Annotated in this window: 62 protein-coding genes and 1 other RNA gene (2 of these 63 running past the window's edge); 23 read left to right on the plus strand and 40 right to left on the minus strand. The window is 70.0% G+C overall.

Annotated features, from left to right (window positions below; translation table 11 throughout):
• On the minus strand, positions 1 to 306 hold the 5' end (the start) of the coding sequence (locus tag ASD66_RS14460; protein ID WP_056687748.1) for a glutamate--cysteine ligase. It extends 834 nt beyond the left edge of the window; the window shows 306 of its 1140 coding nt (coding positions 1-306); the start codon lies at positions 304 to 306; its stop codon lies beyond the left edge, outside the window.
• 46 nt (positions 307 to 352) lie between these two features.
• On the opposite strand from ASD66_RS14460, the gene ASD66_RS14465 reads away from it, so the two are divergent.
• Positions 353 to 1183 carry a class II glutamine amidotransferase gene (locus ASD66_RS14465; RefSeq protein WP_056891317.1) on the plus strand — a complete coding sequence of 277 codons (831 nt, stop codon included), beginning with the start codon at positions 353 to 355 and terminating at the stop codon, positions 1181 to 1183.
• Positions 1184 to 1225: 42 nt separating this feature from the next.
• Here the strand turns inward: ASD66_RS14465 and ASD66_RS14470 are convergent, their stop codons facing one another.
• From ASD66_RS14470 to ASD66_RS14480, 4 genes are all read right to left on the minus strand, one after another.
• On the minus strand, positions 1226 to 1837 hold the full coding sequence (locus tag ASD66_RS14470; protein ID WP_056687562.1) for a flavodoxin family protein: 612 nt from the start codon (positions 1835 to 1837) through the stop codon (positions 1226 to 1228).
• Between the two features lie 5 nt (positions 1838 to 1842).
• Positions 1843 to 2139, minus strand: a complete 297-nt coding sequence (locus tag ASD66_RS14475; RefSeq protein WP_056891318.1) for a DUF4235 domain-containing protein — start codon at positions 2137 to 2139, stop codon at positions 1843 to 1845.
• A 2-nt stretch (positions 2140 to 2141) separates the two neighbouring features.
• A complete protein-coding gene (locus ASD66_RS24990; RefSeq protein ID WP_200950045.1) occupies positions 2142 to 2285 on the minus strand; it encodes a GPGG-motif small membrane protein in 144 nt (47 codons plus the stop codon).
• Between the two features lie 98 nt (positions 2286 to 2383).
• The gene (locus ASD66_RS14480; protein WP_056891319.1) at positions 2384 to 2884 is read right to left on the minus strand and encodes a hypothetical protein; all 501 of its coding nucleotides are present in this window, start codon (positions 2882 to 2884) and stop codon (positions 2384 to 2386) included.
• A gap of 82 nt (positions 2885 to 2966) precedes the next feature.
• On the opposite strand from ASD66_RS14480, the gene ASD66_RS14485 reads away from it, so the two are divergent.
• The 6 genes from ASD66_RS14485 (at position 2967) to ASD66_RS14510 (ending at position 6735) form a co-directional block, all read left to right on the plus strand.
• Entirely contained in the window at positions 2967 to 3548 is a 582-nt protein-coding gene (locus ASD66_RS14485; RefSeq protein WP_056891320.1) for a cysteine hydrolase family protein, read from the plus strand.
• Between the two features lie 48 nt (positions 3549 to 3596).
• Complete coding sequence (locus tag ASD66_RS14490; RefSeq protein ID WP_056891321.1) at positions 3597 to 4238, plus strand: RsmD family RNA methyltransferase; 642 nt, start codon at positions 3597 to 3599, stop codon at positions 4236 to 4238.
• A 52-nt stretch (positions 4239 to 4290) separates the two neighbouring features.
• On the plus strand, positions 4291 to 5301 hold the full coding sequence (locus ASD66_RS14495) for an iron-containing redox enzyme family protein (RefSeq protein WP_056891322.1): 1011 nt from the start codon (positions 4291 to 4293) through the stop codon (positions 5299 to 5301).
• Positions 5298 to 5522: a CDGSH iron-sulfur domain-containing protein gene (locus ASD66_RS14500; RefSeq protein ID WP_056687575.1), complete on the plus strand. Its 225-nt coding sequence runs from the start codon at positions 5298 to 5300 to the stop codon at positions 5520 to 5522. The genes ASD66_RS14495 and ASD66_RS14500 overlap by 4 nt, the downstream gene beginning before the upstream one ends.
• A 48-nt stretch (positions 5523 to 5570) precedes the next feature.
• Positions 5571 to 5963, plus strand: a complete 393-nt coding sequence (locus tag ASD66_RS14505; RefSeq protein ID WP_056891323.1) for a hypothetical protein — start codon at positions 5571 to 5573, stop codon at positions 5961 to 5963.
• A 91-nt stretch (positions 5964 to 6054) separates the two neighbouring features.
• Entirely contained in the window at positions 6055 to 6735 is a 681-nt protein-coding gene (locus ASD66_RS14510) for a DUF6766 family protein (protein WP_235530099.1), read from the plus strand.
• 9 nt (positions 6736 to 6744) lie between these two features.
• Here the strand turns inward: ASD66_RS14510 and ASD66_RS14515 are convergent, their stop codons facing one another.
• The 5 genes from ASD66_RS14515 to ctlX all read right to left on the minus strand — a co-directional run bounded on the left by ASD66_RS14515 (position 6745) and on the right by ctlX (position 9920).
• Positions 6745 to 7737 (minus strand): TIGR03557 family F420-dependent LLM class oxidoreductase, encoded by a 993-nt coding sequence (locus ASD66_RS14515; protein ID WP_056891324.1) that lies wholly within the window; start codon positions 7735 to 7737, stop codon positions 6745 to 6747.
• A gap of 10 nt (positions 7738 to 7747) precedes the next feature.
• Positions 7748 to 7960 carry a DUF3618 domain-containing protein gene (locus tag ASD66_RS14520; RefSeq protein WP_056687581.1) on the minus strand — a complete coding sequence of 71 codons (213 nt, stop codon included), beginning with the start codon at positions 7958 to 7960 and terminating at the stop codon, positions 7748 to 7750.
• The gene (locus ASD66_RS14525) at positions 7950 to 8357 is read right to left on the minus strand and encodes a phage holin family protein (protein WP_056891325.1); all 408 of its coding nucleotides are present in this window, start codon (positions 8355 to 8357) and stop codon (positions 7950 to 7952) included. Before ASD66_RS14525 ends, ASD66_RS14520 begins: the two co-directional genes overlap by 11 nt.
• Positions 8358 to 8439: 82 nt before the next feature.
• On the minus strand, positions 8440 to 8826 hold the full coding sequence (locus ASD66_RS14530) for a DUF5709 domain-containing protein (RefSeq protein WP_056687585.1): 387 nt from the start codon (positions 8824 to 8826) through the stop codon (positions 8440 to 8442).
• 62 nt (positions 8827 to 8888) lie between these two features.
• Positions 8889 to 9920 (minus strand): citrulline utilization hydrolase CtlX, encoded by a 1032-nt coding sequence (ctlX, locus tag ASD66_RS14535; RefSeq protein ID WP_056891326.1) that lies wholly within the window; start codon positions 9918 to 9920, stop codon positions 8889 to 8891.
• A gap of 127 nt (positions 9921 to 10047) precedes the next feature.
• Here ctlX and ASD66_RS14540 point away from each other — a divergent pair, with 127 nt between their 5' ends.
• Both ASD66_RS14540 and ASD66_RS14545 read left to right on the plus strand, forming a co-directional pair.
• Positions 10048 to 11121, plus strand: coding sequence for a class I SAM-dependent methyltransferase (locus tag ASD66_RS14540; RefSeq protein WP_056891327.1), 1074 nt, complete (start codon positions 10048 to 10050; stop codon positions 11119 to 11121).
• 41 nt (positions 11122 to 11162) lie between these two features.
• Positions 11163 to 11753 carry a hypothetical protein gene (locus ASD66_RS14545; RefSeq protein WP_056687590.1) on the plus strand — a complete coding sequence of 197 codons (591 nt, stop codon included), beginning with the start codon at positions 11163 to 11165 and terminating at the stop codon, positions 11751 to 11753.
• A gap of 80 nt (positions 11754 to 11833) precedes the next feature.
• On the opposite strand, the gene ASD66_RS14550 is transcribed toward ASD66_RS14545, so the two are convergent.
• Positions 11834 to 12865 (minus strand): hypothetical protein, encoded by a 1032-nt coding sequence (locus ASD66_RS14550; RefSeq protein ID WP_056891328.1) that lies wholly within the window; start codon positions 12863 to 12865, stop codon positions 11834 to 11836.
• 100 nt (positions 12866 to 12965) lie between these two features.
• On the opposite strand from ASD66_RS14550, the gene ASD66_RS14555 reads away from it, so the two are divergent.
• On the plus strand, positions 12966 to 13478 hold the full coding sequence (locus ASD66_RS14555) for an O-acetyl-ADP-ribose deacetylase (protein ID WP_056891483.1): 513 nt from the start codon (positions 12966 to 12968) through the stop codon (positions 13476 to 13478).
• Here the strand turns inward: ASD66_RS14555 and ASD66_RS14560 are convergent.
• Positions 13468 to 13920: a hypothetical protein gene (locus tag ASD66_RS14560; protein WP_056891329.1), complete on the minus strand. Its 453-nt coding sequence runs from the start codon at positions 13918 to 13920 to the stop codon at positions 13468 to 13470. The genes ASD66_RS14555 and ASD66_RS14560 overlap by 11 nt on opposite strands.
• Positions 13921 to 14027: 107 nt before the next feature.
• On the opposite strand from ASD66_RS14560, the gene ASD66_RS14565 reads away from it, so the two are divergent.
• The 4 genes from ASD66_RS14565 to ASD66_RS14580 all read left to right on the plus strand — a co-directional run bounded on the left by ASD66_RS14565 (position 14028) and on the right by ASD66_RS14580 (position 17649).
• Positions 14028 to 15050, plus strand: coding sequence for a 5'-3' exonuclease (locus ASD66_RS14565; protein WP_082599505.1), 1023 nt, complete (start codon positions 14028 to 14030; stop codon positions 15048 to 15050).
• Between the two features lie 245 nt (positions 15051 to 15295).
• Entirely contained in the window at positions 15296 to 15907 is a 612-nt protein-coding gene (locus ASD66_RS14570; protein WP_056891330.1) for a DUF6318 family protein, read from the plus strand.
• 293 nt (positions 15908 to 16200) lie between these two features.
• Positions 16201 to 16773, plus strand: a complete 573-nt coding sequence (locus tag ASD66_RS14575) for a hypothetical protein (protein ID WP_056891331.1) — start codon at positions 16201 to 16203, stop codon at positions 16771 to 16773.
• A 222-nt stretch (positions 16774 to 16995) separates the two neighbouring features.
• Positions 16996 to 17649, plus strand: coding sequence for a hypothetical protein (locus ASD66_RS14580; RefSeq protein WP_056891332.1), 654 nt, complete (start codon positions 16996 to 16998; stop codon positions 17647 to 17649).
• Positions 17650 to 17688: 39 nt separating this feature from the next.
• On the opposite strand, the gene ASD66_RS24775 is transcribed toward ASD66_RS14580, so the two are convergent.
• From ASD66_RS24775 to ASD66_RS14620, 8 genes are all read right to left on the minus strand, one after another.
• A complete protein-coding gene (locus tag ASD66_RS24775) occupies positions 17689 to 18009 on the minus strand; it encodes a DUF202 domain-containing protein (RefSeq protein WP_056891333.1) in 321 nt (106 codons plus the stop codon).
• Positions 18006 to 18374, minus strand: coding sequence for a YidH family protein (locus ASD66_RS14590; protein ID WP_056891334.1), 369 nt, complete (start codon positions 18372 to 18374; stop codon positions 18006 to 18008). Before ASD66_RS14590 ends, ASD66_RS24775 begins: the two co-directional genes overlap by 4 nt.
• On the minus strand, positions 18374 to 19594 hold the full coding sequence (locus tag ASD66_RS14595; protein WP_056891335.1) for a homogentisate 1,2-dioxygenase: 1221 nt from the start codon (positions 19592 to 19594) through the stop codon (positions 18374 to 18376). The genes ASD66_RS14590 and ASD66_RS14595 overlap by 1 nt, the downstream gene beginning before the upstream one ends.
• A gap of 119 nt (positions 19595 to 19713) precedes the next feature.
• Complete coding sequence (locus ASD66_RS14600) at positions 19714 to 20481, minus strand: ABC transporter permease subunit (protein ID WP_056891336.1); 768 nt, start codon at positions 20479 to 20481, stop codon at positions 19714 to 19716.
• The gene (locus ASD66_RS14605) at positions 20478 to 21404 is read right to left on the minus strand and encodes an ABC transporter ATP-binding protein (protein WP_056891337.1); all 927 of its coding nucleotides are present in this window, start codon (positions 21402 to 21404) and stop codon (positions 20478 to 20480) included. The genes ASD66_RS14600 and ASD66_RS14605 overlap by 4 nt, the downstream gene beginning before the upstream one ends.
• A gap of 13 nt (positions 21405 to 21417) precedes the next feature.
• Positions 21418 to 22308, minus strand: coding sequence for a hypothetical protein (locus ASD66_RS14610; protein WP_056891338.1), 891 nt, complete (start codon positions 22306 to 22308; stop codon positions 21418 to 21420).
• Positions 22301 to 23209: an ABC transporter ATP-binding protein gene (locus tag ASD66_RS14615; RefSeq protein ID WP_082564114.1), complete on the minus strand. Its 909-nt coding sequence runs from the start codon at positions 23207 to 23209 to the stop codon at positions 22301 to 22303. Before ASD66_RS14615 ends, ASD66_RS14610 begins: the two co-directional genes overlap by 8 nt.
• Positions 23210 to 23317: 108 nt before the next feature.
• Positions 23318 to 24772 carry an MFS transporter gene (locus ASD66_RS14620; protein ID WP_056687616.1) on the minus strand — a complete coding sequence of 485 codons (1455 nt, stop codon included), beginning with the start codon at positions 24770 to 24772 and terminating at the stop codon, positions 23318 to 23320.
• Positions 24773 to 24896: 124 nt separating this feature from the next.
• Here ASD66_RS14620 and ASD66_RS14625 point away from each other — a divergent pair, with 124 nt between their 5' ends.
• The 3 genes from ASD66_RS14625 (at position 24897) to ASD66_RS14635 (ending at position 26728) form a co-directional block, all read left to right on the plus strand.
• The gene (locus ASD66_RS14625; RefSeq protein ID WP_056891339.1) at positions 24897 to 25349 is read left to right on the plus strand and encodes a MarR family winged helix-turn-helix transcriptional regulator; all 453 of its coding nucleotides are present in this window, start codon (positions 24897 to 24899) and stop codon (positions 25347 to 25349) included.
• 25 nt (positions 25350 to 25374) lie between these two features.
• On the plus strand, positions 25375 to 26190 hold the full coding sequence (locus ASD66_RS14630) for a pentapeptide repeat-containing protein (protein ID WP_235530100.1): 816 nt from the start codon (positions 25375 to 25377) through the stop codon (positions 26188 to 26190).
• A gap of 76 nt (positions 26191 to 26266) precedes the next feature.
• Positions 26267 to 26728, plus strand: a complete 462-nt coding sequence (locus tag ASD66_RS14635) for a DoxX family protein (RefSeq protein ID WP_056891341.1) — start codon at positions 26267 to 26269, stop codon at positions 26726 to 26728.
• A 26-nt stretch (positions 26729 to 26754) separates the two neighbouring features.
• Here the strand turns inward: ASD66_RS14635 and ASD66_RS14640 are convergent, their stop codons facing one another.
• The 14 genes from ASD66_RS14640 to ASD66_RS14705 all read right to left on the minus strand — a co-directional run bounded on the left by ASD66_RS14640 (position 26755) and on the right by ASD66_RS14705 (position 43587).
• A complete protein-coding gene (locus ASD66_RS14640) occupies positions 26755 to 27489 on the minus strand; it encodes a hypothetical protein (RefSeq protein ID WP_056891342.1) in 735 nt (244 codons plus the stop codon).
• Positions 27486 to 28136 carry a SatD family protein gene (locus ASD66_RS14645; RefSeq protein ID WP_235530101.1) on the minus strand — a complete coding sequence of 217 codons (651 nt, stop codon included), beginning with the start codon at positions 28134 to 28136 and terminating at the stop codon, positions 27486 to 27488. The genes ASD66_RS14640 and ASD66_RS14645 overlap by 4 nt, the downstream gene beginning before the upstream one ends.
• Before the next feature lie 71 nt (positions 28137 to 28207).
• Positions 28208 to 28990 (minus strand): isocitrate lyase/PEP mutase family protein, encoded by a 783-nt coding sequence (locus ASD66_RS14650; protein WP_056891343.1) that lies wholly within the window; start codon positions 28988 to 28990, stop codon positions 28208 to 28210.
• 42 nt (positions 28991 to 29032) lie between these two features.
• Positions 29033 to 30235: a FixH family protein gene (locus ASD66_RS14655; protein WP_082599506.1), complete on the minus strand. Its 1203-nt coding sequence runs from the start codon at positions 30233 to 30235 to the stop codon at positions 29033 to 29035.
• Positions 30232 to 30909, minus strand: a complete 678-nt coding sequence (locus ASD66_RS14660; protein ID WP_056891345.1) for a YcnI family protein — start codon at positions 30907 to 30909, stop codon at positions 30232 to 30234. Before ASD66_RS14660 ends, ASD66_RS14655 begins: the two co-directional genes overlap by 4 nt.
• A 7-nt stretch (positions 30910 to 30916) precedes the next feature.
• Entirely contained in the window at positions 30917 to 32356 is a 1440-nt protein-coding gene (locus ASD66_RS14665) for a PepSY-associated TM helix domain-containing protein (protein WP_056891346.1), read from the minus strand.
• Positions 32357 to 32478: 122 nt separating this feature from the next.
• Positions 32479 to 33177, minus strand: coding sequence for a hypothetical protein (locus ASD66_RS14670; protein WP_056891347.1), 699 nt, complete (start codon positions 33175 to 33177; stop codon positions 32479 to 32481).
• Between the two features lie 48 nt (positions 33178 to 33225).
• On the minus strand, positions 33226 to 34716 hold the full coding sequence (locus ASD66_RS14675) for a hypothetical protein (protein ID WP_156388688.1): 1491 nt from the start codon (positions 34714 to 34716) through the stop codon (positions 33226 to 33228).
• Between the two features lie 45 nt (positions 34717 to 34761).
• Complete coding sequence (locus tag ASD66_RS14680; RefSeq protein WP_056687640.1) at positions 34762 to 37752, minus strand: bifunctional [glutamine synthetase] adenylyltransferase/[glutamine synthetase]-adenylyl-L-tyrosine phosphorylase; 2991 nt, start codon at positions 37750 to 37752, stop codon at positions 34762 to 34764.
• Positions 37749 to 38519 carry a type 1 glutamine amidotransferase gene (locus tag ASD66_RS14685; RefSeq protein ID WP_162254280.1) on the minus strand — a complete coding sequence of 257 codons (771 nt, stop codon included), beginning with the start codon at positions 38517 to 38519 and terminating at the stop codon, positions 37749 to 37751. Before ASD66_RS14685 ends, ASD66_RS14680 begins: the two co-directional genes overlap by 4 nt.
• Positions 38516 to 39190 (minus strand): hypothetical protein, encoded by a 675-nt coding sequence (locus ASD66_RS14690; RefSeq protein WP_156388689.1) that lies wholly within the window; start codon positions 39188 to 39190, stop codon positions 38516 to 38518. The genes ASD66_RS14685 and ASD66_RS14690 overlap by 4 nt, the downstream gene beginning before the upstream one ends.
• A gap of 40 nt (positions 39191 to 39230) precedes the next feature.
• Positions 39231 to 40571, minus strand: a complete 1341-nt coding sequence (locus ASD66_RS14695) for a glutamine synthetase family protein (RefSeq protein ID WP_056687643.1) — start codon at positions 40569 to 40571, stop codon at positions 39231 to 39233.
• 124 nt (positions 40572 to 40695) lie between these two features.
• Positions 40696 to 41478, minus strand: a complete 783-nt coding sequence (locus tag ASD66_RS14700; RefSeq protein ID WP_056891351.1) for a MerR family transcriptional regulator — start codon at positions 41476 to 41478, stop codon at positions 40696 to 40698.
• A gap of 36 nt (positions 41479 to 41514) precedes the next feature.
• A complete protein-coding gene (locus tag ASD66_RS14705; protein WP_056891352.1) occupies positions 41515 to 43587 on the minus strand; it encodes an NAD(+) synthase in 2073 nt (690 codons plus the stop codon).
• A 109-nt stretch (positions 43588 to 43696) separates the two neighbouring features.
• On the opposite strand from ASD66_RS14705, the gene ASD66_RS14710 reads away from it, so the two are divergent.
• Positions 43697 to 45139, plus strand: a complete 1443-nt coding sequence (locus ASD66_RS14710; protein ID WP_056891353.1) for an FAD-dependent oxidoreductase — start codon at positions 43697 to 43699, stop codon at positions 45137 to 45139.
• An 11-nt stretch (positions 45140 to 45150) separates the two neighbouring features.
• Here the strand turns inward: ASD66_RS14710 and ASD66_RS14715 are convergent, their stop codons facing one another.
• On the minus strand, positions 45151 to 45801 hold the full coding sequence (locus tag ASD66_RS14715) for a helix-turn-helix domain-containing protein (RefSeq protein WP_082599507.1): 651 nt from the start codon (positions 45799 to 45801) through the stop codon (positions 45151 to 45153).
• A 393-nt stretch (positions 45802 to 46194) separates the two neighbouring features.
• Between ASD66_RS14715 and ASD66_RS14720 the strand changes: the two genes are divergently transcribed.
• A complete protein-coding gene (locus tag ASD66_RS14720; protein WP_235530102.1) occupies positions 46195 to 50514 on the plus strand; it encodes a S8 family serine peptidase in 4320 nt (1439 codons plus the stop codon).
• Between the two features lie 176 nt (positions 50515 to 50690).
• Here ASD66_RS14720 and ASD66_RS14725 read toward each other — a convergent pair whose 3' ends face one another.
• The gene (locus ASD66_RS14725) at positions 50691 to 51041 is read right to left on the minus strand and encodes a DUF4345 family protein (RefSeq protein WP_082599545.1); all 351 of its coding nucleotides are present in this window, start codon (positions 51039 to 51041) and stop codon (positions 50691 to 50693) included.
• Positions 51042 to 51210: 169 nt separating this feature from the next.
• Between ASD66_RS14725 and panB the strand changes: the two genes are divergently transcribed.
• Positions 51211 to 52077, plus strand: coding sequence for a 3-methyl-2-oxobutanoate hydroxymethyltransferase (gene panB / locus ASD66_RS14730; RefSeq protein ID WP_056891356.1), 867 nt, complete (start codon positions 51211 to 51213; stop codon positions 52075 to 52077).
• 232 nt (positions 52078 to 52309) lie between these two features.
• A complete protein-coding gene (locus ASD66_RS14735) occupies positions 52310 to 52882 on the plus strand; it encodes a hypothetical protein (RefSeq protein WP_056687658.1) in 573 nt (190 codons plus the stop codon).
• Positions 52883 to 52886: 4 nt separating this feature from the next.
• On the opposite strand, the gene ASD66_RS14740 is transcribed toward ASD66_RS14735, so the two are convergent.
• Together ASD66_RS14740 and ASD66_RS14745 are read right to left on the minus strand one after the other, a co-directional pair.
• Entirely contained in the window at positions 52887 to 53150 is a 264-nt protein-coding gene (locus ASD66_RS14740; RefSeq protein ID WP_156388691.1) for a hypothetical protein, read from the minus strand.
• Positions 53151 to 53255: 105 nt separating this feature from the next.
• Positions 53256 to 53444 carry a hypothetical protein gene (locus ASD66_RS14745; RefSeq protein WP_056891358.1) on the minus strand — a complete coding sequence of 63 codons (189 nt, stop codon included), beginning with the start codon at positions 53442 to 53444 and terminating at the stop codon, positions 53256 to 53258.
• A gap of 24 nt (positions 53445 to 53468) precedes the next feature.
• Here ASD66_RS14745 and map point away from each other — a divergent pair, with 24 nt between their 5' ends.
• Positions 53469 to 54317 carry a type I methionyl aminopeptidase gene (gene map, locus ASD66_RS14750; protein WP_082599508.1) on the plus strand — a complete coding sequence of 283 codons (849 nt, stop codon included), beginning with the start codon at positions 53469 to 53471 and terminating at the stop codon, positions 54315 to 54317.
• Between the two features lie 3 nt (positions 54318 to 54320).
• Here the strand turns inward: map and ASD66_RS14755 are convergent, their stop codons facing one another.
• On the minus strand, positions 54321 to 54791 hold the full coding sequence (locus ASD66_RS14755) for a tetratricopeptide repeat protein (protein ID WP_235530103.1): 471 nt from the start codon (positions 54789 to 54791) through the stop codon (positions 54321 to 54323).
• Between the two features lie 51 nt (positions 54792 to 54842).
• Between ASD66_RS14755 and rnpB the strand changes: the two genes are divergently transcribed.
• An RNA gene (rnpB, locus tag ASD66_RS15165) (RNase P RNA component class A) lies at positions 54843 to 55248 on the plus strand.
• Between the two features lie 26 nt (positions 55249 to 55274).
• Here rnpB and ASD66_RS14760 read toward each other — a convergent pair.
• Positions 55275 to 55357 carry the 3' portion of an RNB domain-containing ribonuclease gene (locus ASD66_RS14760; protein ID WP_056891360.1) on the minus strand. 1366 nt of this gene lie beyond the right edge of the window, so 83 of the gene's 1449 nt are visible here — the last part of the coding sequence; the start codon falls outside the window, past its right edge — the gene reads right to left on this strand; it ends in the stop codon at positions 55275 to 55277.

The following is a 55357-nucleotide window of genomic DNA, read 5'->3' on the forward strand; positions in this document are numbered from 1 at the left end:
CGTCCCGGACTCGGCCGCGGCCGCACGTGCCTTCTCACGCCACGTGCCCAGCTGGATCTCGAGCAGGCCGAGGTCCTCCTCGGGAGGCGTGTCCGTCTCGACCTGCTGCTCCTGGAGCTCCGGTCCGACGGAACCACCGACGTCGTCCGCGTCGGCCTCACCGTCGCCGTGCCGGGCCGCCACGCGCAGCACGTGGCTGGCAGTCGACCGTGGTGCGCCGGTCTCGGCGTCCACGAGCAGGAGCTCCTCCTCGACCCCGACTGTCCTGAACAGATCCGGGGTACCTGTCCTGGAGCGTTCGTTCATCGCGCTTCGCACCTGCCCTTCGTCGGCCGGAAGGTCTCCCACCGCCATGTGTCGCCTCTTCGGATACGTCACCCAGTCCCCGTGCTCGGTCGCCGACCTGCTCGGCGAGGAGGGCCTCGCCGCGTTCACGTCGTTGACCTCGGTCCACTCCGACGGTTGGGGCATGGCGTGGCACGCAAAGGACGGCACCACCCGCACGTCCAACTCGCCGCGCTCGGCCGACATCGACGAGACCTACGGAATGCTCGTGCGCGAGCCGCTCTCCGGTGCGGGTCTGGTGCACCTGCGCTGGGCGACCGGAGGCCTCGAGGTCCGGCCCGAGAACACACATCCGTTCTTCGCCCACGACGCCGCGTTCGCGCACAACGGCCACATCCACCCGATCGCCGAGCTCGAGGCCCTGTTGACCCCCAAGACGCGGTCGATGCTGCGTGGCGACACCGACAGTGAGCGCTACTTCCGCTTCGTCCACCAGAGCGTCGAGGAGCACGACGACGAGGCGGTGGGCGTGACCACTGCCCTCAGCACGCTGATCAAGAAGTTCCCCCGGTGCAGCCTGAACGCGCTGATGCTGACACCGACCCACATGTTCGCCATCCACATCAACTCGCGCGCCGACTCGCCACTGCGGGCACTGCGCGAGCTCTTCGACGACGAGGGCGAGATCCCGCCGCGGCACACGACGGAGTACTTCGCGATGGACTACCGCGAGCACGACGGCCGGCTCGAGATCGTCTCCAGCGGCCTGGGCCAGCCCGGCTGGACACCGGTGCCGGCGGACACCGCCGTCATGGTCGACCTCGCCACCCTGGAGGTCACCCGCCTGGATCCGATCGCCATTCTCGATGTGGATGGCATCGACGTCGACGGCTCCTGAGCCCCCGTCGTACGACGGCCTGCCGTTCATGGTGCTACCCGGTCAACTCGTGGCCGGGTACGGCGACTTCGCCAGCAGCCCGGCAAGGTGAGACGCATTGAGTGCCAGCGTCCTGGTGGTCTCGACGGTCTTCTCCGGGGTGGGCTGCTTGTCCTTGTAGTCGACGCCCTGCATCGCTTCCCCCACCCAGTAGGTCACCGCATTGGCGGGCAGGCTGAACCCGACATCGCTGAGCGCCTGGCAGAGCTCGGCGGTCACGTGGTGGGCGCCGTCCTCGTTGCCGACCACGCCGATGCCGGCGACCTTGTCATAGGTCAGCATGCGGCCGTCGTCGTCCGTCTCCGAGAGCTCGGCATCGAGGCGTTCGAGCACCATCTTGCACACCGACGACGGCTGGCCCAGCCAGATCGGGGTGACTAGCACGAGGATGTCGGCGGCCAGCACCTTCTCGCGCAGCACCGGCCATTCGTCTCCGTCACCCTCGTCGGTGCTCACCCCGAAACGCACGTCGTGGTCCACGACGCGCTGCATCTCGCCGGTCACCCCGTGGTCCAGCAGCGCAGCGAGGACCTGTGATCCGAGGAGCTCGGAACTGGACTCGGCCGGCGAGGACTTGAGCGTGCAGTTGAGGATGAGGCAGCTGAGGGAAGTCACGGAGGTCAGCTCCCCGGCCAGTCCCCGGTGACCCTCTCGAAGGCCCGCGCTCCCCCGCGCTCGGTCAGGGCACGCACCACTGCGTAGATCGCGCCCTGGACCACGGCGGCAGCGAGGATCTCCTTGAGCGCGTACTCGCTCTCGAGGGGCTTCGGGGGATCTGCACGATCGCCATGGGCGGCGCGCTTCCACACCCACCGGAAGACCGAGCTCGCCAGGAGGCCGGCCACGACGGACGTGACCAGCCCCACTGGGCGGTAGAGCACCTTCGCGGAGGTGCTGCCGCTGCGTTCGTTGGCCATCTCTACGTGAAGAGGCTGACGCCGCCGGGTCCGACGAGCAGTCCGACGATGATCAGGACTGCCCCCCAGAGGATCTGTCCTCGCACCAGCGAGACGATTCCGCTGACCACCAGAATGACGGCCAAGATCCACAAGACGAGTGCCATGTGACCCTCCCAAGTCTGCGACCGGCCGGATGCCGGGTCGCGTGGCCGTCCCGGTACCCCGAACCGACGGTTTCACCCGTCCGGTTGCCGAACGAGCCCTAGTCGCCACCAGGTTCAGGCTCCAGCAACCGCTCGAGCCCGACCCTCATGTGCATCTTCTCCAGGCGGGTCAGCTCGTCCTCCGCGCGGCGCAGGAGCTCGTCCAGTACACGCTCGTCGAGCCGCGAGTCATGCGGCGCCAGTGCGCGCAGCAGCTGCCAGCCGCTCCGCTTGCCGGAGACCGCCGTACGCAACATCTCCAGCTCGAGCACGTCGGTGAGCGGGGAGCGCCGGACGATCCGCCCGTTCGGCTTGAGGCGACCCAGCAGCTCGGCGAGACGAGCACCGGTGGCCGCGACGGATGACGGTTTCCCGCCGACCTTGAGGATGATCTGTCGCAGCGCTTCACGATCGTCGTTGACCGCCGCCGCCATGAGCCGGATCTCCGCGGCCACCTCCGGATCGCCGTGCGTGCGTCCGACGCGCTCGAACAAGGCGACGCCGGCGCTCGAGCCGGCCCAGTGGTGCTGGAGCTGTCCGAGCAGCAGGTCGTCGTCCATGGGTGTCCTCGATTCGTAGGGGAACCTGCACCCCGGTACCCGTTCGCAGGAAAGGGACCCCCGGCACCGGTAGTTTGGCGCCGTGAACGGATCCACGCCCGCCGTCGTCGTCATCGACATGCAGGACGCCTTCTTCTCCTCCGGCCCGCTCGCACCCCGGGCAGGCGATCTCGCCGCACGGTGCAGCGAGCTGCACCACTGGGCCGGGCGCAGAGGTGTCCCGGTCTTCCAGGTGCGCACCGAGCATCTCCCTGACCGGTCGACCTGGACCCTGAACATGCTGGAGGACGACATGGGCTTCCTCATCGCCGGGGACAGTGACGCACAGCCGCTCCCCGGGCTGGCCTCCGACGGCGCGATCGAGGTCGTGAAGACACGCGACAGCGCGTTTCACGGGACCGACTTCGAGGCCCGGCTGAGCGCACGCGGCATCGACCTGCTCATCGTCGCCGGGGTGTCGACGCACACCTGTGTGGCGGCCACTGCAGCGGACGCCTACGCCCACGACCTCCACGTCGTGCTGGTCGAGGACGCGATCGCCTCGCACCGACCGGAGCTGCATGAGCCGACGCTGGGGATGCTGTGCGACGAGTTCAGGTTCCGAAGGCTCTGCACCTCCGACCTGCTCACCGGTCCGGACAGCCTGATCTCACGCACTGGCTGACCTCGACCACAGGGCATACGGGGCCACGCGGCGGGTACCGCGCGGCACATGCGCACCTCCCAGACCCCGGCCGCCCGGCAGCTCACCTTCGGCGATCTCACGATCGTGTACGACGAGCGCGTGCTCGAGCCACGTCCGTGGACCGCGGCGCAGTCGGCGTGGGCCGCGGAGCTGGCCCTCGCCGTACCGCCGGGGAGACTGCTCGAGCTCTGCACAGGTGCCGGTCACATCGGCCTGTTGGCGATCGCGAGCACCGGACGCGACGGCGTGCTGGTCGACATCGACGCCGTGGCCTGCGACTTCGCGGCCGGCAACGCGGCCGTGGCCGGCCTGGCCGAGCGGGTGGAGGTTCGCCGACGGCCGGTGGACGACTGCCTCGACGCGGACGAGGTCTTCCCGCTGGTGATCGCCGACCCGCCCTGGGTCCCGGCAGTCCACACCGATCGCTTCCCGGAAGACCCGCTGGTCGCGATCGACGGTGGGGATGACGGGCTGGCACTGGCCCGGGCCTGCCTGCTCACCATCGACCGTTGCCTCCACAGCGATGGTCTCGCGGTGCTCCAGCTGGGAAGCGTCGCCCAGGCCGACGACCTCGGGGACTGGATGGTCGGCGAGGTCGACCTCATCGCATCGGAGGTCCGCGCCTTCGGGAAGCGCGGTGTCCTGGTGCTGCTCCGTCGACCCGGCTGAGACCGGTCCCGGCGGGTACCGCAGCGGCCCGCTCATCCCATGGAGGTCACCCATGCAGCTGCCCGCACCGCGCGGTCCACTGAGCCAGCAGGTGAGGCTGGTCCTGTCCGGACGGGCCACGCAAGGCTCCATGGACTGGTCTTCGGTGACCTCACTGCCGCGCCCTGCCGACCGGATCCTCCACGACGAGGACTTCCAGCTGGCGTTGTGGATGCTCTTCGAGCTGCACTACCGCGGTTTCGACGCGGTCGACCCCGATCTCGAATGGGACCCGCTGCTGATCCACTCGCGCGGCATGCTCGAGGCCTCCCTGGAGAGCCTGCTCCGCGACCTCACCGCGGACGACGTACGACGGGCCAACCGCGCCGGTGGCTGCTTCACGAACCGACTGAGCGGCCTCATCGACGAGCTCGACGGCGGCTCGCTGGCCACGTTCCTGCAGCGGCGCGCCACCTCGGAGCAGTTCGCCGACTTCATGCGTCGACGCAGCATCTACCACCTCAAGGAGTCGGATCCGCAGAGCTTCGTGCTCCCCCGCATCGACGGCCCTGCCAAGGTCGCCCTGGCCGAGCTCCAGTACGACGAGTACGGGGCCGGCCGTGCCGACCGACTGCACGCCGGGCTCTTCGCCGACGCGCTCAACGCGCTGGGTCTCGACAGCACGTACGGCGCCTACATCGAGGAGGCGGATGCCACCACGCTCGCGGTCAACAACGTGATGTCGATGTTCGCGCTGCGCCGTCGGCTCCGCGGTGCCTCCCTCGGTCACCTCGCGGCGTTCGAGGCGACCAGCTCGGCACCGTGTCGACGCATCCTCTCCGGCATCCAGCGCCTCGGTCTCCCTGCCGCGACGGCTCTCTACTTCGACGAGCACGTCGAGGCCGACGCCGTGCACGAGCAGCTCGCGATCCGCTCGATCTGCGCCGCCATGGTCGAGGGTGAACCCGGCCTCGCCGACGACGTCCTCTTCGGCGCCGCGAGCTGTCTCCGGGTCGAGGCGATCGCCTCCGAGACGCTGGTGGAGACCTGGGAGTCGCACCAGCTCGTCGAGGCGCCGGCATGAGCGAAGTCCCCACGGCCGACGCGCAGGACGTGCGCACGCAGGCATGCCCTGGCGGGCCCCTCCTGGTGCGGGGAGCAGCCACCTGGGTCGACAGCGACGGGATCGAGCATCCGGTCACCAGGCCGGTGGTGGCGGTGTGCCGCTGCGAGAGGTCGCAGCGCCTGCCGTGGTGCGACGGCACCCACAAGTTCGTGACACGGACCGCCCCCTCGGTCGCGTGACACCACCGGCTGACGGCATGGACTTCGGCGGGCGGGGTACGGGAGGACATGCTCCGTCTTGTCTCGCTGACGCTGTCCGGGCTGCTCCTGTGCAGCGCGTGCAGCTCCGGCCACGAGGACGACGTACGACGAACGGCCCGCGAGTTCGAGCAGGCGGTCGAGGCCGGTGACTGGGCGCGGGCCTGCGCCCAGCTCGCGCCGACCACCCGCGACGACCTCGTGCAGTCTGCCGGTGCGCCGTGTGACGAGGCACTGGCCGACGAGCGGCTGCCACCACCGGGCAGCGCAAGCGAGGTCGCCGTGTTCGGGACCACCGGCCAGGTGCGCTACGACCACGACACCCTGTTCCTCTCGCGCCACGACGGCGACTGGCGGGTCGACGCTGCCGGCTGCACGGTCCGGCACTCCAAGCCCTACGACTGCCAACTCCAGGGAGGCTGAGATGCGCGTCGTCTTCGTGGCATACCTGGCCATGATCGCCGCAGGGCTCGCCTACAGCCTTGCCATCGCCCTGCGGCACCAGTGAGGTGAGATGACGATGCGTCGTTTCGTCAGGGAGAACTCACTCAGCATCTTCTTCGCCGTCCTGTTCCTGGCGGCGTTGGTCGGTCAGGCGTTCGCCGGTTGGCACCAGGTCAACGACCAGCAGCTGGGCGAGGGCGCGGACCGGATCCCGATCGGCACGTACCTGACGTCGGCCGACTTCGCGGTGGACGTGATGGAGAACTGGCAGAGCGAGTACCTCCAGTTCCTGCTCTACATCCTGGCCACGGTCTGGTTCCTGCAGAAGGGGTCGCCCGAGTCGAAGGTGCTGCACAAGGCGGGGCTCGAGTCCGACGAGGACCAGAAGGTCGGCCCGTACGCCACGGAGGACTCGCCACTGTGGGCGCGGGTCGGCGGCCTGCGCACGACGATCTACTCGTGGTCGCTGGCCCTCGTCATGGCCACGGTGTTCTTCCTGTCGTGGTTGGGACAGTCGATCGGCGGCTGGGCGGCGTACAACGAGACCCGGCTCGGCCAACGCCGTGACCCGATCTCCTGGCACGCCTACCTGGCGAATGCGGACTTCTGGGCACGCACCCTGCAGAACTGGCAGTCGGAGTTCCTGGCGGTCGGTTCGATGGCCGTCCTGGCGATCTACCTGCGGCAGCGGGGGTCACCGGAGAGCAAGCCGGTGGGCTCGGCGCACACCGCAACCGGCATCGAGGGCTGACCCTGCTGGTCAGCCCGCCGCCTCGCGCAGCGCGTCCAGCAAGGGCCGGGCCGCCTCGTCGAGGAAACGGTCGTTCGTGGACCCGCCGACCTGTACGACGGCCACGTCGGTGAAGCCGGTCTCCCAGAACGGTCGGACCGAGTCGACGATCGCGTCGAGGTCGGGGCCGCACGCGATCGAGGAGGCGACGTCCTCCGGCCGCACGAACTTCGAGGCCCCCGCGAACCCGGACGTCGTCGGCAGGTCGCTGTTGACCGCCCACCCACCGCCGAACCAGCGGAACTGCGCGTGCGCCCGTGCCGTCGCGGCGTCCGCGTCGGTGGGGTCCCAGCTGATCGGGAGCTGCCCGATGCCGCGGGCGCCGTCGGTGCCGATCTGCGCGGCTCCTTTCGTGCGGTTCCACGCCGCGACCAGCTCCGCGTCGGGCTCGACGCCGATCAGGTGGTCGGCCAGGGGTGCGCAACGCTCAGTGACCTGCGCACCACCGACCGCCAGCCCGATCGGCACCCGCTGGTCGGGCAGGTCCCAGAGCCGTGCCGCATCCACCTGGAAGTGCATGCCGCGGTAGTCCACGAGGCCGCCGTCGAACAGGTCGGAGATGATCTCCATCGCCTCGGCCAGCATCTCGTGACGCGTGTCGACCGCAGGCCAGCCTGCGCCGACGACGTGTTCGTTGAGGTTCTCCCCGCTCCCGACCCCCAGCGTGAACCGCCCGCCCGAGAGCAGCTGCATGGTCGCTGCCTTCTGGGCCACCACGGCCGGGTGGTAGCGCATCGTCGGGCAGGTCACGTAGGTCATCAACGGGATCCGGGTGGTCGCCTGGGCGACCGCGCCCAGCACGCTCCAGGCGTACGGCGCGTGGCCCTGCTCCACGAGCCACGGCGAGTAGTGGTCGCTCATCACGAGGAAGTCGAAGCCGGCCTCCTCCGCCGCCACCGCGTGGCGCACCAGGTCCACGGGGCCGGCCTGCTCGGTCATCAGCGTGTAGCCGAACGACACCATGGCTCGACCCTCAGCGCCGACGGCGCCAGATGACCAGTGCGGTGAGGGTGGCGGCCACGGCCGCGGCCACTGCCAGCTGCGGGACGTGAGATCGCGCCTGCTTCTTCACGTCGAACTTCTCGCCCAGCTGCTCCAGGGTCTGGCCCAGGCGCTCTCGGGTCTCCTCGATGTCGCGCTCGAACTCAGCCTCTCCGACGGGTCCACGGGTCTCGTCAGTTGCCATGGCCGGCTCCCTTCAGCTCGTTGATGTCCTGCTTGACGCTGGCCACCGCCTTGTCCGGCGTCGGCGGCGTCCCCTCGGCGACCTGCTTCTTGCCCACGATCGCGGCCACGCCGGTGGCCGCGAACAGCACGAGCGTCACCACCAGGGCGGCCAACCAGGCGTCCATGGCCAGCGCCAGGGCGAGGATCGCGGTGGTGATCAGGGTGCCGAGACCGAACAGGCCGAGAATTCCGGCGGCCCCGAAGAGCCCGGCGCCGATGCCGGCACTCCTCGCCTTGCCGGTCATCTCCGCCTTGGCCAGGCCGATCTCGTCGCGCACAAGGCGACGGGTGTCGTCGGAGAGCTGGCGCAGGAGTTCGGCGGTCGACGGCGTCGCCGCCGGATCAGGATCGGTCATCGGAGCCTCCCGAGGATTGCGTGAGGACGTGCCGGGTCACCCACGCGGTACCCACCGTGGCGAGGGCCAGACCCCGGCCGACCTACTCCTCGAAGACGTGCATCGCGGCCTCCTCGGCGGAGGCACCGGCTCCGTCGATGCCCTCGTCGTGGCCGACCAACGTCGACTCGTCGTCCTCGCCCATGCCCTCGTCGGGACTGGTCAGCCGTCCGGCGCGCTCCTCACCCACCTCACCGGTGACCGGGCCGTCGAGGATGTCCGCGTCGACCTCGGCCTGCACGCCGTCCCAGACCTCGGGTTCCTCCTGCGCGAGTCGCTCGTCGATGGACTCGCCCTCGAGCTCCTCGCGGGCGGTGACGCCCTTGGCCGTCACGCCACGTGGTCGCTCGGGGGGCGAGATGCCCTCGTCGAGGATGTCGTCCACGCCCCTGTCGTCGAGCGTGTCCTCTGGCTGCAGTTGATCGCTCATGTCCCGACGTTAACCCGCTACCCGGGAGAACCCCAGCGCCAGCGGTTCGGCGACGTACGCCGTCAGTCGGCGATGGCGACGAAGCGGCCGTCGGGCGTGACCGGGTGGTCCTCGTTGATCGCCTCGACCGCCTCGGTGAGCTCGGGCGGGGCCTCGAGCGGACGACGGTCGAGATGCACGCCGGCGATCATGCAGCGCACCGATCCGCCGGCGAGCTCGATCGTCGGGATCTCGACGTCGACGATCTCGCACGACTCCTCGATCGCCTCGACCTGCTCGGGCGAGAGGCTGCGCCGGGCCCGGGCGGACATCGCCATGATGTAGCGGCGCTTGCCCTCCGGCGTACGACCGCACAGCTCGACGGCGTTGCCGGCGAACTCCCGGACCTGGTGCTCGGTGATCTCGACGACCCTGCGGCCGTTGACGGAGAGCCGTTCACGAACCTCTTCGCGGCGGCGGAGGTCGGGGATCATCCCGAGGGCGAAGAGTGCCACGTCCGTGCCCACACAGCCGATCACGTTGGTGTGGTAGACCGGCACGCCGTCGGAGTCGACCGCGTCGAAGGCCATCGGCTCGTAGCCGAAGTCGGTGCAGAACCGCTCGAGGACATGGGTGTCGGCACGGTGGCTGCGCGCGGTGTAGGCGACCCGCGAGACGTGGTCGAGCACCATCGCACCGGTGCCCTCGAGGAAGATGCCGTCGGGCTCGAGGCCGGAGTAGTCGATGATCGTCTGCACCCGGTACGACGACTTCAGCATCTCGAGCACGTCGGCCCGTCGCTCGTGGCGGCGGTTGGAGGCGTACATCGGATAGACCGCGATGTTGCCGCCGGCGTGGGTCGAGAGCCAGTTGTTCGGGAAGACGCTGTCGGGCCGGGTGTGGTCCTCGTCCTCGAAGACGTGCACCCGCACGCCGGCATCCTTGAGTGCACTCGCCAGGGCGTCCATCTCGGCCAGCGCGCGGGTGGCGGTGGCGTCCTCGGACTGCCCTGCGGGCGCATCGGACTGGAAGGCGTTGTCGGCCGCGGTCGCCGGGTTCGGCGTGAAGCGCTTGGCTCGGATCAGGATCACTGCGGAAGGGGCTTGGGCACTCACCCAGCGGAATCTAGACCATGCGCCGCACGTGCGCCGAAACCACCCGTTTCGGTGATGCCACCGGCGCCTTTGCCGATCTACGTTGGAGGGGCGGGGGTCATGCCCCGATGCGGAAGAAGGACCCGCGATGAGCACCACGACACGTGCGCTCGACGAACAACTGCTTGAAGCACTGGCGGGCCAGGCGATCACCGACATCGGCGCCGCCCTGAACGGCGCGCTGGTGATGATCGGCGACCACCTCGGCCTGTGGCAGGCGATGACGGACGGTGCGCCGACCAACCCCACGATGCTCGCCGAGCGAACCGGCGTCCCCTCGGCGTACCTGCACGAGTGGATGGCCGCCCAGGCCGCCAGCGGCTACCTGGAGTACGACGAGGCATCCGACATGTTCACCCTCTCCCCCGAGCAGGCGATGGTGTTCGCCGACGCCAACAGCCCGGCGTACATGGTCGGCGGCTACCACATCGTGTCGTCGGTCTACCGCGACTACCCGCGGATCGCCACAGCCATGAAGGAGGGCCACGGCTTCGGCTGGCACGAGCACGACCCGGAGCTCTTCCTGGGCACGGAGCAGTTCTTCCGACCGGGCTACCGCACCAGCCTCACCACGGAGTGGATCCCGGCCATGGACGGCATGGAGGAGAAGCTGCGCCACGGCGCGAAGGTGGCCGACGTCGGCTGCGGGCACGGCGCGTCGAGCACCCTGATGGCCAGCGCCTACCCGGCGTCGACGTTCCACGGTTTCGACTACCACGAGAGCTCGATCATCCGCGCGGTCCAGGCCGCCGAGGAGGAGGGAGTCAGCGGCAACACCGAGTTCGCGGTTGCCAGGGCGAAGGACTTCCCGGGCACCGACTACGACCTGATCTGCTTCTTCGACTGCCTGCACGACATGGGCGACCCGCTCGGCGCACTCGAGCACGCGCGCGCGGCACTCGCCGACGACGGCGCAGTGCTGCTGGTCGAGCCGTTCGCGAAGGACCGTCTGGCCGAGAACATGAACCCGATCGGCCGGGTCTTCTACGCCGCCTCGACCGTGATCTGCACCCCCTCGAGCCTCTCCCAGGAGGTGGCCACCGGCTTGGGCGCCCAGGCCGGTGAAGCCAGGCTGCACGAGATCGCCACCGCCGCCGGGTTCACCCGGTTCCGCAGGGCCACCGAGACGCCGGTCAACCTCATCCTCGAGCTGCGCCCCTGATCAACAACACCCACATCCCCACCACTGCAAGGAGGCATCACATGTTCATCCAGATCATCCAGGGCAAGTGCACGAGACAGGACGAGCTGCACGCCATGGCGGACTCGTGGCGCGAGGAGCTCGGCCCGACGGCCCGTGGGTTCCTCGGCGGCACCTACGGCTTCACCGACGACGACATGTTCATCGGCGTCGTCCGGTTCGAGTCGAGAGAGGCCGCGATGGAGAACTCGGCCAGGCCCGAGCAGGACGCGTGGGCCGGTCGGATGATGGAGCTGATGGACGGGCCCGTGGAGTTCCACGACTGCGACGACGTGACCCTGATGATGGACGGCGGATCCGACACCGCCGGCTTCGTCCAGGTGATCCGCGGCAAGGTCGAGGACCCGAGCCGACTCAAGGCGATGATGGCCGACACCGAGATGCTGCACCAGATGCGGCCGGACATCCTTGGCGCCACCCTCGCCCTCGAGGACGACGGCACCTTCACGGAGACGATTGCGTTCACCGACGAGGCCAGCGCCCGCGAGGGAGAGAAGATCGAACCGCCGGCCGACGTACGCGAGGCGCTCGACTCCGTCATGCAGGGAGCCACGTTCTACGACCTGCACCACCCCTGGTTCGAGTCAGCCTGAGCAGTCCAACCTGAGCGATCCAACCCGTGGGGCCCGTCGATCGGTCGGCAACGGCCGGTCGACGGCGGGCGCCCCACCCTCTATCCCAGCAGTGACCGGACCTCGTCGGAGGCGTAGAACGGTTCGAGCCGCGCCCGGATGATCCGCTCGAGCTCGCCGGACTCCTGCATCGCGTCGACCACGGCGGGCGCGATGCGGACCAGGTCCGCGACCAGGTCGTCGCCGGTCAGGTCGAGCTCGTCGAGCAGCTCGGTCGGCGTGAACCCGCCGAACCGGTCGAAGAACGCGTCGACGACGACCTCTCCGAGGCGTACGACGTGCGCGTCGCCGACCGTCGTGATGACCAGGTCATGGGCGGCGTCCACGATCCCCGAGATCTCCTCGCGGGTCGCGTGCCGCTCCACGCCGGCGACGGGTTCGGCGGCCACGAGGTCCCAGACCTGAAGCACGGCCTCGCGGGTCGTCGGGTCCTGAAGGGTCTCGATGATGATCCGGTTGAGGCGGCGTACGGCGAACGTGCCGCTCTTGCCGACCGCGTCGCCGATCAGCCCCTCGAACTGCTTGTCGGCAGCGCCCATCACCTTCGAGGCGGCGCTGGTGCCGAACGACATCAGCGACCCGAGCCCGGGCACCTTGTCGGCGACCGCCTTGTTGGCCTGCAGCACCTCGCCGACGATGCGTCCCATGAACCGTGACGCGACCGTGCCCACCTGCGGGCTGTCGGTCAGGCGCTCCAGTGCCCGCTCGAGGACCGGGGTCAGCCCGAGCACCTCGTCGAGCAGCGCCTCCACGCGTTCACGGGCGACCACGTCTCCGACGGGGAACGGCTCGGCCGGGCCGTCGTACGCCACGGAGACGGCCAGCTCGACGATGCCACTGACGGCGGCGCTGCCCGGAACCGTGACCAGGGCGCGCGCCACGATGGCCTTGACCGCCTCGCGGTCGACGAGGTCGGCCAGCTGGTGCTGGCCCGCCGCGGTGAAGAGGTCGTCGGCAAGCTCCGAGACCGTCTCCGCGAGCCGGTCGCCGGTCAGCTGGTCGAGGTGGAAGCGCACCTGCGCGTCGAGGAGCTTCCCGGCGAGCTCGGCCGGCCCGGATTCATTGGTGGTCACGGGCAGAACATACGGCGCCGTCCTGCTGGTGGTGTGGGCAGGTGGCGTGCAGCAGTCCGTCCTGATGACGCCGCCGATGTCACCCGGCACAATCGACGACATGGGCACACCGCAGATCACTCCGGTCCGGGGCGACATCACCACGCTCGACGTCGATGCCGTGGTCAACGCGGCAAACAACCGCATGCGCGGTGGTGGCGGCGTCGACGGTGCGATCCATCGCGCAGGCGGGCCACGGGTCCTCGCCGACTGTGTCGCCAGGTTCCCCGACGGCCTGGCCACGGGCGACGCGGGATGGACCACCGGTGGCGACCTGCCGGCGCGCTGGGTCATCCACACCGTCGGGCCCAACCTCACCGCCGGCCAGAGCGACCGGAGTCTGCTCACGTCGTGCTACCGGCGATCCCTCGAGGTCGCCGACGAGCTGGGTGCGCGCAGCGTGGCGTTCCCCCTGATCAGCGCCGGGGTCTACGGCTGGCCGCGGCGCGACTCGATCGCCGCCGCGATCGAGGTGTTCGAGTCGACCCCCACGTCCGTGCAGGTCGTGCACCTGGTCGCGTTCGACAAGGGTGCGTACGACGACGTCGAGGCCGAGCTGGGGCTCAGTCGTTGAGCTGCCAGACCCCCGGCTGGTCAGCGCTCAGCAGGCCCGTGTTCACCAGCTCGAGGCGGGCCTTGCGGGCCGCCGTACGCCACCGCAGCTCGCCCTGAGGAGACCTCTCGAGGTCGCCGGGACGAAGCTGGTCGGCCATCCGCTCCTCGATCCTGGCCAACGCGTCCTCGGTGGACAGCGCCTGGCCGGCCTCGTCGAGCACGGCCACGATGTGCGGCATGAAGTCGGCGGGTGCGGTCCAGCGTCGCGCTGCGCGCGGCGTACTCGTGGTGACCCGCGCCGGAGAAACCTTGTCCGCATCGGGCTTCTCAGGCTTGGCGACCCGGGGCTTGCGCACCGCCTTCGGCGGCTCCGCAGACGCCACCGGCTTCGGCATTCCGTGGACGCAGTTGCTGAACTTCAGGTCGCAGAGTTCGCAGTAGTCGTCTTCCCTGTCAGACATCTGATCCTCCGGTTACCTGGTGCACGACCCCATCCTTCCACCCCGTGCGTTGCCGCTGTACACCCGAGGGTCCCTGAGGAGTCCGACCGTAGGATGCGGACCACACCATGAGCCCTTCCAAGATCCCCACCGAGCCGGGCGGCCGCCGGCTGTTGCTGGCCGTCGACGCGCCGTCGTTGCTGCACCGCAACCACCACGCCCGCGCCGAGACCGGCCTGGTCGACCGCGGCGGGCGGCCGGCGTGGGCGCTGCACGGCATGCTGCGCCAGATCATCGAGGCGATCGAGCAGTTCGCCCCCGATGCCGTGATCTTCGGCATCGACGACCGGGTCTCGTCGGTGCGTGAGTCGTTCTACCCGGAGTACAAGGCCGGCCGCGCACCGAAGGACGCCGCACTCGTCGACCAGCTCGAGCGGGCCGGCGCCCTGCTCGACGCCCTCGGACTGGCCACCCTCACTCCCCCGGGCCTCGAGGCTGACGACGTCAACGCGTCGGCCGCCACCTGGGCGCGCGACAACGACTGGAACTGCGTGATCGTCACCAGTGACCGCGACTCGTTCGCGCACATCAGCGACCACACGCAGGTGCTCCGGTTGATCAACGGCGGCATGGCCAACTCGCCCCTGCTGAACCCGACCCGCCTGCGCGCGCTCTACGGTGTCGACGCCTCGAACTACCTCGACTTCGCCGCCCTGCGCGGAGACGCCAGCGACAACCTGCCCGGCGTACCGGGCATCGGGGAGAAGACCGCCCCGATCCTGCTCGACGCGATGGGGTCGATGGACGCGGTGTGGGCCGACATCGACCACTGCGAGGGAGCCACGATGGTCGCGGCACTGGACTCGTGGGCCGAGGAGCACGGCGTACGGCGACTCGGCGCCACGTTGCTCAAGCGGCTGACCGCGCCCGGTGCCCGGGAGCGCTACGACTTCAACGTGAAGATCATGGGCGGCCAGGACGACCTCGACCTCGGGCTCACTCCCGACGTACCCGGCACTCCGGGGTTGCTGCCGCTCGACGTCGAACGGGTGGCGCGGGTGCTGGGGCACCTGAACGTTCCGGCGACCACGACGATGGCGATGCGCGTGCTGACCGGCGCGCCTGCATCGTCCGCGGCGCACTGGACCTGACCGGCCGTTTCACCTGCGGTTCCCGGGGCCGGCGTCCCGTGCGACAGGTAACCAGCGGCTCCGGCGCCACCGTTCACGCTCGTCCCTGCATCGTCCGCGTCCACTTACCTGTCGGACGGGACGCCGCAGCTCTGCGGGACGGGGCACGCTCGCCTCGGCGGGTTCTCCACAGGCCGCGGCCATGGGCTTCCGGAGAGCGACAGCAGTGCATAGGCTGCCGGTGGTTCTCTCGGGAAGGACGCCACATGACGGTTTTGATCGCTTCTTCTGCTCGGCGGGTGCTCGCGCTGGTCCTGGCGCTTGCGCTGGTCCTGTTCGCCGCAAGTTGTTCGGACGACGACCCCGACTCCAACGCGGACCCCACGCCGTCGCCGAGCGACACGACGACGCCTTCCCCCACCACGAGTACGACGGCCGATGCCGAGCCCACCGAGCCTCCCGAGCCAGACGGCATGGGCGAGGACAGCAAGCGCGGCGCCGAGTTGCTGGTCCGCTACTACCTCGAGGTTGTCGACTACGCCCAACTCACAGGGGATGTGAGGAAGCTGAAGACTCTGGCGCGCCCGGGCTGCGAGGCTTGCAACACCGTCGCAACGGGGCTCCACAAGATCTACAAACAGGACGGCTTTGTCCGTGGCGGTCGGCACACCATTCAAGAGCTGAAAGTAACGCGGCTAGACAGTGGAGAACATGCGGCATTCAGGGTCGATCTCACTCTGCATAGTTCTCGCCAAACCGCTCGGGCGTCAGCCGCAGCAACTTTGGATACGGTCCCCAAGTCAGTGGATGACTTCCTGTTCGCGTTAAGCATGGATACGGACGGTCAGCTCAAGGTTGACCTGTGGCAGACCGAGTAGATCCCATGAAACTTCTTGCGCCTCTCCTCGCCGCAGTCCTCCTCGCCGCCGTTCCGACGCTCGCCTCTGAGGCTGACGCATTCCACGCCACGTCCTGCAACCAAGGCTCGACAAGTTCGGACGCTAACAAGAACACCGATGTCGTGTTTACCAAGGGCGGACTCCAAGGCGTTGGCGAGAGCCAAGCCAGGCAAGAAGACGCACCGGCCTCATCGGGCTGCAAGACTGAGAGCAACGGCTCGTTCCGGTATGAGCCGATGTGCGGCCCAGGTCAGACCGGTGGAGTCTGTGGCGTGGCCGCCCAGTGCGGCGATGACGGCGAACTGAAGCGGGAGTTCTACACGCCGTTCGGCGGCGCGGAGCAGGACAACGGACTGAAGTGCCTCGACGGCAGTACCGCCACCGAGCCGATCACCCAGACACTCATCCTGCGGGCGATGAAGCGGATCCAGCTGCCCAGGCCCAAGATGATCGTGCAGCCGCCGGGCGGCAGGACGCTGGTCAACTTCGACACCCTGTTCCGCACCGAGGCCGAGCCGATCCACCGCACCATCGGACTCCTCGGCCGCCGCGTCGAACTCGTGATCACGCCCTCCTCCTTCACCTGGCACCACGGCGACGGCACCACCCAGACCAGCACCTCCCCCGGCCTGAAGTACCAACCCAGCATCCCGATGGATTCCTACATCTCCCACCAGTACGTCGACGCCCACGTCACCGTGCAGCCCAGCGTGGACGTCGATTACTCGGCCCGCTACCGCGTCGATCGCGGGCCGTGGCTGACCGTCACCGGCACCGTGACCATGCCCGGCAACGGCGTCGACCTGCGCATCGTCGAGGGCCGCCCCACCCTCGTCGACAACTGACTGCACCCGCGGAACACGTCGCACGGGACCGCTGACCGTGCGCGGCATCGTGGCTCGACCGGACGACCTGTTCACTTGGACATGCAGTTCGCCGGCGGAAGGGGCCACAGCCACGCTCAAGGAGGGCCGGCGTACGACGAACTGCCTGTTCAAATGAGCATCGCGGCGGCGCCCGGACGAGCCGACTGTTTGAACCAGACCCCACAGGCCATGCTTGGGCACATGAGACGCCCCGCAACGCTGATCGCGCTGCTACCGATCGCACTCGCCGGCCTGGTCGCCTGCGACTCCGACGACGCCGCGGACCAGCCGAGCATCGCGGTCGCTGACATCCGCCGGATCGCCGAGACAGCGGGCGACAGTGCGAAGACCTGTCCTCTCGACCTCGAGCTGTCCGAGGCGCTCAACGGTGGGGGCGCCGAGGGCGAGATCACCACGACGAGGGTCGACGTCAACCACTCGAGCACCGAGGAGCCCGCTGAGGACCCGGTGGCGGCGCAGCTCGAGGACGGGCTGAGCCCGCTCGACGCCGCGGCCGGGGTCTTCATCGAGTGCGCGTTCACCGTGGGCGACGAGGACCTCGTGGTGACGCTGATCGCCGCGAAGGCCGGCGAACAGGCAGCGTTCAACGTGATGCTCCCAGGTCTCGGCCGGGCCGCCGAGCTGGACGAAGAAGCCCTCATGGACTACGCCGAGTCGGGCCCGTCCGTCGGCGAGGTCGAGCTGGCGGGCGAGGACGTCACGGTGCTCCGCCTGGACGTCACCGGCACCGGCGACGCCGCTCTGATGGTCGCGGGCACGGCCCTGTCCGGACTGTCCGACGGCGAGCGCCGTACGACGACAAGGAACCTGGCCCGCCAGGTCAGCGAGTCCTGATTCGAGACGACCAGGCCCGGGTGCGACCCGCACGACCCGTCAGCCCGGCAGTGCGATCAGCAGCTCGACGACCAGCAGCGCGGCCGTGACCGCGGCCAGCACGGCGAGGAGCCCGCCGTGCGCGATCATCCGGTCGTACGCCGGCTCGTCCGCATGCGCCACGGCCGAGGTGTGCCGCCATTCGCGCACGACGGCGAAGCCGACGACCAGCCCACCGGCCAGCGCCACCGTTGCGCCCGACCACAGGCCGTCGTACGACGCATGGACGGTGACGAAGATGCCGGCCACGGCGACGCTGAGGCCGGTGCGTGACCAGGCGAGCTGGGTGCGCTCCTGCTGGAGGCCGGAGTCGCGGGTCACCCGGTGAGCTCCGCGAACACCGAGCCCACCCCGACCAGAACCGCGACGATGCCGACCCCGAGCAGCAGCACGAGGTGGGCCCGACCGCCGGGCAACGGGGCGCGCAGCCGCAGGGCGCGTTCGACGCTGGCCCAGCCCAGCCAGGCGAAGAGCACGCAGGCCAGCCCGGTGAGAGCGAGGATCGCCGCGGCCATTCCGGAGAGCCACTGCGGCCAGTCGAGGTCGATCGCGTTGATCGCACCAGCTCCGGCCAGCAGCGCGAGCGCCGTCCGGATCCAGGCCAGGAAGGTGCGTTCGTTGGCCAGGGTGAACCGCGGGTCCGGCTCGTCGCCGACACCGAAGACGCGGGAGGGGAAGCGGGCCATCAGGAGTTGCTGAAGATCGCCGAGCCGTCGGCATCGGGCCCGCGCTGTGCCCAGGTCCAGGCGTAGGCGTCGTCCTCGACGGCGACCCCACCCTCACCGAGCTCGAGCGGGGCGAAGGTGTCGACCATGACCGCGGACTCGTCGAAGAACTCCGCACCGAGGGAGGCCTCGATCGCCGAGGGCTGCGGACCGTGGGCGTAGCCGCCCGGGTGCAGCGAAATCGATCCCACGTTGATGCCGGAGCCCTTGCGGGCCTCGTAGTCACCGCCGACGTAGAACATGACCTCGTCGGAATCCACGTTGGAATGGTAGTACGGCACCGGCACCGACAGCTCGTGGTAGTCGACCTTGCGCGGCAGGAAGTTGCAGATCACGAAGTTGTGCCCCTCGAAGACCTGGTGCACCGGCGGCGGCTGGTGGATCTTGCCGGTGATCGGCATGAAGTCGTCGATGTTGAACGTGTAGGGGTAGAGGCAGCCGTCCCAGCCGACCACGTCGAACGGGTGCGTGGCATAGCGCATGCGGGTGCCGACCACCCGGCCACCGACACGGTGCTTCACGAGCACGTCCACGTCGGTCGCCTCGACCGGCTCCTGCAGCATCTCGGGGCCGTGCAGGTCGCGCTCGCAGTACGGCGCGTGCTCGAGCAGCTGGCCGAACCGGGACAGGTAGCGCTTGGGCGGGTGGATGTGGCTGTTCGCCTCGATCGCGTAGAGCCGGCTGCTCTGGTTGGGCACCCACCGGTGCGTGGTCGCCCGCGGGATGACGACGTAGTCGCCCGATCGGTAGCGCAGGCTCCCGAAGACGGTCTCGACGACGCCCCCGCCCGACTCGACGTAGACGCACTCGTCGCCGATTGCGTTGCGGTAGTACGGCGACGCATCCTCTCCGGTGACCACGTAGGAGATGCGGACGTCACTGTTGCCCAGCACCAGGCGTCGCCCGGTCACCGCGTCGCCGTTCTCACCGGCCACGAACAGCGTGTGCAGGCGCAGGTGCCGTGCCTTGAGCGGGTGGTTCGGTGTGGTGGTCAGGTCGGGCAGCTCCCAGACCTGCGAGTCGACGAGCGCCGACGGGACGCCGCGGTGGTAGAGCAGCGACGAGTCGGAGCTGAAGCCCTCCTCCCCCATCAGCTCTTCGTAGAAGAGGTTCCCGGCGGCATCGCGATGCTGGGTGTGCCGCTTCGACGGGATCTCGCCGAGTCTCCGGTAGTAGGCCATACTGAACTCCGAATGGTCGATATTCGGACGTTTGCGTCCGAAAATGAATCTTCCTCCGACACGCTGCGACCTGTCAACGCTGGCGCACGGCGCTGTCGGGAAAACGTCGTCGCAGACCCTCAGGTCTCGTCGTTGAGCCGCAGGGTCTGCAGCCGACGCCCGGCGTACACCGTCGCGGCGACGGTGACGACCACGAGCAGGGTCAGGCCGGTGCCGAGGCCGACGGCAGCGTCGACGCCCAGCCGGGACGCGTCGTCGCCGAGAAGGCGCTCCACCACCGCGAGGGACCACTGCTGGATGCTCAGCGCCTGCGCGCCGGGCACCAACCCACCGACCAGTGACTCCCAGATCAAGGCGTAGATGAGGCCGAGCACGACCGCGTTCCGGCTGGCCACCGCGAGCAGCAGGAACACCGCCGCATAGGCGACACCCGCGGCGAGCGCGCCCACGGTGAAGGCCACTGTGACCGCGCCGACCTCACCGGTCAGGACGACCCCGGCCACCGCCACCGGCAGCACGCCGAAGCCGACCACCACTCCGACGGCCACGACCAGCTTGGTCACGATGATCGAGTAGCGGTTCAGCGGCTTGGCCAGGAGGTAGACGATCGAGCCCTCGTCGATCTCGGGGCCGATCGCGCCGGTGCCGGCGATCAGGCCGAGCAGCGGCATCAGGATGGCGATCCCGAACGCGGCCAGCAGGTCCGGCGCCAGGCGTCCGGAGAGCTCATGCTCGATGCCGGAGTCGATCCCGCCCAGCACACGCGCGAAGATGCACAGCGCCAGGAGCGCCAGCGGCAGCAGGGCGAGCACGAGGGTCCGCTTGCGGCCGAGCAGGCTTCGCCGGGTCAGGGAGGCGACGGTGCCGTTGAAGGCGAGCCCGCTCATCGCGACACCAGGTAGGAGAAGACGCTCTCCAGGGACTCGTCGGCCGGGTGCACCTCGAGCAGCCGGATGCCGTGGCGAGAGGCGAGCCGCGGCAGCGCGTGCACGAAGGCCGAGTAGTCGGTGGCCTGCACCTGTACGGCGCTGCCGCCGTCCGGGTCGACGGACAGCTCGACCCCCGACGTGCACGGTTCGGCGATCATCACCGACGCCAGGGCGCGGTCGTCGCTGGAGCGGATCGTGTATTGATGCGGCCGCTGGGTCATCAACCGCCTGATCTCGCGGAAGTCGCCCGACGCGGCATGCCTCCCCGAGACCATCACCTCGATGCGGGCCGCGATCTGCTCGACCTCCTCGAGGATGTGCGAGCTGAAGAGGATGGTGCGGCCCTGGTCGCCCAGCTCGTGCAGCAGCTCCATCAGGTGCATGCGCTGGCGCGGGTCCATGCCGTTGAACGGCTCGTCGAGCAGCAGCACCGTGGGCTCGTGCACGATCGCGGTCGCCATCTTGATCCGCTGCTTCATGCCCTTGGAGTAGGTGCGGATGTCGCGGTCCTGTGCGTCGGCCATCTCCACGGTCGCGATCGCCTGCCGCGCGGCGGACTCGGGGTCGGGCAGCTGGTGCAGCTTGGCGTTGGCCAGCACGAAGTTCCAGCCGCTCACTGCGTCGTACATCTCCTCGCGCTCGGGCACGAGGCCGACCTCGCGGTAGATCTCCGGGTCACGGTAGAGCGGGCGCCCGTCGAGGGTGACCGTGCCGGCCGAGGGCGCCAGGAAGCCGGCCATCATGTTGATCAGCGTCGACTTGCCTGCCCCGTTGGGGCCCAGCAGTCCGGTGACGCCGGTGTCGAGCCGCATCGTGACGTCGTTGACCGCGACCACGTTGCCGAACCAGCGGGAGACCTTGTCGAGCTCGACGACACTCACGACCCAACCCCTCTCATGACAGGGCCTTCCGGTAGCGGGCCAGCAGCACGACGTAGCAGACCACGACCAAGAGCACGGCGACCGCGGTGAAGACCAGCGCACCGACGGCGCCGGGCGGGCCCTCCCCGAACGACGAGTCCGCACCGAAGACGCCCGCGGTCACGCCGTCGACCAGCGGGTACGGCGACAGCAGCCCGGCGTACCCGGTGAACGTGTCGTTGCCCAGCTCGCCCGCCAGGGCACGGACGGTGGCCTGGATGCCGGACAGGACCAGGAGTACGCCGACCACCGCGGCGACCCCGACCCCGCGTCGTGGCGTCAGCGCGGCGATCACGAGGCCGATGCCGGCCAGCACGAACGCGAAGACCAGCACGCCGACCATCGCCCGCAGGTAGTCGGGCAGCTGCTCGTCGAGGGGCAGCTTGGAGAGCAACGCACCGGCCAGCAGCAACGTGAGGGGCAGGCCCATCAGCACGACCAGCGCGGCGACCATGCCGGCGTACTTCGCCTGGACGTACTGGCTGCGGCTCAGCGGGCGCGAGAAGTAGAGCGGCGCCACCCGGAACCGCAGGTCGCGCGACATCACCACCGGCGACTGGGCGCCGAGGAACACCGTGACGACGACCTGCAGCGTGACGACGTACTCGGTGTAGCCGAGCGGCAGGGTGTCGAAGCCGATGTAGCTGGTCACCACCGTGACCACCAGCGCCGGCAGCACCATCACGGCAAGCAGCAGCAGCGGCATCACCTTCGAGCGCGCGGACCGGCCCAGGCCGAAGGCGCCGCGCAGGGTCTCGAGGAAGAGCGCGCGACGGATGTACGCCGGGCCGAGCCGCGGGCCGTCGTAGTGCCGGTAGCCGATGTCGTGGATCGCGCCGGCCGGGCCCCTCTGCTGGTCAGTCATCGCGCGGGCCGGGGCTCGAAAAGATCTCGGTCATGTGATGGCGCTGGCGCTCGAGCCGGACCAGGCCCAGGTCGAGCTCGGCCACGACGTCGCGCACCAGGTCGTAGGCGGTGTCGTCGCCGACGTCCACGGTGAGCAGCTTCCCGTCGACCCGGGCGGCCACTCCCGCGTCGGCCAGCCGGGCCTGCAGGGCGGTCGGCTCGCCGTCGACCTCGACGGTCACCATCGGTGTCTGGGCGGTGACCGACGCGGTGGTCGAGTGCCGCAGCAGGCGGCCGCCGTCGATCACGACCAGCCCGTCACAGACCCGTTCGAGCTCACCGAGCAGGTGGGAGGTGACGATCACGGAGATGCCGAACTCGGTGCCGATGCGCTGGATCAGCGCGAGCATGTCGTCGCGTCCGGCCGGGTCGAGGCCGTTGGTCGGTTCGTCGAGCAACACCAGACTCGGGTCGTGCACCAGTGCCTGTGCGAGCTTGACCCGCTGCCGCATGCCGGTGGAGTAGCCGCCCATCGGCCGGTAGCGCTCCTCGTATAGCCCGACGTGGCGCAGGATGTCGGCAGCCCTCTCACGCGCTGCCGTGGTGGGCAGGCCCGACATGCGGCCCATGTGCACGACGAACTCCGTGGCCGACACGTCGGGTGGCAGGCAGTCGTGCTCGGGCATGTAGCCGACCAGCTCGCGGATCGCGGGCCCGTCCGTCGTCACGTCGAGACCGAGCACGTGCGCCGAACCCTTGGTCGCTGGCAGCAGTCCGAGCAGGATCTTGAGCAGCGTGGACTTTCCGGCACCGTTGGCCCCGACCAGCCCGGTCACGCCGGTCGACACGTCGATGCTCAGGGCGCTGACCGCCGTGACCTGTCCGAACTGCATGGTCAGGTCGTGGGTCTGGATCAGCATCACGATGCCCCCTCCGGTCCCGGCTCGCGCCGCCCTTACACCTTAGGGGCCGGAGGAAATCAGGCCTCGCCAGTTCTGGGGAACTCTCGCCTTTCGACACCAGCTCGGTCAGGCCGCGGCGTGCTCGATGCTCTCCTCAGCCCGGCGGCTGGCGCCGGTGGGGATGGACAGGGCGATCAGCGCGGCCACGAGCGCCACACCGGCACCCATCAGCAACCCCACCCGGAGACCGTTCTCGGTGGGCAGCGACACGGGTCCGAAGTCCGTGCTCATCTGGGCGAGCACGACGCCGACGACGGCCGCGCTCACCGACGTACCGACCGAGCGCATCAGCGTGTTGAAGCTGTTCGCCGAGCCCGTCTCCGACAACGGGACCGAGCCCATGATCAGGGCGGGCATCGCGCCGTACGCCAGGCCGACGCCGGTGCTGCAGATGCAGACCGCGACCATCACGCCCCACGTCGACCCCATCAGGAGTACGGCGGAGAAGTAGCCGACCGAGACGATGAACGCACCCAGCGCGAGGGTCACCTTCGGACCGCGCAGGTGGGAGAGCTTGGCGCCCATCGGCGAGACCAGCATCATCACCAGTCCGCCGGGCATCATCCAGAGGCCCATCTCGAACATCGACTGGCCGAGGCCGTAGCCGGTCTCGGTCGGGATCTGCAGCAGCTGCGGCAGGATCAGCATCTGCGAGTACATCGCGAAGCCGATGACCAGCGACGCCGCGTTGGTGAGCAGCACGACCGGGCGCGCGGTGACCCGGAGGTCGACCAGCGGGTCGGTGGTGCGCAGCTCGAACCAGCCCCAGGCCAGGAAGGCCACCACCGAGACCACGAGCAGGCCGACGGTGAGGCCGCTGCCCCAGCCCCAGTCGGCGCCCTTCGAGACGCCGAGCAGCAGGCAGACCAGGCCGATGCCGAGCCCGACGGCGCCGACGTAGTCGAAGCGGGCACCGATCGCGGTGATCGGGGTGTGCGGCACGAGCGTGACGATCAGCACCGAGATCAGCGCGGCGAGGGCGGCCGAACCCCAGAAGAGGACCCGCCAGCTGGTGTGCTCCGCCACGCCGGCCGCGATCGGCAGGCCGAGGGCGCCACCGACACCGAGCGAGGCGCTCATCAGGGCGATCGCGGTGCCGAGGCGCTCGGGCGGCAGGACGTCGCGCATCGCGCTGATGCCGAGCGGGATCAACCCCATACCGGCCCCTTGCAGGCAGCGGCCGATGATCATCGGCGCCACCGAGGAGGCGAGCGCACACACGACCGAACCGACGATCAGGGCGAAGGAGCAGAGCAGCATCATCCGCCGCTTGCCGAAGAGGTCGCCCAGTCGGCCGCTGACCGGCGTCAGCACGGACGCGGTCAGCAGCGTCGCGGTGATCACCCAGGATGCGTTGGAAGCCGACGTGTCCAGCAACCTGGGCAGGTCGCCGATCAGGGGCACGACGAGGGTCTGCATGAGGGCGGCGGTGATGCCAGCCACCGACAGCACGAAGACGATGGCGCCGGAGTGGACCGGTGGTGTGGAGGTCTGCTCGTCGGCAGCAAGGGTCGTGGACATGACTTGTATCCTACACACGATGTGCATGATGCACATGTTGTGTGCGTTACACTTTTGACGGAGGCTCCGCTGCCCCTTGGGTGGACCGGACGTCTCGCAGGATCAGTTCCGGCAAGGAGGACACGTGGGCGACCGGCTCAAGGACATCGAGCGCGAGGCACTGCTGCTCGGGAGGTACCTCTCCCCCGTGCGTCACGACGAGACCGGCCGCAAGCGGCTCGACCGCAGCGCCTACACGTTGCTGACCCGGCTGCACGCCCAGGGGCCGATGTCGATCGGCCAGCTCACCGAGGCGTTCAGCCTCGACGCCTCCACCCTGAACCGGCAGACCGCCGCGATGATGCGCAACGGCCTCGTCGAGCGGATCCCCGACCCCGACGGCGGCCTGGCCCGCAAGTTCCTGGTCACCAAGGCGGGGCGCGACCAGCTCCTCGCCGACCGACGCGCCAACATCCGTGGCCTGCGCCGGGTGCTCGAGGACTGGCCGGAGGACGACGTCGCCACGTTGGCCGACCTGCTGCGCCGCTTCAACGGGGAGATCGAGGCGCGCGACGGTCGGCCCTGGCCGCGCCGCTGATCACTCCCCCTGTTGAATGGTCCGCATGGTCGAACTCGTCGCGGACTGCGGCAGCTGCGCGGGGCTGTGCTGCGTGGCCCTGCCATTCACCCGCTCGGCAGACTTCGCCTTCAGCAAGGAGGGCGGCGAGCCCTGCCGCAACCTCGACTCCGGCTTCGGCTGCTCGGTCCATGACCGGTTGCGGCCGCTGGGCATGGTCGGCTGCACGACGTACGACTGCTTCGGCGCGGGCCAGGCCGTCACCCAGCGCCTGTACGACGGGCAGACCTGGCGGTCCCACCCCGAGCAGTCCCGCGACATGTTCGAGGTCTTCGGCAGCATGCGCCGGCTGCACGAGATGTTGTTCTACCTCAGCGATGCGCTCGGCGCACTGTCCGACGACACCGCCACCACCGACCTGCGCGCACGACTGACCGCGATGGTGGCGACCACCGAGGCGCTCACCCACGGCACGCCGTACGACGTCCTCGGGGTGGACGTCGACGCGCACCGGCTCGAGGTCGCTCCCCTGCTCCGGGAGGCCAGCGACTCGGCCCGCGGGCAGCGTGCCCGGGGTGCCGACCACGCCAGGGTGCGTCGGGACGACCTGGCCGGTCAGGACCTGTCCGGCCTCGACCTCCGGGCCGCAGACCTGCGCGGCAAGCTGATGATCGGCGCCGACCTGCGCGGGTCCGACCTACGTGGAGCCGACCTGCTCGGCGCCGACCTGCGTGGCACCGACGTGGCCGGTGCCGACCTGAGAGACGCCCTGTTCCTCACGCAGATGCAGGTCAACGCCGCACGCGGCGACGCTGCCACGCGGTTCAGCGAAGCGCTCACCCGTCCGTCGCACTGGTCCTGACCGGGCTCTCAGGAACCTCTCAATTCGGCTCCGTACGGTGATCGTTCAATTGTCAATCACCTCGGAGGTAGACCGCATGAAGTTCCCACTCGGGACCCGTTCCACCACTCCCGGCCAGGACGCCGTCCTGCTGCTCGTGAGATTCGTCCTGGGGACGGTGATGGTCGCGCACGGCTGGCAGAAGCTCGACCAGCAAGGGCTCGCCGGCACGGCCGACGGCTTCGCGGCGATGGGGATTCCCTTCGCGAGTGCGGCGGCAGCCTTCGCCATCGCCCTCGAGATCGGCGGCGGTGTCCTGATTGCCCTGGGGGCACTCACCCCGGTGATCGGCGCGCTGTGGGCGCTTCACATGGCCGGCGCCTGGTGGTTCGTGCACCGGGACGCCTTCTTCGCGGCCGAGGGCGGCTACGAGCTGGTGCTGGTGCTCGGCGTGCTGGGGCTCCTGCTGGCCGGAATGGGAGCCGGACGCCTGTCGGTCGACGGCCTGCTCATGCGTCGACGGCCGGTCGACCGCCAGCCGGAGCTGCGCGCGAGCTAAGCCGTCACCGGTGCACCGTCGGCGGGTCACCGGGCCAGCAGCACCAGAGCTGCCAGCGCCACCAGCCAGCTCGCGAAGCTGCCGACCAGGAAGTACTCGGTGAGCTGGTGGATGCGCACCTGGTCCTTGCGGGAGGAGAGCTCGGGGAAGCGCAGCAGCCCCTTCGCGGCCACCACGATGCTGGCCGCGGTGACCTGCCCGGCCAGACCGAGGGAGAGGATGAACACCCGCTCCATCGGGCCGAGCAGGCGGCCACCCTTGAGCTGCACCTCCGGGTCGGACGCGGTGCCGTGCTTGGCCGGGTTGAGGGTGCCGGTCACCGCGAGGACGAGGCGGACCAGCACGTTGCCGGTGCTCAGCTGCACGCCCAGGGCGCCGAGCAGCAGCAGCGCCCGGTCGGCGTCCATGCCGGCCAGCAACGGCAGGCGTACGTCGTCCAGCCAGCGCTGCAGCAGCCCGCCGGCCTCACCGGCCAGGCTGGAGAAGAGGATCGCGGCGGCCAGCGCACCACCGAGCACGAGCAGCGGCACCGCTGGTCGGCCGCGACCGAAGCCGAGGGTGACCGTGCGGCCCCAGGCCAGCACGACTCCCGCGATGACCACCAGCGCGACCAGGTCGAGTGCTGAGGTGAGCCCGGCGACGAGTCCGAGCACGACCACGGCGAGGGCGCCGAGGCCTTCGGGCAGCCAGGCCCGCGGGCGGATCGAGAAGGACAGGTCCGCGAGCGCCACTCCGATGAGCAGCAGTCCCAACCAGCTCACTCGATTCCTCTCAACTGTTCGTCGATGGCCACCACCAGGGCGATGCCGTCGTGGCGCACCCGCTGGGAGACTGCCGAGGCGGAGACGCCCTCCGTCTCGGCGACCTCTCGTTGGGTCTGTCCGGACAGCAGACCACGCAGCACCGACAACGACCGGGCCGACATCGCACCGACCAGGCCGTCGCGCCCCAGCAGGGCTGCGTTGATCGCCGCCGCGTCAGGACGGGCGGCGTCGTCGGCCACCTCGAACGCCGTACGCACGCGACCCAGCGAGGCCCGGCCCGCGTCGGTCGACACCCGCACGATCGCCTTGCGTGCCGCCCACCAGCCCGGGCCGTCCTCGATCCGCGGGGACGTGCCGAGCACCGTGACCGCACCCCAGCCGAGTCCGTGGCGCACGTCGAGGTCGGGCAGCAGGGCCAGGCGCAGCCGCAGCGTGGCGGCGAGCGCGTCCCCCAGGCGGGCGAAGGTCGCCTGGTACTCGTCGCCGGCCGTGATCCACAGCGGCACGGCGGGCGTCAGCTCCGTGTTGACGTCGGCCAGGGCCTCCTCGAGCCGGGCGTGCACGACCGCCCGGTCGTCGGGGACCCGCGAACCGACCACGTCCCCGATCAGCGTGACGGTGGCGTCCTGCTTCATTCCGGCCATATGAAGAAGATACCTTCTTTTTCACGGAATGCAGCATATTGCTTCACTGTCGAGGGTAGGGCGCCCGGGACTCAGTTGAGGGTGCGCATCGTCGGCGGTACGCCGCCTCCGGCGTGGACCGCCTCGACCAGCTCCTGGAGAGCCGTCAACGCCACCCGCTGCGACATCGGGCCGTAGGACACCCGGGCCACGCCCAGCTGCTCGAGTCGCGCCAGCGCCGGACCGCCCGGGATGCCGATCAGGGTGAGGCGCTGCGGGCCGAACGCGTCGACCAGTGCCGAGACCTGCTCCTCGTCGAGCTTGCCGGGCACGAACACCACCGGCGCACCCGCGTCGAGGTAGGCGCGGCCCCGCTCGATCGCGTCGGCCAGCACCTCACCCTTGTCGCGGTCACCGGCCTTGACGAACGCGTCGGTGCGGGCATTGAGCACGAAGTCGACACCCTCGTCGGAGGCCACCTTCATGATCGCCTCGACGTTGGCCGCGGCCTCCGCCAACGGTCGCATCTGGTCCTCGATGTTGGCGCCCACGACACCGACGCCGATCGCCTTGCGGACCGTCTCCGCCGGGTCGCCGTAACCACCCTCGAGGTCGGCCGAGACCGGCAAGGACGTCGCCGCGACGATGCGGCGGCACTCCTCGACCATCTCGTCGATCGGAATGTTCTCACCGTCCTCGTAGCCGCGGGAGGCCGCGATCGAGTGGCTCGCGGTGGCGAGCGCGGTGGTGCCCTCCACGCCGGCGACGGCCTTCGCACTGATCACGTCCCAGACGTTCACGACGGTGAGCAGCTTGGTGTCCTGGTGGAGGCGCAGCAGCTCGGCGCCCCGGTCAATTGTGGTTTGGTCAGCCATGGCGCCGACGCTACTCCGACGCACCCAAGGTTGGCTCGCGGCTCAGTGGGTTCCACCACCTCCTGTCGCGGGCGTGCCGATCCGGAACGGCAACACCAGCACCGGGTTCTCGAACTCCGACAACCGCACGCTCACCTCGACCTTCCACTCCCCCGGCTTCGGCAGGGTGACGGTGCCTCTCCACCGGCCGCGGCCGTCCGGTGTCAGGTCGAGGGCCAGGTCCAGCCCGTCCGTCGTGGCGCGCACCCGCGGGTCGGCGTACGGCGTGACCGGTGTGCCGGCCTCGTCGAGGACCTCCAGCCGGAATCCGGTCGTGCCGGTGACCACGCTGTCCAGCGTCATCCGCAGCGTGTGCTCCGACGCCGACGCCTCGGCCACCGGACTGCCGCCCGGTTGACCGGTCGCCTCGGACGCCGCCGGGCCCGGCACGGCGAACGCGGCCGGCGTCGCCAGGGCCAGCACCAGTGCGGCGACGAGTGCGGGCCGCCGGTTCGGGCGGCGTACCGCCGAGACCGCACCGGCGGCCGCCACCACCGCCAGGGCCACCAGCAGTCCGCGCCAGGTCAGCCAGCCGTCGACCCAGTGCGTCCAGTCGCGCAGGCCGGCCCAACCGGCACCGTCACGCACGGCAGCGAGGGGTACGACGAGCACGGCGGCGGCCAGTGCGACCAGCCAGCAGGCCTCGAGCCACCGGCCGGCGCGACCCAGCAGGAGGAGCGCGACCAACCCGAGCACCGCGAGCGCACCGGCTGCGAGGGTCAGGCCGTGGGCGAACGACAGCCCGGTCGTCACCGGTGCGGCGAACGCGTCGTTCGCCGTGCTCCCCGGGGTCGGCGCGCCCACCGCGAAGGTGAGCGAGCCGTTGACCTCGTGGCCGTCGGCCGAGGTGACCGCCCAGGCCACCACCACCGTGCCTTCGGGAAGCTGACCGGTGGGAGTGATCTCGACGTCGCGGTCGACCGTGTCCACGTCGACCGCGACCTCCTCGCCGGTGCCGGTGAAGACGTGCGTCTCGGCGGCACGCGCCACCACGCGCTCGTTGAACTCGAGGGTGATCCTCGCGGGGGCCTGCGCCACGACCGCGCCGGACCCGGGCGTGCTGGCGACCAGCTGGGCATGGGCCGAGGCCGGCCCGGCCCCGAGCGCCACGGTGGCCAGCGCGAGCGCGGCGGTCAGCAGTAGCCGGACCACCCGGCCACGCCCCCCGCGGGAGGCGGGCGTGGACCGGTCGAGTCGTGCGTTCACGCCTTGCGGCTGCGGGACAGGGCGGTGCCACCGGCGAGCAGGCCGAGCAGCCCGACCACCAGTCCGGCGATGGCCAGTCGGCTGACCCCGTCGTCGGATTCCCGGTCCGACGCGTTGCCGGAGTCGGCGTGCGACTCCGCGTCGGTGATCACGACGTTGGGTGCCGGCGCCTCGAGCTCCTCGGCGTCCTGGCCGTCCGCGGGGACCTCGGTCCAGGCGGTCTCGCCCTTCACGCAGGTCTGGATGGTCGGGAAGTCCAGGGTCTCGCCTGCGGCGTCGGGCAGCTGCACCGAGACCTCGAAGGTGTCGCGCTGGCCGTCGGGCAGCGGCGTCTTGGCGGTGTAGACGATCTGGCCGACCCGCTCGGTGATCTCGTTGCCGTGCCCGTCCTTGATCGGGGCGTCCAGCTTCTCCATCACCTTCTCCACGTCGTAGAACGGCTGGCGGGTCGGGGTGGCGGCCACGATCTCCTCGGGCAGCTGGATCGCGACCTTCTTCGTCGGTGATCCGTCGCAGCCGTGCGGAACGCTGAAGGTGAGCACCGTGTAGGCGCCGGCGGCAGTCTCCGAGGCGGTGACGCTGACGTGCGCCGAGGCCGCGCCGGCCCCGAGCAGGAGGGTCGCCCCCACGGCGGGCAGCAGGGCGAGTCGGGCAATCGTGCGTGAGAGTTTCATGTTCTTCCTATCGGGGAGTTGAAGAGGGGGTGGGGATGGGCGCTGTGTCGAAGAAGCGGGACAGCGCGGGCACCCGGCGTACGAGCAGGTGGTCGAAGGCGAGCACCACCAGCAGGGACAGGCCGAACAGCGGCAGCAACAGGCCGAGTACGACGACCGCGACCAGCAGGAACGGCGAGGCCCGTAGTGGCATCCGGCCGCGCGGGGCTCCGACCGATCCGCCCGGACGACGTCGCCACCACATCAGGGGTCCGGTGATGCAGGACGCGATGATCGCCAGGCACATCAGGGCCGAGCCCCAGAACGACCAGAGGCCAAGGCTGCGGCCCTCGTGCAGGCCGATGCCCTGGGCGACGACCTTGGCCAGCGCCGGGTAGTCGTCGTAGCCGTAGGTCGACTCGACCTCTCCCCCGAAGCGCCCGACGTGCACGGTCCTCTCGTCCGACGGGGCGTCGAAGGCGTAGCCGATCACCGAGTAGACACCGTCCTCGGAGGCAGGGAGCGCCACGGTCATGGGGTGCCGCAGACCCTGCTCCGAGGCGATCTCGACGGCGGTGTCGAGGTTGGCCCGGCTCGAGCCCTCGTGGCCACTCGACCTCGGGACCTCGGTCTTGCCGCTGCCCCACGGCACCTCCTGCGCGTGCGAGTGCGGCAGCGACTCGTCGAGCGTCGAGGTGGGGTCCGAGACCGCGCCGGGGTCGGTGCTCCACATGGAGGTGCCCCGGTCGGTGGCCAGCTCCTGCACCTTGGCGCCGAAGATGCCGGTCCAGGGCAGCCCGGAGGCCAGCAGGAGCAGCAGTCCCACCCCGGCGACCAGGCCGATCCGGCCGTGCCGGGAGCGCAACGAGCGGGGTCGTCGGCGCCGCGCGGCCCGGCCCTTCCAGTAGAGGTAGTAGCCGGTCAGGGCCATCACGAACGCCCAGCTCGCGGCGAGCTCGATCAGGTGGTCGCCCCACTTGCCGACCATCAGGTCACGGTGGATGCGGACGGCGTAGCCGCTCAGGGTGGTGTCGGGGTTGATCGCGCCGAGCACCTCGGCACCCCATGGGTTCACGTAGACGTCGCGCGCCTCGCCGGAGCCGGTGACGATGGAGAACCGCGTGCTCCGGCCCTCGTCGTCGGGCTCGGTCATCGAGATGATCGTGGCGTCCGGGTAGGCGCGTTCGACGGCCGCCTCCTGGGCGGAGTACGGCTGGGTGAAGTCCATGTCGGCCGGCTGCTCGACCAACATCACGTCGGCGTGCAGCAGCGGTTCGAGCTGGAAGCGGAACAGGTAGATCAGGCCGGTGCTGGCCAGCACCAGCAGGATCGGCGCGACCAGGAGGCTGGCGTAGAGGTGCCACCTCCAGAACGCCCGGAACCATCCGGGCGAGGCAGCGCGCGCGGGTCGCCCCCGTGGGGGGTCGCCGTCGGGGCGCGCTGCAGGTGGATCGATCTGCAGGGTCATGTCTCTCCTCAGGGACACGTGCGTACGCCGCCGCGGCACCGGGTCGTCGTACGACGACATGGCGGTGCACGGGCGCGCGGGTGCGCAGGAAAGGCGCATCCGTCGGGATGCGCAGGGTCAGGTCAGGCCGGGAGGAGAGCCGGCGGACCGCGGCGTACGACGCTGCGCGCCAGCGTCGTCAGGTGAGGAGGAGCCGACCGCTCGAACGCGGCCGGAGCGGCAGCGAGCGGTGCCGGCAGGGCCAGCCCGGCCAGCAGCCGGCGCAGGGACGGTACGACGACCGCCGCGGCAAGGGCGAGAAGGGTCCAGATCGCACGTTCACCGACGGCCAGCCACAGGCCGACGAGGGCCGCGGCGCACAGGTGGAGCACCATCATCGGGGCGTGCGCGCCGGTCATGTCGGCGATCAGGTGGTGCAGGGCGTGGGGCAGGGCGAAGTCGGACTGCACCTGCGGGCGAGCGGCGGCGTACTGCTCCATCGGCGACCCGGAGCCGACCAGCGACTCGGGCCGGGCCGGCGCGACCGGGGCCGTGCCGACGGTGTGCGCAGCATCGCCGGCGTGACCGGAGGTCATCGTCAGCATCGCGTGCACGACGGTCTGGCCGCCGACGGTCAGCGCGACGATGCGCAGCGTGGTGGCGGGTCGACGCAGGAACCAACCGAGCCCCACGGCTGCCAAGAGATAGAACGCGACCAGGGTCGGCACCGAGGGCAGCAGGCCGTTCGCAGCCACGTGCGCCACGACGCCGGTGCTGAGGGCGACGAAGGCCAGCACGGCGCCACGCACCCGCCGCAGCAGCGGCCCCGCGGTCCCGTTCACGTCGCGTATCCTCCCACAGCCCGAAAGTCCCTGACGTGTCCGTGGGTGTCAGCAGGTGGGCGGCGAGGCGAGGTCACGGTCGACCGACTTGAGCAGGAAGACCCGCACGTGGCAGTCGTCGTAGACCAGGTCGTAGCGGTCGAGGATCACACCCCCGATGCGTTCGGCGGGGTCCAGGCCCCAGGCGTGCAACGGGAAGACCTGCATCAGCCAGGTCGGCGGGTCGTCGCCCTGCAGCACCCCGATCAGCTCGTCGAGGTCGGGGTCGAGCACCCGGATCGGCAGGCTCCACAGGTGTTCGTACGGCGAGCGCAGCCCGCTGGCACGTTGGGCATCTGCGCGACCGTAGAGCGTCGTCGCGGTGTCGCCAGGCTCGGCCGAAGCCGCCACGAACTCGCCGAGCACGGTCAGCCGCGGCGTGCCGTAGTCGGCCATCTCCTTGGCCTCGGTCGGCGTCACCCAGAGCGCCGAGCCGATCACGTAGACGACCACCGGGAGCACCAGCCAGCGCCTGCGCGCGAGCGGCATCGTCAACCCGACCGCCAGCGCGAGACCGGGCGCGAGGCCGAGCAGGTAGTGCGTCCAGAAGTTGCCGCCGACCAGGATCCCGACAGCCTCCACCGCGATCATCGCGGCGACCGCCCACCCGAGCGCACTGCCCCGGAACCGACCGACCAGCGCCACGACGACGAGCACGATCAGCATCGGGATGATGCCGGAGAGCCAGGCGTCCTCCACGATCGCCGCGGTGCGGTTCTCGATGCCGGTGCGGTAGCCCGCCCGGATCAGCGACGACGCGTCACCGCGGAAGCTGATCGCGGCCACCCACAGCCCGTTCACGCCCGTGGGGGCGCTGAACGCCCAGCCGACCATCATCCCCACGCCGCCCGCGATCCCGGCCAGGCCGGCCAGCAGTCGGCGTGCGACGTCGGGCCAGGTGCGTTCCTTGCGGAGACCGGCGACGACCAGCACCACGAACGCGAAGACGAGGCCCTCGGCGAAGTTCTGCTTGACCGCAATCGCGAGCAGGCCGACCAGCCCGGCGGCGGCCGACCAGGCCAGCCCCCGACCGCCCTCGTGGCGTGCGGCGATCGCCGCGCAGAGCACGCAGCCCATCACGAACGGGATCGCGAACGCCTCGCCGTTGGCGACCGGGGCCCCGACGGCGGGCGTGATCGAGAACGCCGCGGCGACCAGGGCGGCCCAGCCTGCGGCACCGCCGAGTCGGCGTACGGCGCAATAGGTGAGCACCACGAAAGCCAGGAAGAACGCGGCCACCATCCAGCGGATCGCCTCCACCGTCCCGATCGCGGCCGCCACCATGAACAGCCAGATCAGCATCGGTGGCCGGTCGACCCAGTAGTGACCGTAGAGGCCGTCACCGCCGCGGTGCAGCAGGTCGTCGGCGACGAGGTAGAAGCCGGACTCGTCGGGGGTGATCGGCCAGTCCCACAACACGATGCGGCCCGCGACGACCACCAGCAGGGCAAGCCACAGCGGCCAGTGGCGGCGCAGCGCACCCACACTCGATGTCAACACGTGTCCCCCGTCTTGGTCCCGGCGCAGGCCTCGTCAGCGGTGAGGTCAGCCCCAGAAGATCCGCTCGACCACACTCCGTGCACGGCGTGTGGTGCGCAGGTAGTCGTTCACCATGGCGTCGGATTCACCCGCAGAGTAGCCGAGGACCGAAGCCACCGCCGCACGCTCCCGCGGGTCGCGCGGGATCTGGTCGGAGGCCTTGCCCCGCACCAGGGTGACCGCGTTGCGCATCGAGCTGACCAGGCGCCAGGCCGCGTTGAGCGCCTCGGAGTCGTCGGCGTCGAGGAGCTCAGCCTCGGTGGCGGCCCGCAACGCGTCCAGGGTGCGCGGGGTCTGCAGGCCCTCGTGCCGTCCGGCATGCAGCATCTGCAGCAGCTGGACGGTCCACTCGATGTCGGCCAGTCCCCCGCGGCCCAGCTTGAGGTGGGTGTTCGGGTCGGCCCCGCGGGGAAGTCGTTCGTCGTCGACGCGGGCCTTGATGCGGCGCACCTCGATGACGTCGTCCTCGGTGATCCCGTCGACCGGGAAGCGCAGGGGGTTGATCAGCTCGGTGAAGCGCCGACGCAGGTCCTCGTCGCCGACGACCGCGTCCGCACGCAGCAGGGCCTGGAACTCCCACACCCGCGACCACTTGGCGTAGTAGCCCCGGTAGGACTCCAGGGTGCGCACCAGCGGCCCCTGCTTGCCCTCGGGTCGCAGTCCGGCGTCGACCTCGAGCGGCGGGTCGGAGGCCGGTACGGCGAGCATGCGGGTCAGCTCGATGACCACCGCCTGGGCGTACGACGCCGCGACCTGGGGCTCGACGCCCGGCGCCGCCTCGTGCACGAACATGACGTCGGCGTCGCTGCCGTAGGACAGCTCGAAGCCGCCGTACCGCCCCATGCCGATGACCGCGATGGCGCTGGCCGGCGCGTCGAGGCCACGCTGCGCCACGACCGCGCGATGTGCTGCGGAGAGGGTCGCCTCGAGGGTGGCGTCGGTGAGGTTGGAGAGGCCCGCGCCGACCGCGACCACGTCGAGGTTGCCGACGAGCTCACCGGCGGCGATGCGCAGCAGCTCACGGCGCCGGATCGCCCGGATCGCCAACGCGGCCTGGTCGGGGCTGTCCTTGCGTCCGGCCGAGGCCAGCATCTCGGTGGTCAGCGCCTCGGCGCTGAGCGGGGTGAGGTCCGTGCCCAGCAGCTTGACGCCGGTGGGCTCGCGCTCGAGCAGGTCGGTGGCGAAGCGCGAGGTGGCCAGCAGCTGCGCCAGCCGCTGGGCGACCTCACCCTCGTCGCGCAGGGTGGCGAGGAACCAGTGCGTCGCGCCCAGGGTCTCGCTGATCCGCCGGAAGCCGAACAGCCCGGCGTCCGGGTCGGGGGCGTCGGCGAACCACTCGAGCATCGCCGGCAGCAGGGTGCGCTGGATCGCGGCCGTCCGGGAGACACCGTTGGTGAGGTACTCCAGGTGCCGCAGCGCAGCCTTCGGGTCGAGATATCCCAGTGCAGACAGGCGTTGCTCGGCCGCGTCGGCAGAGAGCCGGATCTCCTCGCCGGGGATCCGGGCCACCGCGCTGAGCAACGGCCTGTAGAAGAGCTTCTCGTGCAGGCGCCGCACCTCGCGGCGGTGGTGGCGCCACTCCTTGTCGAGCTCCACGACCGGGTCCCGCAGGTAGCCGATCGAACGTCCCAGCCGTCGCAGCGAGGGTTCGTCGTCGGGCAGCACGTGGGTACGCCGCAGCTGGTGCAGCTGGATGCGGTGCTCGAGCTTGCGCAGGAACGCATAGGCCTCGTGCATCGACTGGCCGTCCTCGCGCCCGACGTACCCGCCGCGGGTCAGCTGCGCCAGCGCGCTCAGCGTGGTCGGCGCGCGGACACCCTCGTTGGTGCGGCCGTGGACCATCTGCAGCAGCTGGACGGCGAACTCGACGTCGCGCAGCCCCCCGGAGCCGAGCTTGAGCTGGCGTTCGGCCTCGTGGCTCGGAATGTGGTCGAGCACCCGGCGACGCATCGACTGGACGTCCGTGACGAAGCCGTCTCGGCTGGCAGCGGACCACACCATCGGGGCGATCATCTGCATGTACTCGCGACCCAGCGCGAGGTCACCGGCGACCGGTCGCGCCTTGAGCAGGGCCTGGAACTCCCACGTCTTGGCCCAGCGCTCGTAGTAGCCGCGGTGGCTGGCCAGGGTGCGCACGAGCGGACCCGACTTGCCCTCGGGGCGCAGGTTCGCGTCGACCGGCCAGATGGTGCCCTCGGCGGTGTGGTCGGAGCAGACCTGGATCAGCTGGGCGGCGAGCTGGGTGGCCGCCCGGTTGGCCACTCCCTCGTCGGCTCCCTCGGCCGGCTCGAAGACGAAGATCACGTCGACGTCGGAGACGTAGTTGAGCTCGTGGCCCCCGCACTTGCCCATGGCGATGACCGAGAGCCGGGCGGTGGCCGCGGTCTCGCCGACCCGGGCGCGGGCGATGGACAGTCCGGCGTCGAGGGTGCCGGCGGCCAGGTCGGACAGCTCGGCGGCGATGTCGTCGACGCCGACGCCGTGGGCGAGGTCGCGGGCGGCCATCCGCAGCAGCACCCGGCGGTACTCCACCCGCAGTGCGTCGACCGCCTCGGTGTCGTCCATCGCCGAGACCGGTTCCGCGTCGGCAGGGTCGGCACCCACGGCGCGCAGCAGGGCCTCCCTCACGGCGTACGCCGCCGGGCGGGTGTTGCCCAGCGTCGGGTCGGTCAGCTCACGCCAGTGGTGGGGATGGGTCACCAGGTGGTCGGCCAGGGCGCTGCTCGCGCCGAGCACGCTGAGCAACCGCATCGCGGTTCCCTCGTCGTCGACCAGCTCCTCCAGGAAGTCCTGGCGGCTCTCGCCCGCGTCGCGCTCGACGGCGTCGGCCAGGTCGACCAGGGCGTCGAGTGCCGCGTCCGGATCAGCGGTGCGGTTCAGGATCGCCAGCAGCGGTGGGCCCTGCTCCCCCAGCTCGGCCAGTCGCGCCGCCGAGGTCTCCGGGTCGCTGAATCCCTGCCGGATCAGCTCGCCGCGTCCGACTGCCCGCGGCGTCATCCCGCCGACCCGTCGCCAGTTCTTGCCGACCCGTCGCCAGTTTGGCGTCGATCCATCCGCTCGCGCGCCAGCTGCGTGAAGTGCTCGGCCATCGGGCGCCAGGCCGCGTCCAGCTCGGCCCGGGCATCGGCGATGGAGCCGATCAGTGCCGTCTGGTCGAGGCCACGCGCCAGATGCGCCTCACGGTCGCCGTCCGCCCAGGCCGCCACGATCTGCTCGTCGGCCTCGGGGTGCAGTTGCACGCCCCAGACGGAGTCGGCGAACCGCACGACCTGCACCTCGTCGTCCGGGGTCGCCGCCAGCAGCACGGCGCCGTCGGGCAGCTCCGAGACGATGTCGTTGTTCCACTGGATGCCGCGCAGCCCGTGGGGTCGGCCGAAGACCCGGTCCTGCGCCGCGGCAGGCAGCCATCCGACCGGCAGCACGCCGACCTGCTGTCCCCGCGGGTTCACCTCGACGCCTCCGCCGAGGGCGACCGCGACCAGCTGATGGCCCAGGCAGATGCCGAGGGTCGGCACCCCCGTGTCGGCTGCGTCGCGCACCAGGTGCTTGAGCGGCGGGAGCCACCAGTACGCCGCATCGTCGTCGGCTCCCATCGTGCCGCCGAGCACCACGAGTGCGTCGTACGCCGCGAGGTCGGGCAGTGCGTCACCGACGTACGGGCGGCACACCTCGACCTCGGCGCCGGCCTCGCTCAGCCATGCGCCGAGGTGCCCGGGCGGACACATGGCCTCGTGCTCGATGGCGACAATGCATGGAGTGGTCATCGACGGCTCTCCCATGACTCGTGCAGCCCGGACAGCCCGGACAGATCCGTTGACGCAACCCGACGTGGCCACCTCCGCGCGAGCGTGCCGAGCACGGCCACTCCGCAGGTCCCGAACACGACCGCGAACGCGATCCCGATCGGCATGTAGTACATCTGTGACTCGTCCTCATGGAACGTGCCCACGACATCGAATTCCTGTGCCGACGTGACGATGGTGACCAGGAGGAAGACGCTGATGCCCACGCAGACCAGTCCGGTCACGGCCAGCAGACCGGCCGACACCAGGGATCGCAGGGGCCGCACGGGCGGGTCAGCAGCGCCGGACCGCAGCACCAACCAGCCGGCCACGACCACTTCGAGGATGCCCACGCTTAGGGGTAGCCACACGAAGCCCTTGCCATCGTCCTCCAGCAGCCTCCACACGGGTGCGGTGAGCAGGGTCGCGACTCCCGTGAGAAGTGCAGCGGTCGCGGCCACTCGCGAGCGGGCCTGCACAAGCAGCGTCGTGCCGGCCCCGAGAAGCACCAGAACCGTGGCACAGCCCAGCGCGATGGGCGTGATCCCCACAGCCACAGGCGCGTAACCATCGCCGTCGACGACGCGATCCTCGAGTGAATCCAGGAAGACCATCAGCCAGGTCGCACCGACTGCTGTCGTCGCGATCAACAACGGCGTGAGCAGTGCTCGAGGGACGCTCAGAGTCATGGGATCAGATGACCGGCAGCATCTGGTCCCGCTCCCAGGCCGAGACCTGGCCGCGGTAGGCCTCCCACTCGGATCGCTTGTTGCGCAGGAAGTAGTCGTAGACGTGCTCGCCCAGCGTCTCGGCCAGCAGCTCGGAGTTCTCCGCGACCTTGATCGCCTCGGCCAGCGTCTTCGGCAGCGGCTCGATGCCGAGGCTGTTGCGTTCGCGCTCGTTGAGCGACCACACGTCGTCCTCGGTCTCGCGAGGCAGCTCGTAGCCCTCCTCGATCCCCTTCATGCCGGCGGCCAGGATCACCGCGAACGCCAGGTAGGGGTTGCAGGCTGGGTCGATGGTGCGCAGCTCGATGCGGGTGGACTGGCCCTTGTTGGGCTTGTACATCGGCACCCGGACCATCGCCGAGCGGTTGTTGTGTCCCCAGGTGATGTACGACGGCGCCTCGCCGCCGCCGATCAGCCGCTTGTAGCTGTTGACCCACTGGTTGGTGACACAGGTGATCTCGCTGGCATGGCGGAGCATCCCGGCGATGAACTGCCGGCCGGTCTTGCTGAGCTGGTACTCGGAGCCGGCCTCGAAGAACGCGTTGCGGTCACCCTCGAACAGCGACACGTGCGTGTGCATGCCCGAGCCCGGGTGCGTGGTGAACGGCTTCGGCATGAAGCTGGCCCAGATGCCCTGGCTCAGTGCCACCTCACGGATCACCGTGCGGAAAGTCAGGATGTTGTCGGCGGTGCTCAGCGCGTCGGCGTACCGCAGGTCGATCTCCTGCTGGCCGGGCCCACCCTCGTGGTGGCTGAACTCGACGGAGATGCCCATCGACTCGAGCATCGTGATCGCCTCGCGACGGAAGTCGGAGCCGTGCGACTGCGCGGTGTGGTCGAAGAACCCGCTGCGGTCGACCGGGATCGGGTCGTCACCGGAGTTGGGGGTGTCCTTGAAGAGGTAGAACTCGATCTCGGGGTGGGTGTAGAACGTGAACCCCTTCTCGGCCGCGGCGCTCAGGGTGCGCTTGAGCACGTAGCGCGGGTCGGCGTACGACGGGCTGCCGTCGGGCATCATGATGTCGCAGAACATGCGCGCCGTCGCGGGCCCCTCGCCGCCACGCCACGGCAGGATCTGGAACGTCGACGGGTCGGGCAGCAGCAGCATGTCTGCCTCGTAGACGCGGGCGAATCCCTCGATGGCCGAGCCGTCGAACCCGATGCCCTCGCTGAAGGCGCCCTCGAGCTCGGCCGGAGCCACCGCCACGGACTTGAGGAAACCGAGGACGTCGGTGAACCAGAGGCGGACGAACCGGACGTCGCGTTCTTCGAGTGCGCGCAGCACGAAGTCTTCCTGCTTACCCATGGACCCAACTATGGACCATCGCCTGTTACACGCGTGTGACACGCCACCAGTTGGTGCACGCGGAACATCCCAGTCACCTGATGACTGGGATGTTCCGCGTAGAGGTCGGGCGCGGGGGTCAGCGTCAGCGCACGGGCTGCTGGAGCTTGATCACCCAGTCGGCGGAGGGATCGGCCGGCGACGAGAGGTAGAGCTCCCGGCAGGTGCCGGAGGCGTGCAGGCCCTGCTCGGTCAGGTGCGCGCCCAGGGCCTGCCAGCCTTCGGCGATGCGGTCGATCGGCCCCGTGTACGTCGCCACGACGGCACGCGGCACCGCAGGCAGCGTGGCCGGCTCGGCACCCTCGACGTCGAGGCCCGCCGGGCCGCAGGCCGCGAACCGGATGCCCTCGTCGCCCACGTCGTACCAGGCGACGCTCGGGTCGAAGCCGGTCCCCTGCCCTGCAGCCGCCGACGCGAGTCGCACGAACAGCGGTCCGATGACCGGTCCGATCTGGGGCTGCTCCGCCACCGAGGCGGTCAGCTGGGTGACCTCCAGCTCGGGCAGGGTCGTTTCCGTGCAGTTCATCTCCATGATGTGTCCTTCCATCAGTCGGAGACGCCGCTCCACCTCGTCGAGGCGGGTCCGGTTGGCGGTGATCTCGTCGGCCAGCTCGGTCCGGCGCTGTTCCAGTCGCTGCTGGAGCAGGTCGGGCGGGCCGTCGAGCATCTCTCCCACCACCTCGAGACTGAAGCCCAGCTCCTTGAGGGCCACCAGCTGGTGCGCGCGCCGCAGCAGCGACTCGTCGTACCGCCGGTAGCCCGAGAAGGGGTCGACCTCGGACGGGGCGAGCAGTCCGACCGCGTCGTAGTGACGCAGCATCCGCACTGACACCCCGGCGAAGCGGGCGAAGTCTCCGATGTTCAACATGACGGGATCACTCCACGGCCTGACACGGTGTCAGGGTCAAGAGCCTTCGCGCGGAACGTTCTCCAGCTCGGCCAACCAGGCAGTCGGCGACGCGTCCGACGGCATCCGCCAGTCACCGCGCGGCGACATCGTGCCGCCCGCGGAGACCTTCGGGCCGTTGGGCAGCGCCGACCGCTTGAACTGCGACGCGAAGAACCGAGTGATGAACACCTCGAGCCACCTGCGTACGACGGGCAGGTCGTAGGCCGCACGACGGTCGGGCGGGAATCCCGGCGGCCACTCGCCGACCTCGGCGTCCTGCCACGCATGCCAGGCCAGGAACGCGATCTTGCTCGGTCGGGCGCCGCCGCGCAGCGTGTGGAACAGCGAGAAGTCCTGCAGCGCATAGGGGCCCACGGAGTCCTCGGTGGCCTGGGGCTTCTCGCCCTCCTCGGTCGGGATCAGCTCGGGAGTGATCTCCTGCTCGAGGATCTCGCGGAGCACGTCGTTGATCTCGCCGCTGGAGTCGTCGGCGGCGAACTGGCCGCTGTCGATCACCCAGCGGATCAGGTGCTGGATCAGGGTCTTCGGGACCCCGGAGTTCACCGTGTAGTGGGACATCTGGTCGCCCACGCCGTACGTGCACCAGCCCAGCGCGAGCTCGGAGAGGTCGCCGGTGCCGAGCACGATGCCGCCACGGTGGTTGGCCAGCCGGAAGAGGTAGTCGGTGCGGAGGCCGGCCTGCACGTTCTCGAACGTGACGTCGTAGACCGACTCGCCGTCGGAGTACGGATGGTCGAGGTCGTCGAGCATCTGCGTGGCCGCGGGCTTGATGTCGAGCACCTCGAAGGTGACGCCGAGCGAGGTGGAGAGCCGCGTGGCGTAGGACTTCGTGGTGTCGCCGGTCGCGAAGCCCGGCATGGTGAACGCGTGGATGTCGGTGCGCGGCCGGCCCAGCCGGTCCATCGCCTTGGCCGCCACGATCAGTGCGTGCGTGGAGTCGAGCCCGCCGGAGACCCCGATGACGACCTTCGGCTGCCACGAGTCGCCGCCGATCGCGCGCAACCGTTGCTCGAGGCCGGAGACCTGGATGTTGTAGGCCTCGTAGCAGTCCTGGGCGAGCCGTTCTGCGTCGTCGGGCACGAACGGGAACCGGTCGACCTTGCGCCGCAGGCCGATGTCACCGGTCGGCGGCTCGAGGGTGAACTCGACGGTCCGGAACGACGAGAGCCGGCCCTCGTGCGTGCGCCGGTTGTCGTCGAACGTGCCCTGCCGCAGCCGGTCCTGGCGGATCCGGCCGAGGTCGACGTCCGCGACGCTGCGCCGCGCGCCCTCGGGGAACCGCTCGGTCTCCTCGAGCAGCTCGCCGAGCTCGTAGATCATCGTCTGGCCGTCCCAGCTGAGGTCCGTGGTCGACTCCCCCTCACCCGCCGCCGCATAGAGGTACGCCGCCAGGCAGCGCGCGCTCGCCGAGCGCACCAGCAGCCGGCGGTCCTCGGCCCGGGCGACAGTGATCGGCGAACCCGACAGGTTGGCCAGCACCGTCGCGCCGGCCAACGCGGCCTCGGCACTGGGCGGGACCGGCACCCACATGTCCTCACAGACCTCGACGTGCAGCTTGAGGTCAGGCAGGTCGGCAGCGCTGAAGATCAGGTCGGGACCGAACGGCACCTCGTCGCCACCGAGCGTGATCCACTCGTCGCGGCGGTCGTCACCCGGTGCGAAGTGGCGGCGCTCGTAGAACTCCCGGTACGTCGGCAGGTAGGACTTCGGGCTGACCCCGAGCACCGATCCACGGTGGATCACCACGGCGCAGTTGAGCACCCGCGTGCCCTGCACGAGCGGGGCGCCGACCACGATCACCGGCAGCAGGTCCTGCGAGGCCTCGACGATGTCGTCGATCGCGGACAGCGTCGAGGCGAGCAACGTGTCCTGCAGCAGCAGGTCGTCGATGGCGTAGCCGGTCAGGCACAGCTCGGGGAACAGCGCGACCGCGACACCCTCCTGGTGGCATTCCGTGGCCTGCGCAATGACGGTCGCCGCGTTGGCCGCCGGGTCCGCGATCGAGACGGGCACGGCGCAGGCGGCGACGCGCGCGAAACCCTGGGCATAGGCAGAGTAGAAGTCCACGTCCGTGAGTCTATGGGGTGGCTGCCGCTTCCCGGCGGCACCTCAGGCGGGCCCGAAGTTCCCGCATTTCGGTGTCGCCACCGAGCATCAGCGGTCCTAGCGTCGGGACATGCGAACGGTCGCCGTACTCGGAGGGTCCGCCGTCGGCTCCGTGACGGCACTGCTGTTGGCGCGCACCGGCTGGCAGGTCACCCTGGTCGACGACGAGTTCGACCTGTTCTCCACGCCGTCACCGCAACTTCGGGCACGTCCGGGAGCACCTCACACCGTGCAGGCACACGGGTTCATGGCCCGCACCCTCCACGAGCTGACCACCCGGCTGCCCGACGTACGACAGGCCCTGCTGGATGCCGGCGCCCCGCTGATCACCTTCGCCTCGATGGTGCCGCCGCACTGGGTCGACGGCGGGCGGCCGGGTGACGAGCAGCTGGACTGCCTGCGGGTACGCCGACTCACGCTGGACCGGGTGCTCGGTGAAGCCGTGGCCGGTCAGTCCGGGATCAGGCGGGTCGACAGCCGGGCCACCGGCCTTCTGCTCGACGAGTCCGGACCGGTGCCCACCGCGACCGGCCTCGGGCTGGAGGACGGGAGCTCTGTCACCGCCGGCCTCGTCATCGACGCCGGCGGACGCCGCTCGCCGATCAGCCGGTGGCTGGCCGATGCCGGCATCGTCCAGCCCCAGCGGGTCGACCCGTGCGAGGTCATCTACTACACGCGTCACCACCGCGTCGTCGGCGATGCACCGAGGCTCAACGCAGGCTTCGCCCAGATCCACCAGTTCCCCAGCTTCATCTCGCTGCTGTTCCTGGGCGACAACGACACCGGCATGCTGGCGATGTCGACACACGGCAAGGACCCACTGCTCAAACGGCTGCGCCACGATGCCGCGTTCTCCGCGGTGATGGCGGCGATGCCCGGCTTCGAGGAGTGGGCCGTCGCCCTCGACCCGATCGGCTCGGTGTTCTGCCTTGGCGCACTCGACAACCGGATGCGCTTCCTGGTCCGCGACGGTCGGCCCGTGGTCCGGGGGCTGCACCAGGTCGGCGACGCGCTGTGCATGACCAACCCCACCCGTGGCCGAGGTCTCTCGATGGGGCTGGCGGCAGCCGGTGCGCTCTGCGACCTGCTCGGCGACGAATCACTCGACCCCGACGACCTGGCCCTGGCATACGACGCGTGGCAGCAGCGCGTGCTGGCGATCTACTACCGGGAGACCGCCGCGAGTGACGTCACCCTCGACCGTCAGCTGCGGGCCGGGCTGGCCGGTCAGGCGATCCCCCGCAACGCTCCGGGGATCGAGCTGCCCGAGGGACATCCGGTGACCTCGGAAGACCTTGACCGCGCGGCGGACGCCGATCCGGACCTGCTGAGAGCCACGTTCCGGGCGACCATGTTGCTCGATGACGAGCGCGTCATCGCCTCGGAGAGGGTGGCGGCCCGCACCCGGGCGGTCCTCGACGCGCTCCCTCCCTCGCCCGGGAGGCCGCCCCCGCCGACGGACGGCTTGCACGACCGGTCAGTGCTGGAGGCCGTGCTCGCCCCCTACGCCTGACGACCGCGCCCTCAGGAAAGCGACGTACCGGTGGGCGCCCGCGGGCCCGGCACCACGGCCGCCTCCGGCGTCCGGTGCTGGCGTACGTCGATCAGCCGCAGCCCCACGCCGCGCACCGCGTCGATCTGGAGCGGACTGTCGAGCTCGTGCAGCTTGCGGCGCAACCGCTTGACCACCGACTGCACGTGTGACCGGTCGCCCAGGTGGTCGTTCCCCCAGACCCGTCGCTGCAGGTCGGCGAACGGCTGCACGTGCCCGACCTCCTCGAGCAGGCAGAGCAGGAGATCGTGCTCGAGGGGTGAGAGACCGACCTCGCGGTCCTGCCAGGACGCGACCCGCCAGTCCGAGTCGACCTCGAGCCCGAACAGGGCCGGTGCCGGACGCGACGGGGCATGCGCCGGGCGCATGGGCAGGGCCTGCGGAGGAACCGGCGGCACCGACCGCAGGGCCGGCTCGACCGCCGGGAGGCCACCGAGGATCTCGAGGGCCTCGGCCCGGGTGGCGACCATGACGACGGCGGCGCTGGTGCCGATCGCCTCGGCGATGCGGAGGCGGTCCTGGGCGGACGCGGCGATCGCGAGCACGACGGGCGCAGCATCAACTGGCGACGGGTCGTCCTGACCCACCACCCGGATCGGCCCTTCTCCCCGAGAGAGAGGCATCCCCAGCCTTTCGTCAGTTGCATGACGCTGCTGCTTCACCTTCACCGAACGTCTCGCTGAAAGTCAAGGAAGCACGAGGTTCTTCCGATAAACGGGCGCTGTTCCGGAAATGCCCACGTGCTGCCCACGTTCGACCCTGACCTGCCCGGATCCACGCGTTGTGGCCGTCCCGGTGCGTCCCTAGCGTCTGATTGCACCGGCCAACTTCTCACGGGTCCCATTTTTCGGGGTTCCGTCTGGCCGGTGCACACGAGCTCATCCGGGGACGTGCTCGCGCCCCCGGCCAACTTCTCGGAGGGACGCACCATGTCATCGACAAGACGTCGGTCCCTGCTCCGGATTCGGAGCGGACCGGCACGTGCCCTGGCCACAGGGCTGGCGACCATCGCAGTGGTGGCCGCGTCACTGAGCCTGATCGGCACGGCCGCCTCGGCCACGCCGGCGGCTCCTGACTCGGACAAGATCAAGCCCAAGCTGAGCAAGCAGCTGGACGAGAAGGGCGAGGCCACCTTCTGGGTGCGCTTCGAGATGCCCGACCTCAGCGCTGCCCAGAAGATCAAGGGCTGGGACAAGCGCGGGCAGGCGGTCTACGACACCCTGACCGCCGCGGCCGAGTCCAGCCAGAAGGACGCCCGCGCGATCCTCGACAAGGACGGCGCCGACTACAAGTCCTTCTGGGCCACCAACGCGATCCGCGTGCAGGCCGGCAGCGAGGACCTTGCCGCCGAGCTCGCCGCGATCAAGCAGGTCGACGGCCTCTACCCGACCTTCGACTACCGCCTCGAGAAGCCCACGAAGGGTGAGCGGATCCACGCGGCCCAGGCGGTCGAGTGGGGCGTGGCCAACATCAACGCCGACGACGTCTGGAACGAGTACGGCGTGCACGGCGAGGGGATGGTCATCGCCAACATCGACACCGGCGTCCAGTTCGACCACCCGGCGCTGGTCAACCAGTACCGCGGCAACAACGGCGACGGCACGTTCGACCACAACTACAACTGGTTCGACGCGCAGGGCACCTGCGACGGCGCACCCTGTGACGTCGACCAGCACGGCACCCACACGATGGGCACGATGATCGGCAGCGACGGGGCCGACAACCAGATCGGTGTCGCACCCGGTGCGAAGTGGATCGCGGCCAACGGCTGCTGCCCGTCCGACGCGGCGCTCATCGAGTCCGGCCAGTGGATGCTCGCACCGACCAACCTCGAGGGCGAGAACGCCGACGTCACCAAGCGTCCCAACATCGTCAACAACTCGTGGGGCACGCAGGTGCCGAGCAACGACCCCTTCATGGAGGACGTGCTCGAGGCCTGGGCGGCGTCCGGCATCTTCGGGACGTGGTCCAACGGCAACAACGGGAACGGGTGCCAGACCAGCGGTTCGCCGGGAAGTCGCACCTTGAACTACTCCGTCGGCGCCTACGACGTGAACAACACCATCGCGGGCTTCTCCAGCCGCGGCGTCGGCCAGGACGGCGAGATCAAGCCGAACATCTCGGCCCCGGGCGTGAACGTGCGCTCGAGCCTGCCGGGCGGCAACTACGGCGCCTTCAACGGTACGTCGATGGCGGCACCGCACCTCGCGGGTTCCATCGCACTGTTGTGGTCGGCGGCTCCCTCACTGGTCGGTGACATCGACGCCACCCGCGCCCTGCTCGACGGTTCCGCCGTCGACAAGGCCGACTCCCAGTGCGGCGGCACCGACGACGACAACAACGTCTACGGCGAGGGTCGTCTCGACGCCCTGGCCCTGGTGCAGGGCGCTCCGGTCGGCGAGACCGGAACGGCGACCGGCACCGTGACCGACGAGGCCACCGGCGACCCGATCCAGGGTGCCGACGTCACGCTCGAGGGCGCGACCAGTCGGTCCCTGACGACCGGCGCCGACGGCACCTACTCGGCCCGCCTCACCGCGGGCGACTACACCGCGACGGTGGCCAAGTTCGGCTACCAGACGGCCACCGCCGACCTCACCGTCACTCCAGACACCACGACCACGCAGGACTTCGCGCTGGTCTCGGCGGCAGCAGTGACCCTGAGCGGAACGGTCACCGACGGCAGCGGCCACGGTTGGCCGCTCTACGCCAAGGTCACCGTTCCCGGGGCCGACCCGGTCTTCACCGACCCGGCGACCGGCGAGTACTCGATCGAGGTGCCCGGCAACGCGTCGTACGACGTGTCGGTCGCCGCGCAGTACCCGGGCTATGTGGCGGCCACGCAGACCGTCGAGGTCGGTGGCGATGACACCACCGCCGACATCGCGGTCGAGGTCGACTCCTCCACGTGTGCCGCCAAGGGCTACGCGTTCAACACCGACGGTGTGACCCAGGACTTCAACACCGGAGAGCTCCCCGACGGCTGGACCGTCGAGGACGCCGCCGGCACGGGTCAGGTCTGGGAGTTCGACGACCCGGGCGGCCACGGCAACCTCACCGGTGGTGACGGCACGTTCGCGATCATCGACAGCGACAACTACGGCAGCGGCGGCACGCAGGACACGTCGCTGGTCAGCCCGGTCGTCGACATGAGCGACGTGACCTCACCGGTGGTCGGCTTCAAGCAGGACTACTACAACCTGGGTGACACCGCCGACGTCGACGTCAGCATCGACGGTGGCGAGAGCTGGACGAACGTGCTCAGCCAGTCCGACTCCGCCCGGGGACCGCGTGAGGACGTGATCCAGCTGCCGACGGCCGCCGGACAGTCCGCGGTCCAGGTCCGGTTCCACTACTACGAGGGCAGCTACGACTGGTGGTGGCAGGTTGACGACGTGTTCGTCGGCAGCCGCACCTGTGACCCGGTCGAGGGTGGGCTCGTGGTCGGCAACGTCTCCAACTCCAACGACGGTGACGCCATCAACGGCGCATCGGTCACGAGCCAGGACAATGCTGCCGTCAAGGCGACGACCAAGCCGACGCCGGACGACGAGAGCCTCGCCGACGGCTTCTACTGGTTGTTCTCCCCCGACACGGGCAGCCACGAGTTCGACGCCACCGCGAGCGGTTTCGAGGTCGTCACCAAGACGGTCGACGTGGCCGCGGACGGCGCCGTACGCCAGGACTTCGAGCTCGGCTCCGGTCACCTGACCGTCACCCCGGGCAAGGTCCAGATCGAGAAGCAGCTGGGCAAGCCGGCGGTCACCAAGCAGGTCGAGGTGACCAACGACGGATCGATCCCGGTGCACCTGGAGTTCAACGAGCTCAAGGGCGGCTTCGTGATGCTCGGCGCCGACGGCAGTCGCACCAAGGCTGCCGACCTGATGAAGGCGGACGGCGCCCCGCTCCAGCGGATCAAGGCTCCGGTCTCCTTCGGCAGGACGGCGTCGAAGAAGATGTCCACGAACTCGGTGGCACCGCAGGCCGTCGCTCCGCACGACGACCCGTGGACCGACATCGCCGACTACCCGTCCAACGTGATGGACAACCGGGTGGTCCACGTCGACGGCATCGCCTACTCGATCGCCGGTGGCGACGGGTCTGCGTCGTCCTCGTCGACGTACGCCTACGACCCGGCTGCCCTGGCATGGACCGCCAAGGCCGACCTGCCGGGGGCCCGCAACGCGGTGTCCGCCGGCGTGGTCGACGGCCAGATCGTGGTCACCGGCGGGTGGGCGGACGGCGGTCCTTCGGCCTCGACGTGGGCCTACGACCCGGGTGCCGACTCGTGGACCGCGAAGGCCGATGCCCCGGTCGAGCTGTCTGCCTCCGGTCAGGCGGTCGTCGACGGCAAGCTGTACGTCGTCGGTGGCTGCACCACCGACAGCTGTACGCCGATGTCGAACGACGTGGCGGCGTACGACCTGGCCAGCGACACGTGGCAGACCCTGGCCGACTACCCCTCGGCAGTGGCGTTCGCGTCCTGCGGTGGTGTGGACGGCAAGGTCTACTGCACCGGTGGCAACGGCGGGGCTGCCGGCACGGCCGACAGCTACGTCTACGACCCGGCCGCGGACGCGTGGACCGAGCTCGCGGATGCCCCCGTCGACACGTGGGCCAGCCAGTACACCGTCGCGAACGGGATGCTGGTCGTCAACGGCGGCGTGCAGGCGGGCGCGATCAGCAACCGCACCTTCGCGTACGACGTCGCCGGCGAGGCCTGGGTGGACCTGCCGAACTCCAACACCCCGCGCTACCGCGGTGGCGCGTCGTGCGGCGTCTACAAGATCGGTGGCTCCTCGGGCAGCTTCAACGCCGAGGTGGACAGCGAGATGCTGCCCGGCATGGAGGACTGTGGCGCCAGTGCCGCGGACGTCGAGTGGCTGTCCGTCTCCCCGGCCGTCGCGATCCTGGCTCCCGGCCAGTCGGTCAACCTGAAGGTCACCATGGACCCGAACGTCGCCCAGCCGGGCACGTACACCGCGGGTGTGGCGATCAAGGAGGACACCCCCTTCAAGGTGGAGCCGGTCGACGTGACCATGGTCGTCAGCCCGCCCCGCTCGTGGGGCAAGCTGGCCGGTCGCGTGACGGGCAGCTCCTGTGCAGGTGAAGGCGCACCACTGGCCGGAGCCACCGTGCAGGTGAACTCGGGTGAGTCCGCGTGGACGTTCGAGAGCGCCGGCGACGGCACGTACGCCTACTGGTTCAACTCGATCTACAGCCCGCTGCAGCTGATCGCCGCCAAGGACGGCTACCAGCCGCAGGTCCGCAAGGTGAGGATCCGGGGCGGGCAGACCACCGCCGCCGACTTCACCCTGAAGAAGGCGGGCTGCTAGTCATCCATCAGTAGACAGTTGGACAGTTCGACAGGCCCGTGCACGCGCCAGCGTGGGCGGGCCTGTCGCCAACCGGCAGTTGTTGCGTCGCGAGCCTGCAATTGTTGATGCGCGAACCGTGGGTTCTTGCGCTTCGAACCGTGGGTTCTTGCGGTCGTACGCCGGTCGCACGCCGGTCAGCTGGTCGCGCGGCCGCGTTGCCGGGCAGCCAGCAGGTAGGCCGCGGCCAGGCCGAGCTCGACGCCGACGAAGACCCTGGTCAGCGGCCCGGTCTCCGGTTCGATCACGGCCGACACCGCCCGGCCCGAGGCCATCCCGGCGCTGAGTACGCCGATCGCGGCCGGCGACTTCAACCCGACCGCGGCGATGGCCAACGTGAGGCCGCCGTACACCGCCCGGATCTCGTTGCGGGATTCGGCCGTGGGCGCCGTGCCGCCGAAGAGCTCGGGAACCATGGACGGGCGGGCGAGCGCCACGACGCCGATCGCCGCGTAGCTGGCAGTGCCGAGGGCAAGGAGTCGATTCACGACGCCCAGTCTGGCGCGGTCGGGCACGGATCGCCACCACCGCGTACGTCGCATCGAGTGCGGGCCCGAGGGTGACCACGGCCACAGTGCGAAGTGCCCGCGGAGGTCTAGCCTTGTCGTGGTCCGGGGACTCAATCGGGAGCCTCGAGAGCACAAGGAGTCTCACCTCATGAGCGAGCAGAACGTAGAAGTGGCCGCGCCGTACGGCGGAGGCGCAGCAGACGCCAAGCCGTCCACGCCGGCCAAGCGGATCCGCACCCATCACCTGCGCGAGATGAAGGAACGCGGCGAGAAGATCTCGATGCTCACCGCCTACGACATGTACACCGCGCAGACCTTCGACGAGGCCGGCTGCGAGCTGCTGCTGGTCGGCGACTCGGCCTCCAACAACGTCCTCGGCAACGAGACCTCGCTGCCGATCACGGTCGACGAGCTCCTCCCCCTGACTCGTGCGGTCAGCCGCTCGGTCAAGCGCGCACTGGTGGTCGGCGACCTGCCGTTCGGCTCCTACCAGGCCTCGCCCGAGCAGGGTTACCTGACCGCCGTACGTTTCATGAAGGAGGCCGGCGCGCACGCCGTGAAGCTCGAGGGCGGTGCCGAGATGGCGCCGGTCATCGAGAAGCTCACCCATGGCGGCATCCCGGTGATGGCACACATCGGCTTCACCCCGCAGAGTGAGCACACGCTGGGCGGCTACCGCGTGCAGGGCCGCGGCGAGAGCTCCGACCGGGTGATCGCCGACGCGCACGCCGTGCAGGAGGCCGGCGCGTTCGCCGTCGTCATGGAGATGGTGCCCGGTGACGTGGCCGGCCAGATCAGCAAGGAGCTGGTGATCCCGACGATCGGCATCGGCGCCGGCAACCAGTGCGACGGCCAGGTCCTGGTCTGGCAGGACGCATTCGGCCTGCGCACCGGCCGCATGGCGAAGTTCGTCAAGCAGTACGCCGACCTGCACGGCGTCCTGCTCTCGGCTGCCGAGGAGTACGTCGCCGACGTCCGCGCCACGACCTTCCCCGGCCCCGACCACACCTTCTGACCCACCCCTCCTGCGCGAACCGTGGGTTCCTGCTGCGCGAACCACGCGTGATTGACGCGCGAACCGTGGATCCTTGATCCGAGCACGACAAGGATCCACGGTTCGGCGCGCAAGAATCCACGGTTCGCGACAGGTACGTGGTGGTCAGGTGCGTGCTCCTGACGGGTGAGCGGACAACCGGGCGCAGCACTCGGGCGTCCAACGAGTGTCACCTCACCCACGGGAGCCCACCATGAACGCCATCCGCCGTACCCGACCCGCCTCGGGCCGCCCAGCCCGCCGCTCGACCCGACGCGGCGCCCGACTGATCGCCGTCCTCGCCTCGATGCTGGCCCTGGTGTTCACCACCGTGAGCACGCCCTCCGCCACCGCACTGCCGGCCTGGCGCGACACGGGCGCGTCGTGGAACAACCCGGTGGACGGTACGACGAGGGTCGTCGGCCTGCGCTACGCCACACATCCCCACTTCGACCGCGTCGTGATCGACCTCCGCGGCATCATCCCGGACTGGAGCACCAACTACCAGCGCATCTTCCGCTACGAGGGCAGTGGCGCACTGGTGCCGATCAGGGGCGCGTCGGGCCTGAACCTGACCATGATGGCGGCCGGCCACACCTACTCGGGCCGCAACGTCTACACCGGTCCCCGGATCGCCCGACCAGGCTTCGTCACCCTCAAGGCACTCGCCCTCACCGGTGACTTCGAGGGCTACGTCAACTTCGGGTTCGCCCTGCGGCACCGGGCGTCGTACCGCATCTTCGCCCTGCACAGCCCTCAACGACTGGTGATCGACTTCCGCCACTGACGCGTCAGGACCAGTCGAAGAGGATGCTGCCGCCGAGGAGGGCCACGAACCAGAAGGCGATCGCCACCACGGCCAGCACGGGCAGGCGCTTGGGGTGCGGGGTCCACCACACGCAGGCGGTGACCAGGAACCCGACCCAGACCAGGAGCAGCACGACCACGGCCCACCAGGGCGCCACCAGCCCGCTGGCGCCGTACAGGAACAGGGCGCAGGCCAGTCCGCCCATGCCGACGAAGGGCCAGGGGGATGCGGGAACGTTGCGACTCACGGCGCCGAACCTACCGTGCTGCCCGGGCGGTCGACGTGACCACCATGGCCTGCCATCGGTCGATCAGCACCCGGCCCGGCGTGCTCGCGACCAGTGGCGACGAGGTCAGTCCTCCCCGGCGTCGTCGTTCCACTTCGGGTCGTTGTCCCACGACTCGTTGCGCTCCTCGACCTTCTCCAGGGCCCGCGAGGCCTCGGCCGAAGTCGCATAGGGACCGAGGCGGTCGGCGTTGCGGCAACCGTCCTCGCCCTCGACGGTGTGGTGCTTCAGGCAGAACCAGTACTCGTCGCTCATGTCCCTGAAACTACACTCGCCGCCATGGCCGCAGTAACCCCCGGAGTGATTTCTCCCCGTCGTCCCGTCCCCGCCTCGATCCCGCGGCCCGAGTACGTCGACCGCCCCTCGCCGTCCCCGTTCACGGGCGAGGAGGTGAAGGACGCCGAGACCATCGAGAAGATGCGCGTCGCCGGAAAGCTGGCCGCCCAGGCCCGCGAGCTGGTCGGCGCGGCGGTGGCTCCAGGAGTCACCACCGACGAGCTCGACCGCATCGGGCACGAGTTCCTCTGCGACCACGGCGCCTACCCCTCGACCCTGGGCTACCGCGGCTTCCCGAAGTCACTCTGCTCGAGCGTCAACGAGGTCATCTGCCACGGCATCCCCGACAGCACCGTCGTGCAGGACGGCGACATCGTCAACATCGACATCACCGCGTTCCTCGACGGCGTGCACGGCGACACCAACGCCACCTTCTTCGCCGGCGAGCCCGACGAGGAGACCCGGCTCCTGGTCGAGCGCACGAAGACCGCCCTCGACCGCGGCATCAAGGCCGTGAAGCCCGGCCGGCGGATCAACATCATCGGTCGCGTCATCGAGGCCTACGCGAACCGGTTCGGGTACGGCGTGGTCCGCGAGTTCACCGGCCACGGCATCGGCACCCACTTCCACAGCGGGCTCGTGGTGCCGCACTACGACGACCCCAACTACGACGACGAGATCCGCGTCGGCATGACCTTCACGATCGAGCCGATGCTCAACCTCGGCACCCACGAGTGGGACATGTGGGATGACGACTGGACGGTGGTCACCAAGGACCTGCGTCGCAGCGCCCAGTTCGAGCACACCCTGCTGGTCACCGCAGACGGCGCCGAGGTGCTGACCAACCCCTGACCCTCAGGTGAGGTCGTCGTACGAGATGACGCCCGCCTCGGCGAGCTCCCGCTCCACCCGGAGTACGGCGGTCTCGTGCTCGGGGTCGGCGCTCATCGCGGCGGCGAGGCGCAGGTGTGGCAGCGCGTCGGCAGGTCGTGACTGTCGCTCGAGCGCACGCCCGAGCGTGTGCCGCGCCCAGACGTCGGAGGGGTCTCGCTCGACGAGGACTCGCAGGTCGGCCTCGGCCTTCTGCAGCTGGACCCGCATGTAGTAGGCCCAGGCCCGCAGCGTCAGCAGCGAGTTGGCCTCCGGCTCGGCCTCGATGGCGGGCTCGAGGATCTCGAGGGCCTCGCGGGGAGCGCGCTGCTCGAGCAGCTCCCAGGCCCGGTGGTAGGCGTCGGAGGGGTGCGAGGCCTGTCCCGGGAACATGATCAGCGGGATGGGGATCTCCTGGTCGTCCACTGCTGCTCCTTCGTCGTCGCTGTGGCTCACCCACCCAACATCGCCCATCCGGCCCGCATTCCTCTACCCTTGAGGCGCGGATGGGCTGGCCGGGCGACCGCGTTCGTCTCCTCACGGAGGCGGCCGAGGAAGGTCCGGGCTCCACAGAGCAAGGTGGTGGGCAACACCCACCCGGGGTGACCCGCGGGAAAGTGCCACAGAAAACAGACCGCCCGCTCTCACGAGCGGGTAAGGGTGAAACGGTGGTGTAAGAGACCACCAGCGTGCCGGGTGACCGGTGCGGCTAGGTAAACCCCACCTGGAGCAAGATCAAGAAGCCACTCCCCTTCGGAGGAATGGTGCGCACACGTTCGAGGGCTGCTCGCCCGAGTGTGCGGGTAGATCGCCCGAGGCTGTCGGCAACGGCAGCCCTAGATGGATGGTCGCCAACCGGGGCCACGCAAGGAACCCCGGCGAACAGAACCCGGCCTATGAGCCAGCCCGTCCGCCCACCAGCCACCACCCTGTGGCGGCTCAGCCGGTGACGAACCGGATCGACCGGGACTTCAGGTCCACGGACTCGAGCTTGACCGACACCTGCTCGCCGAGCGGCAGCG

This window comes from Nocardioides sp. Root151 (assembly GCF_001427925.1).
GTDB lineage: Bacteria > Actinomycetota > Actinomycetes > Propionibacteriales > Nocardioidaceae > Nocardioides.

Coding starts and splice junctions, on each gene's coding strand:
- ASD66_RS14660 (WP_056891345.1), bottom strand. CDS start 30,909: ATGAAACTCTCACGCACGATTGCCCGACTCGCCCTGCTGCCCGCCGTG.
- ASD66_RS14685 (WP_162254280.1), bottom strand. CDS start 38,519: ATGACCACTCCATGCATTGTCGCCATCGAGCACGAGGCCATGTGTCCG.
- ASD66_RS14505 (WP_056891323.1), top strand. CDS start 5,571: ATGCTCCGTCTTGTCTCGCTGACGCTGTCCGGGCTGCTCCTGTGCAGC.
- ASD66_RS14495 (WP_056891322.1), top strand. CDS start 4,291: ATGCAGCTGCCCGCACCGCGCGGTCCACTGAGCCAGCAGGTGAGGCTG.
- ASD66_RS14465 (WP_056891317.1), top strand. CDS start 353: ATGTGTCGCCTCTTCGGATACGTCACCCAGTCCCCGTGCTCGGTCGCC.
- ASD66_RS14620 (WP_056687616.1), bottom strand. CDS start 24,772: ATGTCCACGACCCTTGCTGCCGACGAGCAGACCTCCACACCACCGGTC.
- ASD66_RS14570 (WP_056891330.1), top strand. CDS start 15,296: ATGACGGTTTTGATCGCTTCTTCTGCTCGGCGGGTGCTCGCGCTGGTC.
- ASD66_RS14630 (WP_235530100.1), top strand. CDS start 25,375: ATGGTCGAACTCGTCGCGGACTGCGGCAGCTGCGCGGGGCTGTGCTGC.
- ASD66_RS14500 (WP_056687575.1), top strand. CDS start 5,298: ATGAGCGAAGTCCCCACGGCCGACGCGCAGGACGTGCGCACGCAGGCA.
- ASD66_RS24990 (WP_200950045.1), bottom strand. CDS start 2,285: ATGGCACTCGTCTTGTGGATCTTGGCCGTCATTCTGGTGGTCAGCGGA.
- ASD66_RS14615 (WP_082564114.1), bottom strand. CDS start 23,209: ATGCTGATCCAGACCCACGACCTGACCATGCAGTTCGGACAGGTCACG.
- ASD66_RS14480 (WP_056891319.1), bottom strand. CDS start 2,884: ATGGACGACGACCTGCTGCTCGGACAGCTCCAGCACCACTGGGCCGGC.
- ASD66_RS14745 (WP_056891358.1), bottom strand. CDS start 53,444: ATGAGCGACGAGTACTGGTTCTGCCTGAAGCACCACACCGTCGAGGGC.
- ASD66_RS14530 (WP_056687585.1), bottom strand. CDS start 8,826: ATGAGCGATCAACTGCAGCCAGAGGACACGCTCGACGACAGGGGCGTG.
- ASD66_RS14555 (WP_056891483.1), top strand. CDS start 12,966: ATGGGCACACCGCAGATCACTCCGGTCCGGGGCGACATCACCACGCTC.
- ASD66_RS14545 (WP_056687590.1), top strand. CDS start 11,163: ATGTTCATCCAGATCATCCAGGGCAAGTGCACGAGACAGGACGAGCTG.
- ASD66_RS14735 (WP_056687658.1), top strand. CDS start 52,310: ATGAACGCCATCCGCCGTACCCGACCCGCCTCGGGCCGCCCAGCCCGC.
- panB (WP_056891356.1), top strand. CDS start 51,211: ATGAGCGAGCAGAACGTAGAAGTGGCCGCGCCGTACGGCGGAGGCGCA.
- ASD66_RS14520 (WP_056687581.1), bottom strand. CDS start 7,960: ATGGCAACTGACGAGACCCGTGGACCCGTCGGAGAGGCTGAGTTCGAG.
- ASD66_RS14590 (WP_056891334.1), bottom strand. CDS start 18,374: ATGGCCCGCTTCCCCTCCCGCGTCTTCGGTGTCGGCGACGAGCCGGAC.
- ASD66_RS14635 (WP_056891341.1), top strand. CDS start 26,267: ATGAAGTTCCCACTCGGGACCCGTTCCACCACTCCCGGCCAGGACGCC.
- ASD66_RS14565 (WP_082599505.1), top strand. CDS start 14,028: ATGAGCCCTTCCAAGATCCCCACCGAGCCGGGCGGCCGCCGGCTGTTG.
- ASD66_RS14710 (WP_056891353.1), top strand. CDS start 43,697: ATGCGAACGGTCGCCGTACTCGGAGGGTCCGCCGTCGGCTCCGTGACG.
- ASD66_RS14525 (WP_056891325.1), bottom strand. CDS start 8,357: ATGACCGATCCTGATCCGGCGGCGACGCCGTCGACCGCCGAACTCCTG.
- ASD66_RS14510 (WP_235530099.1), top strand. CDS start 6,055: ATGACGATGCGTCGTTTCGTCAGGGAGAACTCACTCAGCATCTTCTTC.
- ASD66_RS14650 (WP_056891343.1), bottom strand. CDS start 28,990: ATGGCTGACCAAACCACAATTGACCGGGGCGCCGAGCTGCTGCGCCTC.
- ASD66_RS14695 (WP_056687643.1), bottom strand. CDS start 40,571: ATGGGTAAGCAGGAAGACTTCGTGCTGCGCGCACTCGAAGAACGCGAC.
- ASD66_RS14610 (WP_056891338.1), bottom strand. CDS start 22,308: ATGACTGACCAGCAGAGGGGCCCGGCCGGCGCGATCCACGACATCGGC.
- ASD66_RS14490 (WP_056891321.1), top strand. CDS start 3,597: ATGCGCACCTCCCAGACCCCGGCCGCCCGGCAGCTCACCTTCGGCGAT.
- ASD66_RS14540 (WP_056891327.1), top strand. CDS start 10,048: ATGAGCACCACGACACGTGCGCTCGACGAACAACTGCTTGAAGCACTG.
- ASD66_RS14560 (WP_056891329.1), bottom strand. CDS start 13,920: ATGTCTGACAGGGAAGACGACTACTGCGAACTCTGCGACCTGAAGTTC.
- ASD66_RS14475 (WP_056891318.1), bottom strand. CDS start 2,139: ATGGCCAACGAACGCAGCGGCAGCACCTCCGCGAAGGTGCTCTACCGC.
- ASD66_RS14715 (WP_082599507.1), bottom strand. CDS start 45,801: ATGCCTCTCTCTCGGGGAGAAGGGCCGATCCGGGTGGTGGGTCAGGAC.
- ASD66_RS14680 (WP_056687640.1), bottom strand. CDS start 37,752: ATGACGCCGCGGGCAGTCGGACGCGGCGAGCTGATCCGGCAGGGATTC.
- ASD66_RS14645 (WP_235530101.1), bottom strand. CDS start 28,136: ATGGCCGGAATGAAGCAGGACGCCACCGTCACGCTGATCGGGGACGTG.
- map (WP_082599508.1), top strand. CDS start 53,469: ATGGCCGCAGTAACCCCCGGAGTGATTTCTCCCCGTCGTCCCGTCCCC.
- ASD66_RS14665 (WP_056891346.1), bottom strand. CDS start 32,356: ATGACCCTGCAGATCGATCCACCTGCAGCGCGCCCCGACGGCGACCCC.
- ASD66_RS14515 (WP_056891324.1), bottom strand. CDS start 7,737: ATGGTGTCGTTCGGCTACACGCTGATGACCGAGCAGGCCGGCCCCGTG.
- ASD66_RS14595 (WP_056891335.1), bottom strand. CDS start 19,594: ATGGCCTACTACCGGAGACTCGGCGAGATCCCGTCGAAGCGGCACACC.
- ASD66_RS14600 (WP_056891336.1), bottom strand. CDS start 20,481: ATGAGCGGGCTCGCCTTCAACGGCACCGTCGCCTCCCTGACCCGGCGA.
- ASD66_RS14580 (WP_056891332.1), top strand. CDS start 16,996: ATGAGACGCCCCGCAACGCTGATCGCGCTGCTACCGATCGCACTCGCC.
- ASD66_RS14700 (WP_056891351.1), bottom strand. CDS start 41,478: ATGTTGAACATCGGAGACTTCGCCCGCTTCGCCGGGGTGTCAGTGCGG.